The organism is Arthrobacter sp. NtRootA1, assembly GCF_019976975.1.
Taxonomy (GTDB): domain Bacteria; phylum Actinomycetota; class Actinomycetes; order Actinomycetales; family Micrococcaceae; genus Arthrobacter; species Arthrobacter aromaticivorans.
Genome location: NZ_AP024630.1, coordinates 4,760,658 through 4,818,328, shown reverse-complemented (window position 1 = coordinate 4,818,328; position 57,671 = coordinate 4,760,658). Strand labels below are relative to the sequence as shown.

45 protein-coding genes, 3 rRNA genes and 1 pseudogene (2 of these 49 cut by a window edge) are annotated in these 57,671 nt (G+C 61.9%); 24 read left to right on the top strand and 25 right to left on the bottom strand.

The window, feature by feature from the left end:
- The 9 genes from LDN90_RS21935 to LDN90_RS21895 all read left to right on the top strand — a co-directional run.
- A protein-coding gene (locus LDN90_RS21935; RefSeq protein ID WP_223947117.1) for an RNA polymerase subunit sigma-70 crosses the window boundary here: on the top strand, window positions 1-599 show its 3' portion. Its footprint begins 358 nt before the window's first position; the window shows 599 of its 957 coding nt (coding positions 359-957); its start codon lies beyond the left edge, outside the window; its stop codon occupies window positions 597-599.
- Window positions 600-1,063: 464 nt separating this feature from the next.
- Window positions 1,064-2,585 (top strand): 16S ribosomal RNA (locus LDN90_RS21930).
- A gap of 553 nt (window positions 2,586-3,138) precedes the next feature.
- A 23S ribosomal RNA gene (locus tag LDN90_RS21925) occupies window positions 3,139-6,282 on the top strand.
- Between the two features lie 154 nt (window positions 6,283-6,436).
- Window positions 6,437-6,553: ribosomal RNA gene (rrf, locus tag LDN90_RS21920) — 5S ribosomal RNA — on the top strand.
- Together the 16S, 23S and 5S rRNA genes form the textbook arrangement of a ribosomal RNA operon.
- 76 nt (window positions 6,554-6,629) lie before the next feature.
- A complete protein-coding gene (locus LDN90_RS21915) occupies window positions 6,630-7,196 on the top strand; it encodes a GNAT family protein (RefSeq protein ID WP_346346997.1) in 567 nt (188 codons plus the stop codon).
- Window positions 7,197-7,490: 294 nt separating this feature from the next.
- Window positions 7,491-7,778: an HU family DNA-binding protein gene (locus LDN90_RS21910; protein ID WP_011776355.1), complete on the top strand. Its 288-nt coding sequence runs from the start codon at window positions 7,491-7,493 to the stop codon at window positions 7,776-7,778.
- Between the two features lie 256 nt (window positions 7,779-8,034).
- Entirely contained in the window at window positions 8,035-10,239 is a 2,205-nt protein-coding gene (locus LDN90_RS21905; protein WP_223949359.1) for a cytochrome c oxidase assembly protein, read from the top strand.
- On the top strand, window positions 10,239-12,212 hold the full coding sequence (locus LDN90_RS21900) for an NHL domain-containing thioredoxin family protein (protein WP_223947116.1): 1,974 nt from the start codon (window positions 10,239-10,241) through the stop codon (window positions 12,210-12,212). The genes LDN90_RS21905 and LDN90_RS21900 overlap by 1 nt, the downstream gene beginning before the upstream one ends.
- Window positions 12,213-12,373: 161 nt before the next feature.
- Window positions 12,374-13,198 carry a DUF559 domain-containing protein gene (locus LDN90_RS21895; RefSeq protein WP_223947115.1) on the top strand — a complete coding sequence of 275 codons (825 nt, stop codon included), beginning with the start codon at window positions 12,374-12,376 and terminating at the stop codon, window positions 13,196-13,198.
- Window positions 13,199-13,283: 85 nt separating this feature from the next.
- Here the strand turns inward: LDN90_RS21895 and LDN90_RS21890 are convergent, their stop codons facing one another.
- The 7 genes and pseudogenes from LDN90_RS21890 to LDN90_RS21865 form a co-directional block, all read right to left on the bottom strand.
- On the bottom strand, window positions 13,284-14,312 hold the full coding sequence (locus LDN90_RS21890; protein ID WP_216927175.1) for a hypothetical protein: 1,029 nt from the start codon (window positions 14,310-14,312) through the stop codon (window positions 13,284-13,286).
- Window positions 14,313-14,427: 115 nt separating this feature from the next.
- The gene (locus LDN90_RS21885; RefSeq protein ID WP_223947114.1) at window positions 14,428-16,179 is read right to left on the bottom strand and encodes a helicase HerA-like domain-containing protein; all 1,752 of its coding nucleotides are present in this window, start codon (window positions 16,177-16,179) and stop codon (window positions 14,428-14,430) included.
- Between the two features lie 176 nt (window positions 16,180-16,355).
- A pseudogene (locus LDN90_RS21880) lies at window positions 16,356-16,818 on the bottom strand (hypothetical protein); the annotation flags it as partial.
- 4 nt (window positions 16,819-16,822) lie between these two features.
- On the bottom strand, window positions 16,823-17,245 hold the full coding sequence (locus LDN90_RS24310; RefSeq protein ID WP_346346996.1) for a hypothetical protein: 423 nt from the start codon (window positions 17,243-17,245) through the stop codon (window positions 16,823-16,825).
- Window positions 17,143-17,970, bottom strand: coding sequence for a VCBS repeat-containing protein (locus LDN90_RS21875; RefSeq protein ID WP_346346995.1), 828 nt, complete (start codon window positions 17,968-17,970; stop codon window positions 17,143-17,145). The genes LDN90_RS24310 and LDN90_RS21875 overlap by 103 nt, the downstream gene beginning before the upstream one ends.
- Before the next feature lie 116 nt (window positions 17,971-18,086).
- Window positions 18,087-18,527 (bottom strand): GNAT family N-acetyltransferase, encoded by a 441-nt coding sequence (locus LDN90_RS21870; RefSeq protein WP_223947113.1) that lies wholly within the window; start codon window positions 18,525-18,527, stop codon window positions 18,087-18,089.
- Between the two features lie 108 nt (window positions 18,528-18,635).
- Window positions 18,636-19,517: an aldo/keto reductase gene (locus LDN90_RS21865; RefSeq protein ID WP_223947112.1), complete on the bottom strand. Its 882-nt coding sequence runs from the start codon at window positions 19,515-19,517 to the stop codon at window positions 18,636-18,638.
- 195 nt (window positions 19,518-19,712) lie between these two features.
- On the opposite strand from LDN90_RS21865, the gene LDN90_RS21860 reads away from it, so the two are divergent.
- The 4 genes from LDN90_RS21860 to LDN90_RS21845 all read left to right on the top strand — a co-directional run bounded on the left by LDN90_RS21860 (window position 19,713) and on the right by LDN90_RS21845 (window position 25,502).
- On the top strand, window positions 19,713-20,594 hold the full coding sequence (locus tag LDN90_RS21860) for a helix-turn-helix transcriptional regulator (protein ID WP_223947111.1): 882 nt from the start codon (window positions 19,713-19,715) through the stop codon (window positions 20,592-20,594).
- 95 nt (window positions 20,595-20,689) lie between these two features.
- On the top strand, window positions 20,690-21,619 hold the full coding sequence (locus tag LDN90_RS21855) for a threonine/serine dehydratase (protein ID WP_223947110.1): 930 nt from the start codon (window positions 20,690-20,692) through the stop codon (window positions 21,617-21,619).
- Window positions 21,620-21,764: 145 nt separating this feature from the next.
- Window positions 21,765-22,754: an LLM class flavin-dependent oxidoreductase gene (locus LDN90_RS21850; RefSeq protein ID WP_216927067.1), complete on the top strand. Its 990-nt coding sequence runs from the start codon at window positions 21,765-21,767 to the stop codon at window positions 22,752-22,754.
- A 111-nt stretch (window positions 22,755-22,865) separates the two neighbouring features.
- The gene (locus LDN90_RS21845) at window positions 22,866-25,502 is read left to right on the top strand and encodes a trehalase-like domain-containing protein (RefSeq protein WP_223947109.1); all 2,637 of its coding nucleotides are present in this window, start codon (window positions 22,866-22,868) and stop codon (window positions 25,500-25,502) included.
- A 79-nt stretch (window positions 25,503-25,581) separates the two neighbouring features.
- Here the strand turns inward: LDN90_RS21845 and LDN90_RS21840 are convergent, their stop codons facing one another.
- Both LDN90_RS21840 and LDN90_RS21835 read right to left on the bottom strand, forming a co-directional pair.
- Window positions 25,582-26,508 carry an AEC family transporter gene (locus tag LDN90_RS21840; RefSeq protein WP_216927069.1) on the bottom strand — a complete coding sequence of 309 codons (927 nt, stop codon included), beginning with the start codon at window positions 26,506-26,508 and terminating at the stop codon, window positions 25,582-25,584.
- A 165-nt stretch (window positions 26,509-26,673) separates the two neighbouring features.
- Entirely contained in the window at window positions 26,674-27,273 is a 600-nt protein-coding gene (locus LDN90_RS21835) for a TetR family transcriptional regulator (RefSeq protein WP_223947108.1), read from the bottom strand.
- A gap of 206 nt (window positions 27,274-27,479) precedes the next feature.
- On the opposite strand from LDN90_RS21835, the gene LDN90_RS21830 reads away from it, so the two are divergent.
- The 4 genes from LDN90_RS21830 (at window position 27,480) to LDN90_RS21815 (ending at window position 31,509) form a co-directional block, all read left to right on the top strand.
- On the top strand, window positions 27,480-28,931 hold the full coding sequence (locus LDN90_RS21830) for an APC family permease (protein WP_223947107.1): 1,452 nt from the start codon (window positions 27,480-27,482) through the stop codon (window positions 28,929-28,931).
- Window positions 28,932-28,976: 45 nt separating this feature from the next.
- Window positions 28,977-29,768 carry a MoaF C-terminal domain-containing protein gene (locus LDN90_RS21825; RefSeq protein WP_223947106.1) on the top strand — a complete coding sequence of 264 codons (792 nt, stop codon included), beginning with the start codon at window positions 28,977-28,979 and terminating at the stop codon, window positions 29,766-29,768.
- Window positions 29,769-29,834: 66 nt separating this feature from the next.
- The gene (locus tag LDN90_RS21820; RefSeq protein WP_223947105.1) at window positions 29,835-30,167 is read left to right on the top strand and encodes a cupin domain-containing protein; all 333 of its coding nucleotides are present in this window, start codon (window positions 29,835-29,837) and stop codon (window positions 30,165-30,167) included.
- Window positions 30,168-30,180: 13 nt separating this feature from the next.
- The gene (locus LDN90_RS21815; protein ID WP_223947104.1) at window positions 30,181-31,509 is read left to right on the top strand and encodes an NAD(P)/FAD-dependent oxidoreductase; all 1,329 of its coding nucleotides are present in this window, start codon (window positions 30,181-30,183) and stop codon (window positions 31,507-31,509) included.
- A gap of 70 nt (window positions 31,510-31,579) precedes the next feature.
- Here the strand turns inward: LDN90_RS21815 and panD are convergent, their stop codons facing one another.
- Complete coding sequence (gene panD / locus LDN90_RS21810; protein WP_216927071.1) at window positions 31,580-32,011, bottom strand: aspartate 1-decarboxylase; 432 nt, start codon at window positions 32,009-32,011, stop codon at window positions 31,580-31,582.
- A gap of 140 nt (window positions 32,012-32,151) precedes the next feature.
- Here panD and LDN90_RS21805 point away from each other — a divergent pair, with 140 nt between their 5' ends.
- Window positions 32,152-34,113, top strand: coding sequence for an FG-GAP-like repeat-containing protein (locus tag LDN90_RS21805; protein ID WP_223947103.1), 1,962 nt, complete (start codon window positions 32,152-32,154; stop codon window positions 34,111-34,113).
- A gap of 7 nt (window positions 34,114-34,120) precedes the next feature.
- On the opposite strand, the gene LDN90_RS21800 is transcribed toward LDN90_RS21805, so the two are convergent.
- From LDN90_RS21800 to LDN90_RS21785, 4 genes are read right to left on the bottom strand one after another with little or no spacing between them, the layout of a single operon-like run.
- Complete coding sequence (locus tag LDN90_RS21800; protein ID WP_223947102.1) at window positions 34,121-35,578, bottom strand: rhamnulokinase family protein; 1,458 nt, start codon at window positions 35,576-35,578, stop codon at window positions 34,121-34,123.
- Window positions 35,579-35,587: 9 nt separating this feature from the next.
- On the bottom strand, window positions 35,588-37,651 hold the full coding sequence (locus LDN90_RS21795) for a bifunctional aldolase/short-chain dehydrogenase (RefSeq protein ID WP_223947101.1): 2,064 nt from the start codon (window positions 37,649-37,651) through the stop codon (window positions 35,588-35,590).
- On the bottom strand, window positions 37,639-38,820 hold the full coding sequence (gene rhaI, locus LDN90_RS21790; protein WP_223947100.1) for an L-rhamnose isomerase: 1,182 nt from the start codon (window positions 38,818-38,820) through the stop codon (window positions 37,639-37,641). Before rhaI ends, LDN90_RS21795 begins: the two co-directional genes overlap by 13 nt.
- Window positions 38,817-39,218 carry an L-rhamnose mutarotase gene (locus LDN90_RS21785; RefSeq protein WP_223947099.1) on the bottom strand — a complete coding sequence of 134 codons (402 nt, stop codon included), beginning with the start codon at window positions 39,216-39,218 and terminating at the stop codon, window positions 38,817-38,819. The genes rhaI and LDN90_RS21785 overlap by 4 nt, the downstream gene beginning before the upstream one ends.
- A 125-nt stretch (window positions 39,219-39,343) precedes the next feature.
- Between LDN90_RS21785 and LDN90_RS21780 the strand changes: the two genes are divergently transcribed.
- Window positions 39,344-40,360 carry a LacI family DNA-binding transcriptional regulator gene (locus LDN90_RS21780; RefSeq protein ID WP_216927086.1) on the top strand — a complete coding sequence of 339 codons (1,017 nt, stop codon included), beginning with the start codon at window positions 39,344-39,346 and terminating at the stop codon, window positions 40,358-40,360.
- A 69-nt stretch (window positions 40,361-40,429) separates the two neighbouring features.
- On the opposite strand, the gene LDN90_RS21775 is transcribed toward LDN90_RS21780, so the two are convergent.
- From LDN90_RS21775 to xylA, 7 genes are all read right to left on the bottom strand, one after another.
- Window positions 40,430-41,326 carry an aldose 1-epimerase family protein gene (locus LDN90_RS21775; RefSeq protein WP_223947098.1) on the bottom strand — a complete coding sequence of 299 codons (897 nt, stop codon included), beginning with the start codon at window positions 41,324-41,326 and terminating at the stop codon, window positions 40,430-40,432.
- Window positions 41,323-42,843: an L-arabinose isomerase gene (araA, locus tag LDN90_RS21770; RefSeq protein WP_216927090.1), complete on the bottom strand. Its 1,521-nt coding sequence runs from the start codon at window positions 42,841-42,843 to the stop codon at window positions 41,323-41,325. Before araA ends, LDN90_RS21775 begins: the two co-directional genes overlap by 4 nt.
- A gap of 35 nt (window positions 42,844-42,878) precedes the next feature.
- Complete coding sequence (locus LDN90_RS21765; RefSeq protein ID WP_216927092.1) at window positions 42,879-43,586, bottom strand: L-ribulose-5-phosphate 4-epimerase; 708 nt, start codon at window positions 43,584-43,586, stop codon at window positions 42,879-42,881.
- A complete protein-coding gene (gene araB, locus LDN90_RS21760) occupies window positions 43,583-45,286 on the bottom strand; it encodes a ribulokinase (protein WP_223947097.1) in 1,704 nt (567 codons plus the stop codon). Before araB ends, LDN90_RS21765 begins: the two co-directional genes overlap by 4 nt.
- A gap of 130 nt (window positions 45,287-45,416) precedes the next feature.
- On the bottom strand, window positions 45,417-46,400 hold the full coding sequence (locus tag LDN90_RS21755; RefSeq protein WP_223949358.1) for a LacI family DNA-binding transcriptional regulator: 984 nt from the start codon (window positions 46,398-46,400) through the stop codon (window positions 45,417-45,419).
- Window positions 46,401-46,468: 68 nt separating this feature from the next.
- Window positions 46,469-47,899 carry a xylulokinase gene (gene xylB, locus LDN90_RS21750; protein WP_223947096.1) on the bottom strand — a complete coding sequence of 477 codons (1,431 nt, stop codon included), beginning with the start codon at window positions 47,897-47,899 and terminating at the stop codon, window positions 46,469-46,471.
- A gap of 123 nt (window positions 47,900-48,022) precedes the next feature.
- On the bottom strand, window positions 48,023-49,210 hold the full coding sequence (gene xylA / locus LDN90_RS21745) for a xylose isomerase (RefSeq protein ID WP_223947095.1): 1,188 nt from the start codon (window positions 49,208-49,210) through the stop codon (window positions 48,023-48,025).
- 142 nt (window positions 49,211-49,352) lie between these two features.
- Here xylA and LDN90_RS21740 point away from each other — a divergent pair, with 142 nt between their 5' ends.
- From LDN90_RS21740 to LDN90_RS21730, 3 genes are all read left to right on the top strand, one after another.
- Window positions 49,353-50,555 carry an ROK family transcriptional regulator gene (locus tag LDN90_RS21740; protein ID WP_223947094.1) on the top strand — a complete coding sequence of 401 codons (1,203 nt, stop codon included), beginning with the start codon at window positions 49,353-49,355 and terminating at the stop codon, window positions 50,553-50,555.
- A gap of 126 nt (window positions 50,556-50,681) precedes the next feature.
- Window positions 50,682-51,797 carry a YihY/virulence factor BrkB family protein gene (locus LDN90_RS21735; RefSeq protein ID WP_223947093.1) on the top strand — a complete coding sequence of 372 codons (1,116 nt, stop codon included), beginning with the start codon at window positions 50,682-50,684 and terminating at the stop codon, window positions 51,795-51,797.
- Window positions 51,778-52,017 carry a hypothetical protein gene (locus LDN90_RS21730; protein WP_223947092.1) on the top strand — a complete coding sequence of 80 codons (240 nt, stop codon included), beginning with the start codon at window positions 51,778-51,780 and terminating at the stop codon, window positions 52,015-52,017. Before LDN90_RS21735 ends, LDN90_RS21730 begins: the two co-directional genes overlap by 20 nt.
- A 22-nt stretch (window positions 52,018-52,039) precedes the next feature.
- Here the strand turns inward: LDN90_RS21730 and LDN90_RS21725 are convergent, their stop codons facing one another.
- The 4 genes from LDN90_RS21725 to LDN90_RS21710 all read right to left on the bottom strand — a co-directional run bounded on the left by LDN90_RS21725 (window position 52,040) and on the right by LDN90_RS21710 (window position 55,709).
- Window positions 52,040-52,219, bottom strand: coding sequence for a hypothetical protein (locus LDN90_RS21725; protein ID WP_216927104.1), 180 nt, complete (start codon window positions 52,217-52,219; stop codon window positions 52,040-52,042).
- Window positions 52,220-52,486: 267 nt separating this feature from the next.
- Window positions 52,487-53,329: a sugar phosphate isomerase/epimerase family protein gene (locus LDN90_RS21720; RefSeq protein WP_223947091.1), complete on the bottom strand. Its 843-nt coding sequence runs from the start codon at window positions 53,327-53,329 to the stop codon at window positions 52,487-52,489.
- The gene (locus tag LDN90_RS21715; protein WP_223947090.1) at window positions 53,326-54,540 is read right to left on the bottom strand and encodes a dihydrodipicolinate synthase family protein; all 1,215 of its coding nucleotides are present in this window, start codon (window positions 54,538-54,540) and stop codon (window positions 53,326-53,328) included. Before LDN90_RS21715 ends, LDN90_RS21720 begins: the two co-directional genes overlap by 4 nt.
- Window positions 54,540-55,709 carry a Gfo/Idh/MocA family oxidoreductase gene (locus LDN90_RS21710; RefSeq protein ID WP_223947089.1) on the bottom strand — a complete coding sequence of 390 codons (1,170 nt, stop codon included), beginning with the start codon at window positions 55,707-55,709 and terminating at the stop codon, window positions 54,540-54,542. Before LDN90_RS21710 ends, LDN90_RS21715 begins: the two co-directional genes overlap by 1 nt.
- Before the next feature lie 196 nt (window positions 55,710-55,905).
- Between LDN90_RS21710 and LDN90_RS21705 the strand changes: the two genes are divergently transcribed.
- On the top strand, window positions 55,906-56,946 hold the full coding sequence (locus LDN90_RS21705; RefSeq protein ID WP_223947088.1) for a LacI family DNA-binding transcriptional regulator: 1,041 nt from the start codon (window positions 55,906-55,908) through the stop codon (window positions 56,944-56,946).
- 141 nt (window positions 56,947-57,087) lie between these two features.
- Window positions 57,088-57,671: the 5' portion of a helix-turn-helix domain-containing protein gene (locus tag LDN90_RS21700; RefSeq protein WP_223947087.1), read on the top strand. The gene runs 103 nt beyond the window's last position; 584 of the gene's 687 nt are visible here — the first part of the coding sequence; its start codon is at window positions 57,088-57,090; the stop codon falls past the right edge of the window.

Sequence of the window (57,671 nt, the reverse complement as noted above, 5' to 3'; positions counted from 1 at the left end):
ACGAGCTTGATCCTGCTGTGCAGGCGGTTGCCCGCGAAAGCGTCGAGCTCGCGTTTGTCGTTGCGCTTCAACGGATGCCGCCGCGCCAGGCTGCAGTGTTGATCCTCTGCGATGTGTTGGATTTCACCGTTGCTGAAGCTGCTGAGATGCTCGCGGTAGGCCCGACGGCGGCTAAGGGTCTTCTTCAGCGAGCCCGCTCCGTCAGGCCTTCTCCAGGGCCAATTGCGACCGGAGCACACCACCACGATTTAGCCCGTAAGTTTGCGGATGCTTTCTCGCGAGACGACGTCGATTCCGTCCTTGAGCTCCTCACCGATCAATGCTGGCTTGCCATGCCCCCGGCCAACGAACTTTACGTGGGCCAGCACGCCGTCGGGAATTTCCTCCGAGCCAGTGCGGCCGGCAGGCCTGGCGGCAATTACGCCCTGGTTGCTGTCACTGCCGGTGGCAGGCCGGCGTTCGTCTGTTATCTGCAGAGCCGGGCCCGGGGACTCTTGGTGATTGAGCCAACTCAGACTGGCGACAAGATCGCATCGATCATGCGATTCCTCGACGATGGTCTGCATCGCCACTTCGGAATGCTTGACTTTCTTGACTGAAGGCGAATCGTAACTGGCCTATTGCCGCGCCTCTGAACGAATGTTCGACGGCGGGCTGGCGGGGGTTTTTGGGGGTGTGTTGGGTGGTGTGGGGGTGGATTTGCGTTGGGGGTGTGGGGCGTGTATTGTTTTCTGAGTCGCCGGGTGCGAAACGGAAAGCCGGAAGGTGTGTACGGTTCGGTAGGCGGCCAAAAATAACTCTTCTTTTCCAATGGCCTTGTTGGGTGTGCTGCTTTTGTGGTGCGCTGTGCGGGGTGATGTTTTGGGGGGTCTGTTGTTTGAGAACTCAATAGTGTGCCAAGTTTGTTGATGCCGATTGTTTTTTGATTGGTTGAAATTATGGCCGGGCCGTTGCGCACCCCCGTGTGTGGTGGTCTGGTTTTCAGCTGGTTTCGAATTTTGTGCAGCCGCGTTCTTGCCGTTATTTCCGGTGGGTGTGGTTGTGTCTGTTTGATTTTTTGTTTTCAACGGAGAGTTTGATCCTGGCTCAGGATGAACGCTGGCGGCGTGCTTAACACATGCAAGTCGAACGATGATCCCTAGCTTGCTGGGGGGATTAGTGGCGAACGGGTGAGTAACACGTGAGTAACCTGCCCTTGACTCTGGGATAAGCCTGGGAAACTGGGTCTAATACCGGATATGACCATCTGGCGCATGTCATGGTGGTGGAAAGCTTTTGTGGTTTTGGATGGACTCGCGGCCTATCAGCTTGTTGGTGGGGTAATGGCCTACCAAGGCGACGACGGGTAGCCGGCCTGAGAGGGTGACCGGCCACACTGGGACTGAGACACGGCCCAGACTCCTACGGGAGGCAGCAGTGGGGAATATTGCACAATGGGCGAAAGCCTGATGCAGCGACGCCGCGTGAGGGATGACGGCCTTCGGGTTGTAAACCTCTTTCAGTAGGGAAGAAGCGAAAGTGACGGTACCTGCAGAAGAAGCGCCGGCTAACTACGTGCCAGCAGCCGCGGTAATACGTAGGGCGCAAGCGTTATCCGGAATTATTGGGCGTAAAGAGCTCGTAGGCGGTTTGTCGCGTCTGCTGTGAAAGACCGGGGCTCAACTCCGGTTCTGCAGTGGGTACGGGCAGACTAGAGTGCAGTAGGGGAGACTGGAATTCCTGGTGTAGCGGTGAAATGCGCAGATATCAGGAGGAACACCGATGGCGAAGGCAGGTCTCTGGGCTGTAACTGACGCTGAGGAGCGAAAGCATGGGGAGCGAACAGGATTAGATACCCTGGTAGTCCATGCCGTAAACGTTGGGCACTAGGTGTGGGGGACATTCCACGTTTTCCGCGCCGTAGCTAACGCATTAAGTGCCCCGCCTGGGGAGTACGGCCGCAAGGCTAAAACTCAAAGGAATTGACGGGGGCCCGCACAAGCGGCGGAGCATGCGGATTAATTCGATGCAACGCGAAGAACCTTACCAAGGCTTGACATGAACCGGAAAGACCTGGAAACAGGTGCCCCGCTTGCGGTCGGTTTACAGGTGGTGCATGGTTGTCGTCAGCTCGTGTCGTGAGATGTTGGGTTAAGTCCCGCAACGAGCGCAACCCTCGTTCTATGTTGCCAGCGGTTCGGCCGGGGACTCATAGGAGACTGCCGGGGTCAACTCGGAGGAAGGTGGGGACGACGTCAAATCATCATGCCCCTTATGTCTTGGGCTTCACGCATGCTACAATGGCCGGTACAAAGGGTTGCGATACTGTGAGGTGGAGCTAATCCCAAAAAGCCGGTCTCAGTTCGGATTGGGGTCTGCAACTCGACCCCATGAAGTCGGAGTCGCTAGTAATCGCAGATCAGCAACGCTGCGGTGAATACGTTCCCGGGCCTTGTACACACCGCCCGTCAAGTCACGAAAGTTGGTAACACCCGAAGCCGGTGGCCTAACCCTTGTGGGGGGAGCCGTCGAAGGTGGGACCGGCGATTGGGACTAAGTCGTAACAAGGTAGCCGTACCGGAAGGTGCGGCTGGATCACCTCCTTTCTAAGGAGCTGCTAACAACTTGCTGTTGCCCTGCATGGGGTGGTGGTGGTTGTCAGTGTTGCCCATTGCGCAGGCGTTTGTTCTGCGGTGGGTGCTCATGGGTGGAATATCAACAAATCAAATGTTTTTTGGCATGGCCTTGCTGGTTGTGTCCTGGTGTTAGTACGGTGCTGCTGCGTCCTCTTGTGGGGGTGTGGTGGTGTTGGGAACGTGCCGGGGCGTGGTTGTAGGGGGTTGTGTTTGGCGCACTGTTGGGTCCTGAGGCAACAGGACCTTTTTGCAGCAATGCATGGGGGCACTTTCTGGTGTTTCTTTTGTTCCTGCTTCTGTCCTTTCACTGCCGTGGTCGGCCCCGCCTTTGGGTGTGGGTTGTGGTGGTGGGGGTGGTTGACGGGGTTGTTGTTTGAGAACTACATAGTGGACGCGAGCATCTAGGACACACACGCATTTGTGTGTGTTCTTACAGCAATTTCTTATGAATGAACCTGGCCCTTGTGGTCATGGTTCTCTCGAATAGATGATGCATGACTGAACGTATGTTTGGTTTGTGTGTGGTCAAGTTTTTAAGGGCACACGGTGGATGCCTTGGCATTAGGAGCCGAAGAAGGACGTAGGAATCTGCGATAAGCCTGGGGGAGTTGATAACCGAGCGTTGATCCCAGGATGTCCGAATGGGGAAACCCCGCACAACGCCGCAGGGTGATTGTGTGACCCGCATCTGAACACATAGGGTGCGTGGGGGGAACGCGGGGAAGTGAAACATCTCAGTACCCGCAGGAAGAGAAAACAAGAGTGATTCCGTTAGTAGTGGCGAGCGAACGCGGATCAGGCTAAACCGTTTCATGTGTGATAGCCGGCGGGCGTTGCATGGGCGGGGTTGTGGGACTTTCCGTACTGGTTCTGCCGGACCGGTGGGGTGTGTAGTGCAGGCATAGGTGAACGGTCTTGAAAGGCCGGCCAGAGAGGGTGTGAGCCCCGTAACCGTAATGTTGTGTGCCGCCTGGAGAGGATCCCAAGTAGCACGGGGCCCGAGAAATCCCGTGCGAATCTGTCAGGACCACCTGATAAGCCTAAATACTTCCTAATGACCGATAGCGGACCAGTACCGTGAGGGAAAGGTGAAAAGTACCCCGGGAGGGGAGTGAAACAGTACCTGAAACCGTGTGCTTACAATCCGTCGGAGCCAGTCTGATTCTGGTGACGGCGTGCCTTTTGAAGAATGAGCCTGCGAGTTAGTGTTACGTCGCGAGGTTAACCCGTGTGGGGTAGCCGTAGCGAAAGCGAGTCTGAACAGGGCGAGTGTAGTGGCGTGATCTAGACCCGAAGCGGAGTGATCTACCCATGGCCAGGTTGAAGCGACGGTAAGACGTCGTGGAGGACCGAACCCACTTCAGTTGAAAATGGAGGGGATGAGCTGTGGGTAGGGGTGAAAGGCCAATCAAACTCCGTGATAGCTGGTTCTCCCCGAAATGCATTTAGGTGCAGCGTTGCGTGTTTCTTGCCGGAGGTAGAGCTACTGGATGGCCGATGGGCCCTACAAGGTTACTGACGTCAGCCAAACTCCGAATGCCGGTAAGTGAGAGCGCAGCAGTGAGACTGTGGGGGATAAGCTTCATAGTCGAGAGGGAAACAGCCCAGACCACCAACTAAGGCCCCTAAGCGTGTGCTAAGTGGGAAAGGATGTGGAGTTGCGAAGACAACCAGGAGGTTGGCTTAGAAGCAGCCATCCTTGAAAGAGTGCGTAATAGCTCACTGGTCAAGTGATTCCGCGCCGACAATGTAGCGGGGCTCAAGTACACCGCCGAAGTTGTGGATTTCACACGGTACCCTAGCCTTCGTGGTTCAGGGGTGTGGAGTGGTAGGGGAGCGTCGTGTGGGCAGTGAAGTCGCGGTGGAAACCAGCGGTGGAGCCTACACGAGTGAGAATGCAGGCATGAGTAGCGAAAGACGGGTGAGAAACCCGTCCGCCGAATGATCAAGGGTTCCAGGGTCAAGCTAATCTGCCCTGGGTAAGTCGGGACCTAAGGCGAGGCCGACAGGCGTAGTCGATGGACAACGGGTTGATATTCCCGTACCGGCGAAAAACCGCCCATGCCAAGCGGGGGATACTAACCGCCCGGAGCCTGCCCGCCCACCCTTGTGGTGTGTGGGTTTTGGCCGAGCGCGGGACCTGATCCCGGGAGGTAAGCGTATTAACAGGTGTGACGCAGGAAGGTAGCCGGGCCGGGCGATGGTTGCCCCGGTCCAAGGATGTAGGGTCAGGGATAGGCAAATCCGTTCCTGTGTGCTTCGAGCACGATCCTGAGATCTGATGGGACTCCCGTTTGGGGGGATCCGGTGATCCTATGCTGCCAAGAAAAGCATCGACGCGAGGTTTTAGCCGCCCGTACCCCAAACCGACACAGGTGATCAGGTAGAGAATACCAAGGCGATCGAGAGAATTATGGTTAAGGAACTCGGCAAAATGCCCCCGTAACTTCGGGAGAAGGGGGGCCTGCCCCGTGATGGAGACGTGCTCTCCGTGAGCGGGTGTGGGCCGCAGAGACCAGGGGGAAGCGACTGTTTACTAAAAACACAGGTCCGTGCGAAGTCGCAAGACGATGTATACGGACTGACTCCTGCCCGGTGCTGGAAGGTTAAGAGGACCGGTTAGCCCCTTGCGGGCGAAGCTGAGAATTTAAGCCCCAGTAAACGGCGGTGGTAACTATAACCATCCTAAGGTAGCGAAATTCCTTGTCGGGTAAGTTCCGACCTGCACGAATGGAGTAACGACTTCCCCGCTGTCTCAACCATAAACTCGGCGAAATTGCAGTACGAGTAAAGATGCTCGTTACGCGCAGCAGGACGGAAAGACCCCGAGACCTTTACTATAGTTTGGTATTGGTGTTCGGAGTGGCTTGTGTAGGATAGGTGGGAGACGTTGAAACCCGGACGCCAGTTCGGGTGGAGTCATCGTTGAAATACCACTCTGGTCACTTTGGACATCTAACTTCGGCCCGTGATCCGGGTCAGGGACAGTGCCTGATGGGTAGTTTAACTGGGGCGGTTGCCTCCTAAAAAGTAACGGAGGCGCCCAAAGGTTCCCTCAGCCTGGTTGGCAATCAGGTGTCGAGTGTAAGTGCACAAGGGAGCTTGACTGTGAGAGAGACATCTCAAGCAGGGACGAAAGTCGGGACTAGTGATCCGGCGGTACATTGTGGAATGGCCGTCGCTCAACGGATAAAAGGTACCTCGGGGATAACAGGCTGATCTTGCCCAAGAGTCCATATCGACGGCATGGTTTGGCACCTCGATGTCGGCTCGTCGCATCCTGGGGCTGGAGTAGGTCCCAAGGGTTGGGCTGTTCGCCCATTAAAGCGGTACGCGAGCTGGGTTTAGAACGTCGTGAGACAGTTCGGTCCCTATCCGCTGCGCGCGCAGGAAATTTGAGAAGGGCTGTCCTTAGTACGAGAGGACCGGGACGGACGAACCTCTGGTGTGTCAGTTGTACTGCCAAGTGCACCGCTGATTAGCTACGTTCGGATGGGATAACCGCTGAAAGCATCTAAGCGGGAAGCTCGCTTCAAGATGAGATTTCCATACACAATTTGTGTGAGAGGCCCCCAGCCAGACCACTGGGTTGATAGGCCGGATGTGGAAGCGAGGACCAAAGACTCGTGAAGCTGACCGGTACTAATAGGCCAACAACTTACACCACACACAACACTGCACGCGTCCACTATGTGGTTCCCGAACAACAACCGTTCCAGGAACCAACAACTGAATAACAACACCACACAGTTGTAACCACACAGACTTCCCACCCCCAACCGGAACCACAAACCGGCACAGGCGGGGTCGGGTAACAAGGTTACGGCGGTCATAGCGTGGGGGAAACGCCCGGTCCCATTCCGAACCCGGAAGCTAAGACCCACAGCGCCGATGGTACTGCACCCGGGAGGGTGTGGGAGAGTAGGACACCGCCGGACAACAATTAACGGGAAGCCCCGACCACCACGGTCGGGGCTTCCCCACTTTAACGGGCAATCAAAGAGCTAGAGTCGCATGATGACCCTGACCCGAACTTTGGATGCCCCATCTGGGAACGCCGCGAATGGAAGAGTCCACCTTCGGACTTTGTCCCTGTCCGACGTCGAGCCCTTGGCGGCCGCCTATACCCGGAACGCTGAGTACCTCGCCCCATGGGAACCACTGCGCAGCGAGGCGTTCTATACCAGGGCAGGGCAAGAGGCCGTTGTTCGGAGCAAACTGAGCCAGTATGCCGCAGGCACGGAAGTTCCGTGGGTAGTTCTCCATGACGGGGATGTCGTTGGCATGATTACTTTGACGGGCATAGTCCGTGGACCATTCATGAACGCCAACCTGGGTTACTGGGTCGACCAAGCGTTCGCCGGCAAGGGCATTGCCACTTCTTCGGTAGAGGCGGTTCTCTCCATGGCCAGCGAAGATCTGGGACTCCACCGTATCCAAGCGGCAACCCTGCTGCATAACTTAGCCTCGCAGGCAGTCCTCAAACGATCCGGCTTCGAGCGGCTCGGAATGGCGCGGTCGTATCTCCACATAGCAGGCGAATGGCAGGACCACTTCCTGTATCAGCGTATTCTCTTCTGATCCACGTCGGTTGGATGCTCTGAAGCCGCGATGGCTAGCCGCGTGCAACTCCCGGCGGTGGCTGTCGGCGTCGTGATTTCTTACGCTGGCTGGTGGCCCGTTCAACGCCGTAGGGTACGCCATGTGCGGTCCACACCCCCAAAAACCCTGAAAAACCGGTGATTTTGGTCAAAAAAGCGCGGAAACACGCGGAATTTGCTGGCCAAGTCGGTGCAAGCTGGTAAGTTTTCGAGCAGTGGCTTGCTCGCATTCCGCTTGAAAGCTCAAAAAACGTATTAGTCCAGGAGGACGTAAATGGCTAAGAACCGTAGTGAACTCGTTGCAGAGGTAGCAGGCAAGGCTGGCACGAGCCAGGCAGCCGTCAACTCCGTGCTCGATGCACTGTTCGAAGTTTTCGAGACTTCTGTTGCCGCTGGCGAGAAGATCACCATCCCGGGCTGGCTCGCAGTTGAGCGTACCGACCGTGCAGCACGCACCGGCCGCAACCCGCAGACGGGCGAAACCATCCAGATCGCCGCTGGCCACAGCGTTAAGCTGACCGCAGGCTCCAAGCTGAAGGCTGCTGTCGCCAAGAAGAAGTAATTCCAACTTCGGCGAACGCCTGAAAGGGACGGCAACCAACTGGTTGCCGTCCCTTTTGCCGTTAAGCAATCACTTGTCCCGCACACCAAGGCGGCATCCGCTTGCCGGTGCCCACTTCTCCTCCCCAAATGGTTCCCGATTCGCAGCGCAGCCGCACGTAACGGACAATGGATAGGTGCCATCAGCAAGAAGCTCCGCAACTGCCCCATCGCCTGTTCCCAAGCCGGGAGCGCGGGGCGGCAATGCCGTCACGGGCATTTCCGTCCCATGGCAGCTTGCTGGACTGGCGGTGCTCTTCCTGACTTTGGCTGCTGCCCTCGTCTTCTCCGGTGCTTCTGCTGCCCGCCAGGTTTCGGACCCCGGTGCGCTGGTTCGATGGGGCTTGCCGGTGGCGAAAGCCGTCCACAACGCTTCCATAGCGACAGTTATTGGTGGCCTCATCTTCGCGGTCGGAATCCTGCCCAAGAACCTCAGAGGGTCGCGATCCCGTGAAAAGGATCTGGAGGCTCCGGAGCATCCAGCTTTTGCACGCGCCCTTGCCGTTGCCGCGGCGGCAGGTGCCGCTTGGACGCTGTCCGCCGTAGCTGTCCTGGTATTGACCTACGCGGATGTCGCGGGTCAGGGACTTTCCGGGGACGCTGAATTCACCCGCTCGCTGGTGTACTTCATGACGGACATAGATACGGGCAAGGCCTGGCTGTCCATCACCATCATTGCTGCGGTTGTCACCACCGCGCTCTTCGGCGTCCGATCGCTGACTGGCCTCGCCTTTACGCTCCTGCTTGCCCTGATCGGGCTGATTCCGACCGCACTGATCGGTCACTCCTCCAGCTCCAGTGATCACGAAGGCGCCATCAACTCGCTGGGCCTTCACCTGGTTGGAGTCTCCGTGTGGGTGGGAGGCATCATCATGCTCGCAGTCCTTTCCGGATTGCTCGCTGGTTCCAGGAAGTCTGGGACGAGCGACATCACCGAACCGACTCTCCGAAGGTTCTCGGCCCTGGCAGGCTTTGCTTTCGTTCTGGTGTTTGCGTCCGGTGTGATAAATGCAGCCATCCGCGTGACGAACCTGGGCGATCTGTTTGGCTCTGCCTATGGGCAAATCATCCTTGCCAAGGCACTTGCCACCCTGGTGCTGGGTGGCATCGGCTTCATGCATCGTCAATGGGTCATACCTCAGCTGGGAAAGAGCGGTTCGATGTCTGCCCGCCGGGTGCTGTGGCAGCTGGTTCTGGTTGAGCTGCTGGTGATGGGCGCGACGTCGGGCCTCGCCGTCGCGCTGGGGCGCTCGGCCCCGCCGCAGCCCACCACGTACGCACCGGACGCCTCGCCGGCCTTCATCCTGTCCGGCTATGAACTTCCGCCGGAACTTACCCCCGAGCGCTGGCTTACGGAATGGCGTTTTGACTGGCTGTGGGTGGGAGTGGCCTTATTCGGCGCCGTGTCCTACATCCTCGGGATCATCAAGATCCGCAAGCGCGGGGATAGCTGGTCCTGGTTCAAGACAGTGACCTGGATGATTGGACTGGTGATTCTCACCTACATCACGTCTGGTCCGCCAGCTGTCTATGGCCGCGTACTGTTTTCTGCCCACATGGTGGATCACATGGCCCTGACCATGGTGGCACCGATCTTCCTGGTGTTGGGTTCGCCGGTGACCCTCGCGCTGCGTGCACTCCCTTCCCGGGGTGAAGGCGCGCACGGTTCGCGGGGTCTTCGGGAGTGGCTGCTCCTGTTCGTCCACTCCCGGTTCTCGCAGGTGGTGACTCATCCGCTGTTCGCCGCTGCGAACTTCGCGGGATCCATCGTGCTGTTCTACTACTCGGACCTTTTCGGCCTGGCGATGCGGGAGCACGTAGGCCATGAGCTGATGAATGTGCACTTCCTGCTGACGGGCTACATTTTTGTGCTCAGCATGATCGGCAGTGATCCACTGCCGCGACGTGCGCCGTATCCCATGCGCCTGCTGCTCCTCCTCGCAACCATGGGGTTCCACGCGTTCTTTGGCGTGGCCATTATGGGCGGCACTGGCCTGCTGGCTGCTGACTACTTCGGCAACCTGGGCCGGACCTGGGGTGCCTCGGCCATTGCAGACCAGCAAATGGGTGGTGCCGTGGCTTGGGGCATTGGTGAAGTTCCCACCTTGTTGGTGGCAATTGGCGTAGCCGTCATGTGGTCACGCTCGGACGAGCGGGAGACCCGACGGGTGGACCGTGCGGCCGACAGGAATAACGACGCCGATCTCAGTGCTTATAACGATATGTTTGCCCGGCTCGCTGACCGCGATGCCAAGTTGGCCGGCCGCCCGGCCTCAGCCAACCCGACGGCCATGACTACTCAAACGACTGAAGCGACCGATGGCGCCGCTCCTGGGGACAGCGCGTCAACAGGCCACGCAAGGGGAAGCGTTGGCGAAGCAAGCAGCAAGACTGAACGAAACACGAAGCTGGAAGGACGCTGATGAGCGAAACCGTACGCACCCAACTCCGGGTCCGGGCCTCCGAACTGGAGGGCCGCGGCTGGCTCAATACGGGCGGTAAGTCCCTAGACCTGGAATCCCTGCGCGGCAAAATTGTGCTGCTGGACTTCTGGACCTTCTGCTGCATCAACTGCCTGCATGTGCTCGACGAACTCCGGCCCCTTGAGGAAAAGTACTCTGATGTCCTGGTGACAGTCGGCGTGCATTCGCCCAAGTTCGAGCACGAAGCCGATCCTGTTGCCCTTGCTGCTGCCGTGGAGCGTTACGAGATCCATCATCCGGTTCTGGACGACCCTGAGCTGGCCACGTGGAAGGCGTACACAGCCCGTGCCTGGCCCACGCTGGTGGTTGTTGATCCGGAGGGTTACATCGTGGCGCATCTTTCCGGTGAAGGCCACGCAGATGGCCTCGCCGTGCTGCTTGAGGAACTTGTTGCTGAGCACGAAGCAAAGGGGACCCTCCACCGGGGCAACGGTCCGTACGTTGCTCCTGTGCCGACGTCGGGCACTTTGCGCTTCCCAGGCAAGACGACGCAGTTGGCCAACGGCAATTACCTCGTCGTCGACTCCGGGCACCACCGCCTGGTGGAGCTCCACCCGGACCTGAAAACCGTTGAGCGGGTTATTGGCTCCGGGACCAAGGGGTACGCGGACGGCCAAGCGGACACCGCCGAGTTCAACGAGCCGCAAGGTATAGCTGTTCTTCCCTCCGCGCTCGCTTCTACGCTCGGTTATGACGCCGTGGTCGCGGACACCGTGAACCACCGCCTTCGCGGGGTGACGTTGAGTTCAGGGCATGTCCGGACTGTTGCCGGCAACGGTGTGCAGCGCTTGCTCGACGCCGGTCCTGCCCGTGTCACCGAGACGGGCGCGGGCGCCTGGTCCGAGCACCACGACGGCGGTCCGGCTGACTTTGCTGCCGACGCAATCGACGTCGGGGTGCTTGGCCTCGGGACCGGGGTTTCCTTGTCCTCGCCGTGGGATGTGGTGTGGAGCGCGAAGCTGCAGCGAGTCGTGATCGCAATGGCGGGAACGCACCAGATCTTTGCGTTCGATCCCGTAACCAACCAGGTTTCCATCCTGGCGGGCTCGGGCCTGGAAGGACTGTTGGACGGCGTAGCGGAGGACGCTTGGTTCGCCCAGTCGTCCGGCCTGGCCATTGATGCCGATGACAACATCTGGGTGGCCGACTCGGAGACTTCCTCTCTGCGACGTTTGGTGCTTGATGAAACCGGCGTGACGGTGGAGACAGCCGTCGGCCAAGGTCTGTTCGACTTCGGATTCCGTGATGGCGACGCCAGTGAGGCACGCCTGCAGCACCCCTTGGGGGTCACGGTACTGCCGGATGGTTCCGTAGCGATCGCCGATACCTACAACGGTGCCGTTCGCCGGTACGATCCCGCGACGAAGACAGTGTCAACGTTGGCGCGTGGCCTGGCTGAGCCGAGTGACGTCGTCGTGGTTAACCACAGCAATAGTGATCCGCTACTGGTGGTGGTTGAGTCAAACAAGCATCAACTGGTTTTGGTGCCGATCCCCAAGGAAGCCCAGCAGGTGGATGAGGGTGCGTCCCAGACGCACCGTCCCAAGAGCCCCGTGACACCTGGAACCCTGGAGCTGGCCGTTCGCTTCAAGGCCCCCACCGGGCAGAAGCTTGATGACCGCTGGGGCGACCCCACGCAGATGAAGGTCTCTTCCACTCCTCCGGAACTGCTGGTCTCCGGAGGCGGGACATCGGTGGGTCTGTTGCGGACCATCGAATTGTCGCCCGACGTGCCCGAGGGCATCCTTCACATCACTGCCCGTGCGGCCGCCTGTGACGGACCTGAAACCGAGGACGGAGAGATTCCGGACCACGCAGCCTGCCACCTGTACCAGCAGGATTGGGGCATCCCGGTTATTTTGCAGGCCGACGGTGAATCAGAGCTGGTGCTCGACCTCCGTGGCATGGACTAAAGCCTGCTGAACTGGCCCGGGTTTGACTCTTGAGAGGGAGGACCCGGGCTTCTTCATGCCCCCACCCTTCTCCGTAACCGGGCCAGTTTGCCGCGCCCACTTCTCCACATACGCCGGTTTGGGACTGCCGGCCTTCCTAGCCTTGGCGGGAGGCTGTGTGGATGGATGCAGAACTGGTACTCCGACAGCTGGGCGGCGTCGCCTTGAACAGGCAGGTGCACTCCCGCGGCGTCAGTGAGTCCGCGATTCGGGCGGCGCTGCGGGCAGGCTGTATTGAGCGCGTAGAGCGGGGAGTGCTGGGCCTTCCTGGTGCGGATCCGGAGTTTGTCGCGGCAGTCAAAGCGAGATCGCTACTGACGTGCGCGTCTGCCGCAGGCCGTTATGGCCTATGGCTGCTTCACCAACCAACCGAGCCCCACTATTGGCAAAGCAACGGCCGGCGGGCGACCGGATGCGTCAGCCACCGCCTGCCCCTGTCCCAGCCGCGGCGCGAACCGTTCGTTGCACTGCCGGATGTCCTGTTGCACGCGCTGCTTTGCCTGCCCGCGTTGGAATCACTGGTGATGGTCGAAAGTGCCTTCATCCGCGGCGACATCACGGTGGAATACCTGCGGCGGCACCTGGTGGGCAACCGGGGCGGGCGGGCCCGTGAAGTCCTTTCAAAAGTTGATCGTGGGGCGGGTTCCTTGATCGAGACCTTGGCGCGTGTCTTGTTCAGGGATGTGGGGATCCGGACCGAGACCCAGGTCTGGATCGACGGCGTAGGAACTGTGGACTTCCTCCTTGAGGGCTTCCTCATTATCGAAATCGACGGGCTGGCGTTCCATCTGAATCCGCGTCAGTTCAAGAAGGATCGTCGGAGGGACAACGAGGCGATCCGCCAGGGCTTGCTCGTGCTGAGGTTCTTCTACGACGATGTGGTCCACACGCCGGATGCGATGCTGCGTCACGTACGTGAGGTCCTTCGTCGGGGCCGCTTGGTGTAACCAGCCCAGTTTTGGGCAGCTCGGGGCCGGCGCGAGCACAGACTGCGAGCCTCAGGTGATGAAAGGTGGGCCAGTGCGGCGGGGCCTAGAAAGTCAGCATGGGTGTGACGGTCACCGTGTTGTTGTCCGTGTCCAGTTGGGTGGTGAAGCTGAAATCGTGCTCCACGTTGAGGTCGTTGACCAAGCCGGTGAACAAATTGATCTCGCGGGCGGAAACCCTTGCCTTGCCGTTGAGCGGGGCAACGACCCATTTGCCGCCGAAGGGCTCGATGGTGATCTTGGGGTACTCGGTAATTTCCCACTTGATGGTTCCGTCCACGACGCGCGCATTGCTGACGTGGTAGAACGGGCAATCAGGTTGGAGGCGCTGTTGTTCGGTGGCCTGGGCGGCACAGGTGTCCAGGAATTCCCGGACTTTGCCGGCGACGGCTTCGTTCAAGGCCTTGGTTGACCGCGTCTGCAGGTTCAGCGGGGCCTGGCCGCCGTCCCGGGTTGAAACGAGGGCCGAGGTAGGAGGAGCCTCGAAGTATGTGCCGTTGAGGGTGGCTTCGTATTTGCCGGGATAGAACACGGCAAAGGTGTTGTGGCCATTTGGCATGTTCACGGGGACGCCGTTGAGCGCTGCTTCGCTGGAGTTGACCACGGTGACTTCAATGGTGGGCAGCGTGGTGGGAACGAAAGCCCATTTGCCGAAGAACAACCATTGGGTCCCGGTGCGCTCCATCAGGAATTCGGTATGGAGCCGGTTACCGTCCAACGTGTAGTCCATGGGCACGGCAACACGGTTGCTGCCCCTGGACTCGGCGTTTCCGAGTTTGATGTCGGACAGTTTTGAGGCGGCTGTTTGAAGGGCCGTGCCGTCGAGCATGGCGGCATTCGCACTGGGAACTTTTGCTCGCAACAGACCCAGGGCTTGCTCGCCTTCGCCCTTTTGTAAGGCATCCAAATACTCCCGGACAGGCTGTTGCGGACTGGCCACGGAGGAGCTCACCAGGTTGATGCAGACGATGGCTCCGGCGGCAGCAAGCATCAGACCGAGCAGCCATCCGGCTGCGGTCCTGACTATCGCTTGACTCAACTGCACGCCCTTTACGTTACCTGCCGCGGCAGCGATAGCCGTGCATGAGGGCGTCGGCGTGACCTGCGAAGACGCTTCCTGTAGGGCCCGACGGCGGGTGTCAGCAACTCTTGCCGCCACCCGCCGTCGGGCTTCTGACAGCCAAAAAGGGCTAGCGGCGGCGCCGCGAGGAGGTACCGAAAACGCCGCGCACGAGGTCGCGGCCAAGCTGTGTCCCCATGGAACGGACCATGCTCTTCAGCCCACCGCCCAGGGCTCCGCCGAGTGCCCCGGCAAGGTCGCCGAACATGCCGCCGTCCTGCTGGGAGGCATGCTGCGGTTCTGGTGCTGGCGGAAACGAGGACGGCCCTGGAAACGAGGAGGGCGCAGGGACCGGACGGGAACTCGGGCGGCCGAGGATCTCTTCCTCGATGCGCCGCGCTTCGGCGTCGATGTCGTACGGCGCCCCGGCAGAACCGCCCGAAGCGGAACCACCCACCGGAACACTGCCCGGAACCGGCGGCAAGCCCGGCGCGGCGTCACCTGTGGAGGGCGCAGCGTTGCCATGGAGTTTCTCGTAGGCGGACACGTTGTCTACGGCTGTCCCGTACTTGACCAGAAGGGAGGACGAGGCCACGGTGCTGCGGACAAGGTCATCGGTGCTTGGGCCCATCACGGACTCGGGGGCACGCAGCCGGGTGAGGGCAACAGGTGTAGGCGCGCCTTTTTCGTTCATCACGGTAATGACGGCCTCACCGATGCCCGCGGAGGTGAGCGTCTCTTCGAGGTCGTAGTCGCTGACGGGAAACGTTGACACGGTGGCCTTGAGCGCCTTGGCGTCCTCCGGGGTGAACGCACGCAAGGCATGCTGTACCCGGTTGGCAAGCTGGCCCAGGACGTCGGCAGGGACATCCTTGGGTGTCTGGGTGACGAAAAAGATGCCCACGCCCTTGGACCGGATGAGCCTGACCGTGGTGGTGATGGCATCAAGGAAGGCCTTGGAGGCGTCGCTGAACAACAGGTGAGCCTCGTCCAGGAAGAAGACGAGCTTGGGTTTGTCGAGGTCGCCGGCTTCGGGAAGGTCTTCGAAGAGATCAGCGAGGAGCCACATGAGGAACGTGGAAAACAGCAGGGGCTTGGTCTGGAGGGTGGGCAGCTCAAGGCAGCTGATGACGCCTCGGCCGTCGGGGGCGGTGCGGAGGAGTTCGGCGGTATCGAACTCCGGTTCGCCGAAGAACTTCTCCATGCCCTGGGCTTCCAACCCAACAAGTTCCCGGAGGATTACGCCCGCTGTGGCTTTGGAGAGGCCGCCAAGGTCCTCCAACTGTTCCTTGCCTTCGTCCGAGGTAAGGAACTGGATCACAGCCCGGAGGTCTTTGAGGTCTATCAGTTCCAGATTGTTCTTGTCCGCGAAGTGGAAGATCAGCTGGAGGCTGGATTCCTGGGTCTCATTGAGGTCCATGATGCGCGAGAGCAGGATGGGCCCGAACGAGGTGATGGTGGCCCGGACGGGGATGCCGTTGCCGTCTCCACCGAGGCTCAGGAATTCCACGGGGAAGTTCTTTCCCTGCCACTGCTGGCCGAGGGCTTCAGTGCGTGCGCTCAACTTTTCACTGCCCGTTGCCGCCGTCGCCAGTCCCGAAAGATCTCCCTTGATGTCCGCGAGGAAAACTGGAACACCCGCCGTCGAGAGTTGCTCGGCAATCATGTGCAGCGTGACCGTTTTGCCAGTACCGGTGGCGCCGGCCACGAGGCCGTGGCGGTTCATCATCGCCAAGGGGAGCCGGACCTGGGCCTCCTTGTGGATTTCACCGTCCACGATCGCCGCACCCAGCTCGATGGTGGCACCTTCCAGGGCGTACCCCTGCTGGATGGTGGCAAGTTTTTCAGCAGTTGTTGCAATGGGTTCGTTGGCCATGCGCATAGCTTAGCTGGGCCGGACCAGATCCTTGCTGAAAGCCAAATGCTTGCGCGGAGTGGGTCAACGGCGAGTTCCTCCAGCAGGGGACCGACGCGGGGATCGCGCTTTCGTAGATATAGCCCAAGTAAGTAGCAGCTGAGCGCGTTTTGGGCGGTCAAAACGCGCTTAACTGCGACTCAGTTGGGGCGGGCAAAAGCTCCCGCGCCCCAACCGGACGTCCACGGTCCCACCGCAAACAAAGTGCTCTGTGCAGTACCAACAGGGGACAGGACCCTTTGATTCCCGGAGACCAGGAGTTTGCCCGTGGAGTGTGGATCCGCAGAGGTGAGCAACCTCTGCTCGGTGCCCCATCCGGCGTCGTGCAGGTCCGCCAAAGCGGGATTCGCCGAACGTTCCACGGAGGCTCGAGGGCCGCCGTGCCTCGATGTACGCGGACGCATCCACCACCACGGGTGACTGGAAGGAGCCGGATACAAACCGGCCCGTTGATTCGTCGGTGCGAACCCACATTCCCGGCCCCAGGAACTTCAGGAATCCGGCGCGGTGCAGCGCGAGCATCTCACGAAGACGGTGTGACGGCGGCCCGGAATCCACGAAGCTGAAGAAGCCGTGCCACCAGCCGTGGATCGCTCTAGCCGCCCGAAGGCTACAGCAGTTCCTTGAACACGTCCCACCCCGTGCCGATGGGACCATAGGGGCCGTACATGCCTGTGGTTGAAGCGCCGGTGGCATAGGTGACGAGGTCGCCATTTGGGTCAACGGCGACGAGGTCGTTGTACTTCGTGTGGCTGGAGCTGCCAAGTCCGGCCACTTCGGAGAACGTTTCCCAACCAGTGCCGAGCCAGACAGGTTCCTCCCAGCCGCCTTCGCCGTCAGTGGGGTATTGGCGCAGATAGCCATATTGGTCGCGCCCGAAAATATCTACGCCACCGTCGGCGTTCATATCTCCGCCGGTGATGATCTTGTTCATGACCTGCCAGCCCCACCCAACCTGTTCCCGGGGAAGCCAGCCGCCTTCGCCGTCGCCGGGGTAGAGGAACAGACCGCCTGCGGCATCGCGTGCCAGCACATCGTTGGTGCCGTCGCCATTGAAGTCGCCCGGGCCCACGATGGCGTCGAAGATGGCCCACCTTGGCCCACCTGTTCCCGGGGAAGCCAGCCACCTTCACCGTCGCCGGGGTACAGGAAGAGCTTTCCGGCAGCGTCCCTGCCCAGGAGGTCGTTGCACCCATCGCCGTCAAAGTCGCCGGGGGAAAAGACAATGTCAAAAACATTCCACCCTTGGCCTACCTGGCGGGGTTCGTCCCAGGAACGCCGGTACGCCGGGCAGGGACCCTCGCAGGCGCCCTTGTCGTAGGTGTACGTCCGCGGGTAAAGGATGAGTCTGCCATCGTAGGTGCGGGCAAGGGGTTCAAAGTTGCCGCGCCCGGTCCAGCCCATGGCCCTGCTGGACGCCTTGACGGGCTGCGTTTCGCTGCTCAGCTGCGTGCCAGTTGGGCAACCCTGGTTCCCTGGCGTGAGGGGATGAACGCGCATGGAGATACGGCTGCCCATGTCTTCCGGCAAGATCCGCAGAGTGTCTCCTTGCCGTTCCTCCGGGAGCGGCTCGCCGTCGCGGAGCCATTCCAAAGTGATGGCTTCAGAGGTGCCGTCCGGGTTCCGGCAACCCCAATAGTTGTAGTCGTACTGTCGGCGGAGCTCCGCACCTACGTACGGGACGCCGTCGATGACGGGTGTTGGCTGGGAGTCCGCCGTAGCGGGCCCGGTCCCGGCCACCGTGGCTGCCAGAGCCACTGCAGCAGCACTGACAAACGTCCAAGCCCGCGCTCGATTTATCCCCATTGTTCCCCCAGGAAGCAAAGCGATGGTGCATAGGTTTGTGCTGAGGCTACCGTATTGCGTTGGTTCAGTCAGGGGGTGGCTGCGGCCATCATGAAGACGTCGACAGGATCCTCGGACTCCAGCACGAAGCCATGGCGTTCATAAAGTCGCCGGGCGGGGCTTCCTTGCAGTACGTCCAGGCGGAAGGGCCTCTCGTCCACGGACGCTGCCATGACATGTCGGAGTACGGCACCCCCGAGTCCTATACCCTGATGTGCCGGGGCCACGTAGAAGTGTTCAATCCACCGCGCATCCGGCTCCGGGCGGACGGCAATGACCCCGGCATCCACACCGCCCGTATGGATCACGTAGGTGTGCTCCGGCTGGAAGCTGTTGAGGAAGCGCTCGCGGACACGGACGGGATCGAATCGCCCCAGCCGTTCCAAATCCGGACGCATCACCACCGCGCGGAGCTCGGCGATCCACGCGGCGTCGGAAGCTACACAGGGACGGAGGACGAAGTCAGCCATGCGAACAAGCCTATGGTGCGTTGGCTGCCGGTGTATTCGTCGACGGTAATGTTTCCGGATCAAGCCGGGACGGCGCCGGCGAAATGTTCGGGCGGGTTCTTGGTGTGATTAGGCCTCGGGGATGACCATGGCAAAACGCTCTTCCCTGGCTATGTCCGGGTCCGGGCCGTTGCGGTTGCCCGTGTCGAGGGCGTCGATGGCTGCGAGTTCTTCAGCGCTGAGTTCAAAGTTGAACACGTCGAAGTTCTCGGCGATGCGTGACGGGTTGGTTGACTTCGGAATGGCGGAGCGGCCCTGTTGCAGGTGCCAGCGCAGCATGACCTGAGCCGGGCTCTTGCTGTGTGCCTGCGCAATGCCGGCAAGCGTGGGATCGTCCATGACGTTCTTTCGTTCCTCGCCCCACCCCGGGTAGAACGTGATCCCGCCGATCGGTGACCACGCCTGTGTCAGGATGCCGTGTTCGGCATCAGCAGCCTGAACGTTCGGCTGGGTGAAGTACGGGTGCAGTTCAATCTGGTTCACCGCAGGAACAACGTCGGTGGCCGCGAGAAGCTCCTTCAGGTGGTGCGGCATGAAGTTGCTGACACCGATCGCGCGGACGCGGCCATCAGCAAGCAATGCCTCCAGGGCTTTGTACGCAGCGATGGTTTTCTCGAACCTGTCTGGAGCCGGCTGGTGCAGAATGAGTAGGTCCAAGGACTCTACGCCGAGCTTTCCCACAGCCTTGTCCCATGCGTGCAAGGTCTGCTCGTAGCCATAGTCGCTGACCCAGACCTTTGTTTCGATGAAGACCTCCGACCTGTCCAGGCCGGACTTGCGGATGCCTTCACCTACCTCGCGCTCATTACCGTAGGCTGCGGCAGTGTCGATGTGCCGGTAGCCAGTGGCAAGCGCGGCCTCCACTGCCGCCGTCGTTTCCTTCGGGGCGCTTTGAAAGACGCCCAGGCCAAGTGCCGGCATGACGACGCCGTTATTGAGTGTGATGTTCATGTTTCCTGTTCCTGTCGTTGCGTGTGGACGGTGGACGGGCACTTTCTGCGCTTCACCGGTGGGCGTATTTCCAGTCAACACCGGGCACTGATTCCGTGGGAGTGCATGCCATTACCCCCATGCAGTGGGGCTCTGAAAGTTCCGGGTAACGGCAGACCCTCCCTCGCCGGGGAGCCGCAGCGTAGCGTGGAGGCCATGACACACAGCGATGATGTGCGGAAATTCCTGACCTCCCGCCGAGCAAGGATCACCCATGAGGAGGCCGGGCTTCCCGCGTACGGCGGCAACCGGCGGGTTGCGGGGCTGCGCCGCGAGGAAGTCGCGATGCTCGCCGGGATGAGTATCGATTACTACATCCGCCTTGAGCGGGGAAACCTTTCCGGCGCCTCGGACAGTGTCCTTGAAGCACTTGGCCGAGCATTGAAGCTCGACGAGGCCGAGACCGCCCACCTTTATGATTTGGCCCGTGCTGCCACCGCAGCTCCTCGGGTGCGGCGCAAGCGCAGCCCGCAGACAGTGAGGCCCAGTGTCCAGCGCGTCATTGACGCCATCACCGCTGCGCCGGCCTGGGTACGCAACGACCGCGGGGATGTCCTGGCCTCCAACGAGCTGGGCAACGCCCTGTACATGGATTTGATGGCCGAAGAAACCAAGCCGCCCAACAGTGCACGCTTCACGTTCCTGAATCCCAAAGCCCGGGAGTTCTTCGCCGACTGGGAACGGGCAGCTGATGACATAGTCGCGGTTCTGCGCTCCACCGCGGGGAAAAATCCCTACGACAAGGACCTCACGGACCTGATCGGTGAACTCTCCACCCGCAGCGAAGAGTTCCGCACACGCTGGGCCCGGCACGATGTGAAGTATCACCGCACTGGGCGCAAACGGCTTCACCACCCGGTGGTGGGGGACCTGGATCTCACCTTTGAAGCCCTTGAGCTGCCCGCAGACCCGGGGCTGAGGATCAACGTCTATACCGCCGACCCTAACACCACCTCAGAGGACGCCTTGAAAGTCCTCGCCAGCTGGGTAGCGACGCAACGCGAAACTACGGAAGCTGCAGTTAACGAGAAGAAATGAACCTTCACTGACCGTCCACGGTGCTGACCATTGTTCGACGCCCCAGCACCACCGCCCGAACCATAGGATGAAACGGACGAAAGGTGCAGCACACGATGGTCACACGCGAAGAAGTAGAGGCAGCATACTCACGGACGGCAGGCTGGGTACGGCACACACCGGTGGCTGAAAGCGGCAACCAGGAGCCGTATCACCTCTGGTTCAAGTGCGAGTACATGCAGCACACCGGAACGTTCAAGGCCCGGGGCGCGTTCAATCGATTGCTCACGGCGCGGGAGAATGGCGAACTGAACCCAGAGGTTGGCATTGTGGTGGCGTCCGGTGGGAACGCTGGCCTGGCCAACGCCTACGCGGCTTCGAAGCTGGGCGTTCCCGCTACGGTATTCGTCCCCGAGTCCGCACCTGCCAACAAGGTCCACAAGTTGTACGCCATCGGGGCCAGCGTGGTCCAAGGAGGCTCTGAGTATGCCGAGGCCTACGCTGCAGCCGTGAAGTTCGCCGAGGAAACAGGCGCGGTCTATTGCCACGCCTATGACCAGCCCGAGATTGTGGCCGGCGCAGGCGGCGTTGGCCTGGAACTGCTGGACGAATTGCCCGACGTCGATACCATCCTGGTTGCTGTAGGCGGGGGCGGGTTGATGGGTGGCATTGCCGCGGCCGTTGAAGGCCGGGCACATGTGGTGGGCGTCGAGCCTGAGACGGTTCCCACGCTGCACACCGCCTTGGCCAAGGGAGAGCCGGTGGATGTGGCAGTTTCCGGAATCGCCGCGGATTCCCTGGGGGCCCGGCGCATCGGGGAGATCGGATTCGGTGTTGCGCGTCGCACGGGTGTGCAGAGCGTGCTGGTCAGCGACGAGGACATCGTCCAGGCCCGCCGCACGCTGTGGGAGGAGTACCGAATGGTGGTGGAGCATGGCGCGGCTGCAGCCTACGCCGCGCTGCTCTCCGGTGCGTACGTGCCCAAGGATGGTGAGACGGTCGCCGTCGTTCTCTGCGGCGCCAACACGGATCCAGCGCACTTCTAAAAGGGCGCGTGGATTCAGGGACGCGGCGAAAGTAGCCCCTGCGCGACGCAACTCACAGAAATAAGCCGGGGACCGCCGTCGTTGTCGCTAGAGTGCCCGCCAACCAACAGTGCGGGTGCCGCGAAACGTACCGAAAGGCATCCCCGTGACTGTTCCTCTTTCCATCCTGGACCTGGCAACCATCGGAAAGGGCCAGACCGTGGCGGAAAGCCTCGCCGGCAGCGTTGCCATGGCGCAGAAGGCCGAAGAGCTGGGCTATCGCCGGGTCTGGTACGCCGAGCACCACAACATGTCAGCCATCGCTTCCTCGGCCACGAGTGTGCTGATCGCGCACGTCGCCGCCCACACGAACACCATCCGGCTTGGGGCCGGCGGCGTCATGCTTCCCAACCACTCGCCGTTGACTATCGCCGAGCAGTTCGGCACCCTGGAGACCCTGCACCCGGGACGCATCGATCTAGGCCTTGGCCGCGCCCCGGGCAGTGACCAGAACACCATGCGTGCGCTTCGCCGCGACCATACGTCCTCGGATGCTTTCCCGCAGGATGTCCTGGAACTGCAGGGCTACCTCACCGGACCTACTCGTATCCAGGGTGTCGAAGCGACCCCGGGAAAGGGCACCAACGTGCCGCTGTACATCCTGGGTTCCTCGCTGTTTGGGGCACAGCTGGCTGCGCAGCTTGGTCTGCCCTACGCGTTCGCTTCGCACTTCGCGCCTGCCGCCTTGCAGGATGCCGTGGCTATTTACCGCAGGGACTTCAAGCCCTCGGAACAGCTGTCCGAACCGCACGTGATCGCAGGGGTTAACGTCACTGCAGCGGACAGCAATGCCGAGGCCCAGGCGATCCATCTCGCCGTGAAGCGTGCCCGTGTCTCGCTGTTCTTTGGCGGCGGCCGGCAGTTCACGGATGACGAAGCGGATATGGTGCTGGATTCCCCGCAAGGCCAGCACATTTCCCAAATGATGAAGTACTCCGCCGTCGGTACGCCGGACGTTGTGCGCGACTACCTTGACGAGTTCGCCAAGCACTCCGATGCGGACGAACTCATCGTCGCCCACCAGAGCATTGGCACCCAGGAACGCCTGCGCTCGGTGGAACTGGTTGCCGAAGTTGCGGGGCTTGTGAGGGCGTAGGCGCCGGCCTCGAAAATAAATTCGAAAGCTTTACGCATTTGCAATGATTTAGGCATGACGCCGAAACTCCACAGGCGGAGACTATAGCTATCCGCAGTGGAAGGATCCGCTATGCCCACGCCCTTAAATCAATCAGCCGCAGACTCGGCGCTGCTGATGAACTCGCTGCCGCTTGGCCTGCTCCGGACCTTGCTCCGGACGGACGCGCAGCAGGGCATCACGCCGCAGCTGATGGCGGAGCTTAGGGCCATTGCCCGCGTCCCGGGTTTGCTGGTGGCGTGCAACTATGGCGGCACTCTCTGTTCAGCTGAAGGAACCTCCACCGAGACCTTGCCGTTGGATAGCGCAGCCGTTGCACTCCGGGCGCTCGCAGCCCTTCCCAACACGCATACGGCCATCATCTCGGGCCGGTCCTTGCGCGACCTTGCTGCAGTGTCCAGGTTGCCGGCGGAAGTTCATTTGGTGGGATCCCACGGCGTTGAGTTCGATATGGGCTATGCGTACACACTGTCCCTGGCCAAGGAAACCCTGCTTCAGCAGGTAGCCACGGCATTGACTGAAGCGGTCGCTTTTGAGAAGGGCATCAGCATCGTCCGCAAGCCGGTGGGCGTTGCTGTCCACACCCGGCCCGCGACGCCGGAAGTGGTGGAACGCGTCATCTTCCGGTCCCAGCAGATTGCCATTGAGTACGGGCTCTATTTCATCATCGACGGCTCCGTGCTGGACCTTACCGTTGAGGAACCGGCCAAGGGCCAGGCCCTGGAGCAGCTTCGCTCGCGCCTGGGTGTGAGCGCTGCCCTTTACGCGGGCGACGCCGAAAGCGACGAAAAGGCGCTCGCCACTTTGCGCGGCCCTGACCTTGGTCTTCACGTCGGGCCCGAGAGTACGACGGCGGCACACACCATTCCGGATCCGGAAGCCTTTGCACGTGTGCTGGCTTTGTTGTTCGAACTGCGGCGGGCGTGGCTGTTCGGCGAGGACGCCGTGGGGCTGGAGCGGCATTCGATGATCGGCAACGGCACGTCAACGGCGTTGCTCACCCCTGACGCCAAGGTTTGCTGGATGACCCACCCCTTGCCGGACTCGGGGTCCCTGTTTGCGCATATCCTGGGCGGTGAACCGGCGGGCCACTTCAGCATCGAACCTGTCAAGCGTTCGCAAGTACTCGCCCAGCGCTATGTGGACAACACCATGATCGTGGAGACCCGTTGGGCCGACGTCACCGTGACGGACTATCTTGAGCCCGCACCTGAAGGCATCACCAGCCTGGTCCGTGTTCTGTCCGGCACGGGTACGGCCCGGATAGTGTTCGCGCCCCGGCCGGACTATGCCACTGCGCCCTTCAGTATGGAGATCCGTGGCGAGGAAGTCCACATCATGGGCACCTCCGATCCCATCATCCTCTCGGCGCCAGGGGTTGCCTTCCAGATCACCAGCGACGGCAGGTACGCCACGGCCACCGCTGAAGTGCCGCTGCAATATGGTCCTGTGGTGCTGAACCTGCGCTGCGGTGACACAGAGCCGCCACCCGCGGACCCGGTTGGAGAGCCGGCGCGGCGTGCCGCCGTCGGGCAGTCTGCGCGGGAGTGGGTCAAGACGCTGCAGCTGCCCACCATCAAGACCTCACTGGTGCGGCGCTCTGCGCTGGTTCTGAGGTCGCTGGTGCATGAGCCCACGGGTGCTGTCCTTGCGGCACCAACTACGTCCCTGCCGGAGGGAATCGGCGGGACGCGCAACTGGGATTACCGGTATTGCTGGCTGCGGGACGGTTCCATGACCGTTAATTCCTTGGTGAGCTTGGGCTCTACGGACGAGGCCGACGGGTTCCTCCGCTGGCTTGGCCGCATCCTGGAAACTGCGCCCGGGCCGGAGTGGCTCCACCCGCTGTACTCGGTGACCGGTGCTCCACTGTCCACGGAAGCGATCGTCGAGAGCCTTCCAGGCTATGCCGGTTCGCGTCCGGTGAGGATCGGGAACGCGGCCGACCACCAGGTGCAGTTGGACGTCTTTGGCCCGATAGCCGAGCTGATTCACGATCTTGGCGAGCGGCGCGGGTACCTGCCGGATGACCACTGGTTCCTGATGGAGCAGATGGCCCACGCCGTCATTGCCCGCTGGCACGAGCCAGACCACGGAATCTGGGAAGCGCGTAGACCACCACGGCACCACGTATACACCAAGGTCATGTGTTGGGTAACGCTGGACCGGGCCTTGCGAACCGCTGCTTTGCATGGTCGTGTGGCGCACGAGGACTGGGCGCCGACAGCTGCCAGGATCCGGAAGGAAGTCCTACGGCGGGGCTGGGACGAGTCCGCGCAGTCCTACACCGTGGCCTATGACAGCCCTGATCTGGATGCCGCAGTGCTGCATATCGGCTTGTCCGGCCTGCTGGATGTCCAGGACCAGCGGTTCCTGGATACCGTAACGGCCGTTGAGCGCGAACTGCGTGTGGGTCCCACCGTCTTTAGGTACAGGTACGACGACGGCCTGCCGGGTTTGGAGGGCGGCTTCCACATCTGCACCACCTGGCTGATCGAGGCGTACCTTGCTGTTGGACGCCTGGACGATGCTCTGGAGCTGTTCAACCAACTGGTGGCTTTGTTTGGTCCTACTGGCCTGCTACCGGAGGAATACGATCCTGCCTCGGAAACGCACCTGGGTAATCACCCGCAGGCATACTCCCACCTGGGCTTCATCCGGTGTGCACAGCTCCTTGACCATTATCTGGCCAGCGCTGACGTCGAGTAGTCCAACTGAGTCGCAATTGAGCGCGTTTTGAGCGCCCAAAACGCGCACAAATGCGACCTAGTTGGGGGAGGCGGTGCAATCAGGTGAGCAGCAGCGCCACGGCGATCATCGCTGGCACGGCGACGATGGTCGTGATGAGCACGGTGTCCTTGGCAACGGTGACGCCGGCGCGGTAGCGGGTGGCGGCGACGAACACGTTCTGGGCCGTCGGGAGCGCCGCGGTCACCACCACGGCGAAGAGGGCATGCCCGTCCATCCCCAAGGCAAAGCGGGCAAACACATAAGCGATTGAAGGGTGCACGAACAGCTTGAACCCGCTGGCCAGCAGCGTGTCCAGGCGCCGTCCGGTGTCCTTCTGCAAAGGCCTTGATCCGTTCAGGCTCATGCCGAACGCCATGAGCATGGCCGGAATCGCGGCGCCGCCAATCAGGTGGATGGGTTCCAGAATGAGCGTAGGTACCTGGAAACCAGTTCCTGCCACCAGAAGTCCAAGCCCCGAGCCTACGATCATCGGGTTTTTCACGATCATGAGCAGGAACCGCAGGGGAGTTGTGCGGTGGGTGCTGGTGCTGGCATCGAGCGCCATCAAGTACATCGGCGTGAAGAACGCCAGCTGGAAGATCAGCAGCGGCGCCACATAGCTCGCGTCGCCCAGGACAAAGACGGCGATCGGGATACCCAGGTTCGCCGAGTTGGCCAGGGAAGCACTCATCGATGACATCAGGGCTTCGGGCATGGTGCGCTTGAGCCAGAACTTCACTATCAGGAAGAACAACAGACCAGTGATGATGGCCCCCACCGCAGTGACCAGCAGTGGGGCGGCAAATACCTCGTGCAGCTTGGCCTTGCTCAGGGTTTCGAAGAGTAGCGCCGGGCTTGCGACGAAGAACGTCAACGAGCTCAGGACCGAGCGGGCGTTCTCACCCAGGATTTCGCGACGCCCAACGAACATGCCCACCAGGATGATGGCCCACACCACGAAGAACCCGGACAGGACGCCGATCATGAGGGCGTGCGGGCGGGGAGGTGTTGGGTCACGAACAACAGCTTAGGCATAAATACGATCTGAGTAAGCGTTTTCTCGGAAAAGTTCCGTCATGCGGACGGCTGAGTAATCGTGCTGTACAAACGCGCTCGACGTCGGCACTCAGGTGAGTGCCGACGTCGAGCATTAGTTTTTTCCCGGCTTTCCCGGCGTTCCGTTCACGGATTCCAGAGCGGCGATCAGTCGCTCCACCTGATTGACGGCGGACTTGATCCGGGCGGGGTCGCCAATGGTGAGGAATTGAATCATGAGGCCGTCAAGGGCGGCGAAGATGGCCAGGGATGCTTCGTTGCCCGTATCCAGCCCGCGGCGTGTCAAGGCCTCTTCAACGGTGTTGACATAGTTGGCGTAGAGGCGCTCCACCATCGCACGGATCTGGGGGTTACGCCTAGATTCGAGGATCATTTCGAACTGGAACAACTGGAGTTCAGGTTCGGCAGAGACTGTAGCGATGAGTGTATCGGCGAAGTTGCCGTCGAAGTCCGCGATTCCCGACAACCCGGTTTCCTCAATGGACCGCTGGACTGACCATTCCATCGTGGCGGCCAGGAGGCCTTCCATGGAGCCGAAGTGGTGCGTGATCAGCGCGTGGTTGACGCCGGCGCGGGTCGCGACGGACCTGTAGGTCGCCCCACGCAGGCCTTTCTCCGCTACGACGTCAAGCACGGCAGCCAAAAGGGCGTCCCGACCGTCTCCGTAGGGCAACTTCCGCGCTTCCTGGCTCATATAGCGAGTCTAGCCGTGGAGAAATTCTGGAACGGAACCCGTTGACACTTCAAACTATACAAACGTATAGTTTGAAGTGTGGCCCGGATCACCCGTCGCCAAGAGCAGCTTCAGCCCCACCGCCCCGGCATTCGTCCACGGGCCGCAGGGCTCCCCATCCCTCCGCAGTGGCGATGATGCCAGTGCATTTTGGAAAGAACAGCCTCATGAACGAATCCAGTAAGACCTCGGCCCCAGCTGGTCTCAAAGATGCCGGTCCCTCGGCCGGCGCCGTCCGGCTCAGGGCGAACAAGCTAGGCGTCGTTGCCGTAGCCTTCTTCGCCATTGCGGCCGCAGCCCCCATGGCCGCTGTTGTGGGAGCCAGTCCCGTCATCTTCTCCGCGAGCGGGCCCGGAACTCCGGTTGTGTATGTCATAGCAGCTCTTTTGGTTGCGCTGTTTTCGGTGGGATACCTGAGAATGAGCCAGCACATCACCAACGCAGGCGGATTTGTTGCCTACATCGCGAAAGGCTTGGGCAACAAGTGGGCCACGGGTGGCGCGGGAATCGCAATCCTTACCTATCTCAGCCTCCAGATCGGGTTGTGGTCCCAGTTCGGTGTGTTTGCCCAGCAACTCGTGGAAAGCCTCACGGGTGTGGGACTGCCGGTCTACTTTTGGATCGTCGCTGTCCTGGCGCTCACCACTGTGCTCACCATGAAAGGCGTGGACGCCAGCTTGAAGGTGCTGGGAGTGCTCATCCTTGGCGAAACGCTGGTGGTGGCCGCGCTTGTTGCCTCTTTGATTGCGCAAAAGGGGTTGGGGATCTTTACGTTCGCCGGGTTTACGGGTGAGAACATCTTCGGGCCCGGCCTGGGGATCTCATTGCTGTTCGCCTTTGCCTGCTTTACCAGCTTCGAAGCCACGGTGGTCTTCGCCGAAGAAGCCAGGAATCCGCGGCGAACCATCCCGCGGGCCGCCTACCTCGTCATTGCCTTCATCGGCGTCTTCTATATGTTGTCCACATGGGCCATCAGCGGAGCGGTGGGTATTGACGGGATCCAGGCCATCGCCACGGCAAATCCGTCCGGGATGATCTTCGACCTCGCCGAATCCAGCGCAGGTGCCTGGCTGAGCCTCGCCATGCAGGTCTTAGTGGTCACGAGCTTCATCGCGATGCTCCTGGGCTTGTCCAACATGTTCTCCCGGTACCTCTTTGCGCTCGGCAGGTCCGGCGCACTCCCGGCCAGGCTGTCCTCCGTTTCCGCGACCGGGGCGCCCGCCTTTGCCGGCCTGGTCAATTCCTTGGTTGTCCTGGCAGTGATTAGTGCCTTCCTGCTGGCCGGTGCGGACCCGATCGCCACCGTCTTCGCCTGGTTTGTGGCGCTGGGAACAGCAGGTTTCATCTCAATCCTGCTGCTGACCTCCGCTGCGGTCCTGCTGTACTTCGCCAGATCAGGGATCCGGGACAACATCTGGGTCACAGTGATCGCACCCGCACTGTCCCTCGTGGCGTTTGTTGTGGTGGGGTACCTCACCTTGGACAACTATGACGTCCTACTCGGAGGCGCAGGAGGGGTGGCCCGCTGGCTCCTCCTGGGCATCCCGCTCATATTCATGGCGGGGCTGATCCGGGGAACCCAAAAACCCACCATCAACTACGCCGCAGAAATCGTCTGAGCTGAATGCCTTGAGCTTCTCTACATCAACAAAAGGACCAAACCCATGACCACCACTGAACTGCAGGACTACGTCCCCGAGGAAGAATGGCCCCCGGTCTCCACCATGCTGGACGGCTTCGGGGCTCAGACCCTGCCTGCTTCACCTGCACTGGCCGCCACAATTGTTTCCTTCCAGGCAGCTGACGGCACCCCCAGCGAGTACAACTTCCTCACCCCGTCAACCCTCACCTGGACCGAGGGCACGGCCAGCGGGACCGCTGCCTATAAGGCGATTGAAGCCCGCCCGGGAATTTTCATCATCGATTTCGTTCGCGGCAAAGACGCCGACGCCGAAAATGTCACCGTTATCTTTGACCAATCCACAGGAGCCATCACCGCTGCCGTCTCCGGATTTGTCCGCTCGGACGGGAAAGTCCGGGGTCATACCGACTTCACACATTCCAACACCAGCGGCCAGCCCACAGTGCACCAACGATCGGCGGACCTCGTAGGAAAACGCATCTTCTATCGCTACAGCGACATCGAATCGTACGAGCACATCTACCTGAATCAGGGAACGTTCACGTGGCACTGTGTCCGGGGAGGGGAAGCAGGGCTCGCTGATACGGACCGCTGCATGACTTGGGCAGTGGCGGAGGATCTCTACATCTTTTTCTGGACCGAACAGGTGATGACTGTTGAAGCGGTGCTCTTGATCGATCTGCGCGAGCAGCGCTCCATCGGGCGGATGTTCGGCTGGGACAATCCCTCCGCTGAACCAGTTACTTTGCCGTTCAACTCCAGGCTCACGGTCCTGAACACCACGAGCTACCCGCAGGACACCCACAAACACTGATACCCCACACATAGCTTGTGGAGGTCCACCTCCGCGCAACAACCACCACCACAGAGGAGCAGCACCATGTCCCAGGTCTTCCATGCCCGCCTTGACCACGCCGCCTTTGAACCGTTTGCACTCGGTACTGTTCAATGGCTTCGGCGTCCAGGTGACAACGGCAATGAGGCGCTTAGCGGCGGCATCTGGAAAGTCACCCCTGAGGAAGCACCGGAACCGTTCGACCTTCCGATTGACCAGGATGAAACCATTTACATCGTGTCCGGTCATCTCCGCATCGAGGTCAAGGGCGCGACCACCCTTGAGCTGAAGGAAGGGTCCATGGCCTCGCTGTCCAAGGGGGCAATGACCCGCTGGAGTGTCTTGGAACCGACCGTTGAATTCTTCGTCTACAGCTGAAGAACGGGGCACAGTGGAAACCTCCGACGTCATTGTTATTGGGGCTGGTTTCGCCGGTCTCACAGCAGCAAGGGAGCTGTCCCGCAGCGGACACCGCACCATACTGCTGGAGGCGAAAGACCGCATCGCCGGACGGACCCACCTGGCGGAGCACCTTGGCCGGGACCTGGAACTCGGTGGCACCTGGGTGCACTGGACCCAGCCTTTTGTCTGGGCGGCAATGGGCCGGTATGGCATCAAGGCCCTGCCCGGGCCGGAATTCACCCAGGCTTCCTGGACCGTAAACGGACAGAGGCATCAAGGCACCGCAGAAAGCTTGCTGGAATTGCTGGATGGTCCGAATCGAATGCTCCTTGCTGCGGCCCGGCGCTATTTTCCCCTTCCGTGGTCACCTCTGGATAACCCTGATGTGGCGGATATCGACGAGCTCACACTCTCGGAAGCAATCGACCGATTGGATCTCCCCGAGGACCAGCGCCAGCTGCTGAGGTCTTTCTGGACGTTGAATTTCAACGGCAAGCTGGACCAAGCGGCGTACTCCCAGGCATTGCGCTGGTGCGCCGTGGCAAGTGGGGACTGGAAGCTGATGTTCGAGGCGTGCGCTAGCTTCAAGATCGACGGCGGCACCCGCCGCCTCGCCGAAGCGATCCTTGCGGACTCAACAGCCGAGCTGCGGCTGAATCAGGTGGTGTGTTCCATCAAACAGGATGACAAGGGAGTCCTTGTGACTACTGTCGCGGGCAAGCAATACACGGCCCGTCAGCTCATTCTCGCGCTACCGCTCAGCGTGCTCAACCACATTGATATCCAACCCCCGCTGTCGCGCGGGAAGAAGGAGGCGGCAGCAAGGGGACAGGCGGGCTTGGGCGCAAAACTGTGGATCAGGGTGCAAGGCCGGCAGGAGAGGTTCGTCGCGTTCGGTCCTGAGACAGCCGCCCTGAACTTCGTCCAAGCCGAGTACATCGACCATGACACCACCACCCTGGTCTGCTTCGGGCCCGACGCCGGGGCCGTGGACCTCACCGACGCCGCCGCAGCACAACGTCACCTTGACGCCATTGTCCCGGGGTTGAAAGTGCTCGATGTGGCCGGACACGACTGGGTGGCCGACGAATATGCCCGCTCCACCTGGCCCATGCACTACACGGGGTACCTGACCCGGTCCCTGGCGGAACTCCAGCGGCCGGAGGGAAGAATCCGCCTCGCGGGATCTGACTTCGCCAACGGCTGGGGAGGGTTCATCGACGGTGCCATCGAGAGCGGCTTTGACGCAGCCCGCGAAGCAGCATCCGCCCTTGGCAACGACGCGAGGTCACCCTTCCAAGCTCCTGTCGTTGTCTAAAACAACCCGAAACGCGCTCGACGTCGGCACTCTGGTGAGTGCCGACGTCGAGGTTTGGCTTTTGGCCGGGTTAACTGAGGTGCGCTGCGTTGCTCAGCGCGTGCGGCGGGCGCATAAGCCCGGGGGTGTGGCCTTCGGCGGGGTCGTTGCCGAGCTGAAGGATCTGGTTGTCCTTACCAACGTGCACAACCTTGGGTTCGTAGGCCCGGGCCTCTTCAGTGGTCATCTCCGCATAGGTGATGAGGATGACGACATCCCCTACATGAACCTGGTGGGCAGCCGCGCCGTTGATCCCGATGACGCCGGAACCGCGCTCGCCGGCGATGGTGTAGGTTTCCAGCCGGGCACCATTGGTGACGTCCACGATGGAGACGAGTTCGCCCGGAAGGATGTCAGCCGCGTCCAGCAGGTCAAGGTCGACAGTGACCGAGCCGACGTAGTGAAGATCGGCATGGGTCACCGTTGCGCGGTGGATCTTGGACTTGAACATTGTGCGGATCATAATGCGATCAGTTTAGCGCGGCACCCTCATCCGGCGCTGTGACGTACCAGACGCCTCTGGTTTTTGCCGCCGCCCATCGATACTGTTTGACGATCGGGGTCGGATGCTCAGATCCGCGACGCAGGAAGCCGGGGGGATTCATGGGTTCAAGTAAAGGGCTTTTCCGCGCGCCGAACATCCGTGTGGGCGTAGCCGCCGTGGTCATGGCATTTGTGATGGTGACAGGATTCATACCCGCAGCCAACGCGGAGCCCGTGGCCTTCCCACAAGCCCTGGCCCCAGGCAGCGCCGTTCCGACGGCGACCCTCGAGCCGCCGTCCAGCATTGCCGTACCTGCCCGATCCATTGCGTTCAACGGCGACGGGTCGCGTGCCTTCGTGGCGGGCCGCGATAAGTTCCACGCGATCGACGTTGCCAGCGACACCGTCGTTGCGAGTGTGGACGTTCCCGGCGCAGGTGACATGGTCCTCTCACGGGACGAAACGACCGCTTTCGTAGCTGCCGGCATTGGTATTCCGAACGTGACGATCATTGACGTGGCTTCGATGCGGGTCACTGGTGCGGTACCCATGGAAAAAGCCGGGAAATTGGCTGTTTCGCCGGACGGCGCCACCGTGTACGTGTCGGACGAATCCCTATCGGCCGGCTCCGTGGTTGTCATTGACGTCGCTGCCAGGAAAATCAAAACGGTGTTGCCGGTGGGGTCGGGCCCCGGCAGGCCAGTCATCGTAGCCGATGGCGCGAAAGTCTATGTCCCGAACTTGTTTGATGACACCGTCACCGTCATCAACGCTGCAACGAACACGGTCAGCAAAACTGTCCCGGTCCCCGTGGGGGTTTACGGCGGAGCCTTGTCGGCGGACGGATCCCGGGTCTACTTCACCTTCAGCAGTACCCAGGAAAGCGGTCTTTCCGTGATGTCCGTTGCTACCGACGCGTTGGTCGGGACCATTAGAACGACGAGTGAGCCGTCCCTGCCCGCACTGACTCCCGACGGCAAAACCGGCTACGCGGTGGATCAGGAACCCGGCAGATACGTCAACGGTCGCTTCGAAGCTGGCGCCTATTTCGTGGTCACGTTGGACCTCGTTAACAACACCTCCACGGCACTCGAGAACGGGTACGTAGGGCGGGACAAGCCCGTAGTGCGGGTCAGTGTGGATGGCACCCGGCTCTACATAGTGGGAACCTTTGCCGTGGTCAGGGCCTTGCCTTCGCAGAAATTCCTGGGAACGGAGTTCATGGGTGAGAATCCCGAGAATTTCATCCTCGAGCCGGGCGGAAGCAAAGGCTACGGGACGTTCATCGACGGAAACAGGATCTTGGTTCTCCGCGCCCCGGTCATTGAACATATCCGCAAGGACTACAACTCGGACGGCGCCACCGACGTCCTGGCCAGGGACGGGAACGGTGCGTTGTGGCTCTACCCTGGCAACGCCAACACAGGCTGGCTCCCACGCAAGCAGGTGGGCTCCGGCTGGAACGTCATGAACCTCATCGCCACCCCGGGGGACTTCAACGGCGACCACTTTCCGGACATCCTGGCGCGCGACGGTGTCGGCGACCTCTGGCTGTACCCCGGAAACGGGGCCTCGGACTGGCTGCCCCGGTCCAAGGTGGGTACGGGCTGGAACTCGATGACCGCCGTCGTCACCCCCGGAGATTTCAACTTCGATGGCAAGACGGACATAGTCGCCCGTGACGGTGCCGGTGATTTGTGGCTTTATCCCGGCGACGGCACCGGCGGCTGGCTGCCCCGTACCAGGATCGGCACGGGGTGGAACGAGATGACGGCGATCCTCGGTCCGGGCAATACTAATGAAGCCGGCAATGACATCCTCGCCCGGGATCGCGCAGGCACCCTTTGGCTTTACCAACGGACCACAGCCGGGGAATGGCGCAGCAGGATGCTGGTGGGGATCGAGTGGAACGGGATGACCGCAATGGTGACCCCAGGGGACTTCGACAGCGACGACCAGCCAGACCTCCTGGCCCGCGACGGCACCGGAAATCTCTGGCTGTATCCCGGGAGGCCATCGGGCGGATACCTGCCCCGAGTGCTGGTGGGGGTTGGCTGGAACGTCATGACGGTCATCGCCTGACCATTCGTTACACCAGCGCCCCTGCCGGTTCGTAACGCTCCAGCTCTGTTCCCGCCGCCACCTGGGCACGCAGTTCCTTGAGCCCACCGGTCACCACTCCTGCCGCGCGGGCCTGAACCAGGACGTTGCCCTGCGCCGTCGCCTCAATGGGCCCGGCGATCACGGGCTTCCCAGTGGCGTCCGCTGTCAGTTGGCATAGGAGCCGGTTCTGCGAACCGCCGCCCACAATGTGCACCACGCTGGTGCTGCGGCCGGTGAGCCGCTCGGCGTCGGCCAATGTGCGGGCGTAACCGGCGGCGAGGCTGTCCATGATGCAACGCACGACGGCGGCAGGCCGGTCCGCAAGCACGGAACCTGTGTTCCGCACGGCTGCGCGAATGCGGTCCGGCATGTTGTCCGGAGCTGTGAAGGCCGGGTCGTCGGCGTTGATTCGTGGACCGTCGGCGGAAAGAGCGGCGGCCGCGTTCAGCAGCGAGGTCAGCGATTGGCTGAACCCTTGCGCCGCCCAAGCACGTTGGCACTCGCTGAGCAGCCAGAGCCCGCCGACATTCCGCAGGTACCGGATGGTGCTGTCCACGCCGCGTTCGTTGGTGAAGTTGGCCTTACGGCTTGCTTCGCTGAGCACGGGAGCGTCCAGCTCCACCCCCACCAGGGACCACGTTCCCGAGGAAATGTAGGCGAAATCCGGCACTTCAGCGGGGACAGCCGCGACAGCCGAAGCGGTGTCATGCGAACCCACTGCCACCACTACCGTGTCCGAGGGCAGCCCTGTTTGCTCAAGCACCGAGGGCAGCAGCGTGCCCACGGTTTCGCCGGGTTGGATGAGCGGAGGGAAGATGTCTCCCGGCAGGCCCAGTGCGTCGAGGAACTCGGTGGCCCACTCTCCCGTCTCAGCATTGAAGAGCCCTGTGGTGGAGGCGTTTGTAGCCTCCGTCCGGCGTTCTCCCGTGAGCAGGAAGGCGATCAGGTCCGGGATGAGGAGAGCCTGCAAACCATCCAGCTTTGGTTCCGCTGCCAGCTGGTACAGCGTGTTGAACTGCAGGTATTGCAAACCCGTTGTGGCATATAACTTCTCCGGGGAGATCGCAGAGTGCACGCGTTCCACCGTCGCCCGGCTGCGCTCGTCCCTATAGCTGTACGGTTGCGTGGTGAGTTCACCGGCGTCGTTCACCAGGCCATAGTCCACTGCCCAAGTGTCGATGCCAATGCTGAGGATGCGCTCACCATTCCCACTCGCGACGGCAGCGGCGGCGGACAAGCCATTGAGTACCTCCGCGAAGAGGGCGTCGAAGTCCCAGCGGAGGCCGCCGTCGAGCTCTACAACTCCGTTGGGGAAGCGGTGGATGGTCTCGAGGGCCACACCCGAAGTGGGCGAGACGCGGCCCAGCATGACGCGACCGGAAGAGGCGCCAATATCCACTGCCGCGAAGACTGCTTTGCTGTTCGCGGTGGTTCCTTTGACCATCTGGCAGCCCTAGCGCAGGAAGGCGGCAGCAACGCCCGCGTCCACGGGGATGTGCAGGCCGGTGGTGTGGGACAGCTCATTGCTGGTGAGCACGGAGACGGCGTTGGCAACGTGTTCCGGCAGCACCTCCCGCTTCAGCAGTGTGCGCTGGGCATAGTACTTGCCCAGTTCCTGCTCGTCCACACCGTAAACCGCTGCGCGTTTGGCGCCCCAGCCGCCGGCGAAGATGCCGGAGCCACGGACCACGCCGTCGGGGTTGATGCCGTTGACGCGCACGCCGAACTCGCCCAGTTCAGCAGCGAGCAGGCGGACCTGGTGGGCTTGGTCGGCTTTGGTGGCGGAGTAGGCGATGTTGTTCGGACCGGCGAACACGGAGTTCTTGGAGGAGATGTAGATGATGTCTCCGCCCATGCCCTGGTCGATCATGACCTTGGCCGCGGCCTTGGACACCAGGAACGAGCCCTTGGCCATGACGTTGTGCTGGAGGTCCCAGTCCTTCTCGGTGGTTTCGAGCAACGGCTTGGAGATGGACAGGCCAGCGTTGTTGACCACCAGGTCCAAGCCCCCGAACGCGAGCACGGCTTCCTGGATCGCGGCTGCGATCTGGGCTTCGTTGGTTACGTCAGCCTGGACGCCGATGGCGACGTCGGATCCGCCCAGTTCCGCGGCTACAGCCTGGGCGTTCTCAAGGTTCAGGTCGGCAATCACTACGCACGCGCCGTCGGCCGCCAAACGGGTGGCGATCGCCTTGCCAATGCCCGACGCCGCGCCGGTCACCAGTGCGATGCGGGTGGCGTGGGACTTGGGCTTGGGCATGCGGGCGAGCTTGGCTTCTTCCAGTGCCCAGTACTCGATGCGGAATTTCTCGGATTCCTCGATCGGGGCGTAGGTGGAGATGGCCTCGGCGCCGCGCATCACGTTGATGGCGTTGATGTAGAACTCGCCGGCAACGCGTGCGGTCTGCTTGTCCTTGCCGAAGGAGAACATGCCGACGCCGGGGATGAGCACGATCGCCGGGTCGGCTCCGCGCAATGCGGGTGAATCTGAGTCGGCGTGGCGGTCGTAGTAGGCCTGGTAATCCTGACGGTATTCGGCGTGGAGTTCCTTCAACCGGTTCACCGCATCTTCGATTGACGCGTCCGCGGGAAGGTCCAGGATCAGGGGCTTGACCTTGGTGCGCAGGAAATGGTCCGGGCAGGAGGTGCCGAGCGCGCCGAGCCGCGGGTGCTCGGAGGATTCAAGGAAGTCAAGCACGACGGCGTCATCACTGAAGTGCCCCAGTTGCGGTTTGTCCGTGGAGGCCAGGCCGCGGATTACAGGGGCCAGGGCTGCCGCTTTGGCGCGGCGTTCGTTCTCGGGGAGGGCGCCGTAACCCGGCAGGGCGGGACCGAAAGGCTCGGCCTTGCCGTTCTCCGCGATGAACTTCTCTGCCTGGTCGATGATCCACAGCGAGTTGGCCTCAGCCTCTTCGCTGGTGGCACCCCACGCCGTGATGCCGTGCCCGCCAAGAATGGTGCCGATGGCCTGCGGGTTTGCTTCCTTGATCGCGGCGATGTCCAAGCCCAGCTGGAAACCGGGGCGACGCCAGGGAACCCACACAACTTTGTCCCCGAATACCTTTGACGTCAGCGCCTCGCCGTCCACCGCCGTCGCAATCGCGATGCCCGAGTCGGGGTGCAGGTGGTCAACATGCGCAGCGTCCACCAGGCCGTGCATGGCGGTATCGATCGAGGGAGCCGCGCCGCCCTTGCCGTGCAGGCAGTAATCGAACGCGGCCACCATTTCGTCTTCACGCTCGACGCCGGGGTAAACGGACTTCAGTGCCTGCAACCGGTCCAGCCGGAGTACAGCGAGGTTCTCCGCCTTCAGCGTGCCGAGGTCGCCGCCGGAGCCCTTGACCCACAGCAGCTGGACGTCCTGGCCGGTGACAGGGTCCTTCTCGACCCCCTTGGCGGAGGTGTTGCCGCCGGCGAAGTTGGTGTTCCGCTTGTCCGCGCCGAGGCGGTTGGAACGGGTGATCAGGTCTTCAACAGTTTTGTTGGTTTCATGCGTGGTCATGCTTATGCGCCCCATCCGGCTTGCTGGCCGCCAGCGCGGTCCTCGTTGATCTTCTTCTGGTAGCCGCTGGCCTTGTAGGCAGCGATCGGGTCGGCGGGCAGGCCGCGGGATTCACGCCACTCGGCCAGGACCGGGCGGACATCGGTGTAGAAGGCATCGTTGAAAATGCCGTTTGCGGCCAGGACATCCCCGGCTCGCTGTGCCTCGGACAGTGCGGCAGTATCCACGAGCAGTGCGCGGGCCGTCATTTCCTGGACGTTCAGGACCGAGCGGATCTGACCCGGGATCTTCTCTTCCAGGTTGTGGCACTGGTCCAGCATCAGGGCAACGCCTGAATCCTTGCCGAAGCCGCCGCCGCGGATCACTTCGTGCATGATGCGGAACAGCTGGAACGGATCGGCTGCGCCAACAATGAGATCGTCATCGGCGTAGAAGCGGGAGTTGAAGTCGAAGGATCCCAGCTTGCCCAGGCGCAGCAGCTGCATCACGATGAACTCGATGTTGGTCCCTGGAGCGTGGTGGCCGGTGTCGAGGCAAACGAACGCCTTATCGCCCAGGGCAAGGGTCTGCGCGTAGGAGGTGCCCCAGTCCGGAACATCGGTGTGGTAGAAAGCCGGCTCGAAGAACTTGTACTCCAACACCAGGCGCTGTTCATCACCGAGGGCCGCGTAGATCTCCTGAAGGGATTCCGCGAGGCGGTCCTGCCGGCCGCGCATATCGTCCTGGCCGGGGTAGTTGGTGCCATCGGCCAACCAGATCTTCAGGTCCCTTGATCCGGTGGCATGCATGATCTGGATGCACTCAAGGTGGTGGTCGATCGCACGGCGGCGCACGGACTCGTTGGAGGACGTCAGGGAACCGAATTTGTACTCGTCGTCCTGAAACGTGTTGGAGTTGATGGTGCCCAGTCCAACGCCCAGACCTTCTGCAAACGACCGCAGCGCAGAGTAGTCATCAACCTTGTCCCAAGGAATGTGCAGGGCGACTGTGGGCGCAAGGCCTGTCAGCTCGTGGACCTTGGCGGCGTCGGCGATCTTTTCCTGGACGGTGCGCGGGGTACCGGGTGTGCCGAAGACCTTGAACCGTGTCCCCGAATTTCCGTAGGCCCAGGACGGCACTTCAATGGCCAGTTCTCCCAGGCGGCCCAGGGCCGACTCTGTGGCGGCCGACTCTGTGGTGTTCATGCTTGTTCCTTCTGGTGTCCGGTGGTGGTGTTTGTATGTACTGGGGCGGCGGAGTTTGTGACGCCGTTCGCGGCGGCCAACTGGTCCTCAAGATTGAAAACTTCTTCGACGATTTCGAATCCCTGGTCCGGAGGAAGGTCGCCGTTCGAGAACAGGGTTGCCATCTCGGCCTGCCAGCGGGCGTTGACGTCCGTTAGTGCCATGCGGGCTTGGACCGCCTGGTAGTCATCGCATTCCAGGTATCCGATCAGCTGGCCATCGGAAGCCAGGAAGAGGGAGTAGTTGTTCCATCCCGCGTCCTTGAGGGCGTGCAGCATCTCCGGCCAAACGGCTGCATGCCGGCGCTTGTATTCGTCCATCAACTCCGGCTGGACGGAAGAGCGGAAACAGACCCTCATGTGCGGTTCTCCAGGTCACTCGTCTTTGAATCGTTTCATTTGTTACGATTCAAATTACCCTCGCAAGAAGGAGGGTGTCAAGGCGTTTCCTGCATATCGATGACAACCAGCGGAGATTGGAAAGCATGTCCCAGACAGCGAGCATCAAAGACGTTGCCACCCACGCACAAGTAGCCGTGGGAACTGTTTCCAACGTGCTGAATTATCCGGACCGCGTATCGCAACGGACCAAGGAACGCGTCCTCAAATCCATCGCCGAACTCGGTTTCGTCCGGAACGACGCCGCCCGTCAACTCCGGGCAGGGCAGAGCCGGACCATCGGATTGATCGTGCTGGACGTGGGCAACCCGTTCTTCTCCTCGGTTGCTCGTGCCGCAGAAGATGCGGCTACAGCTCTGGGTAGCGTGGTGTTGGTGGGGGACAGCGGCCAGGATGCTTCCCGTGAAGCGCACTACATGGACCTGTTCCAGGAACAGCGTGTCCAGGGTCTGCTGATCTCGCCTGTAGGGGACGTTGCGGATCGGATCGATACGCTGCGCGAACGTGGCGTGCCAACTGTCCTGGTGGACCAACTCGCCGATACCGACCGGTGCAGCTCAGTTTCGGTGGATGACCAAGAAGGCGGATATCTTGCCGCCCGGCACCTGCTGGACACGGGCCGCCGTCGTCTGGCTTTTGTTGGCACCCCATCAATTCGCCAGGTAGCCAACCGACTCAGCGGCGCGCAACGGGCAGTCGCAGAAGCAGCAGGAGCGACGATTGAGGTCCTGGACTCCGCAGGTCAGACCGTCCTTGCCGGGCGCCAAGTGGGCAACGACCTGGTGGAGCGGGCGCCAGGCGAAAGGCCGGAAGCCGTGTTCTGTTCCAACGACCTCCTGGCGCTCGGCGTTATGCAGTCGTTGACCATGCTCCGGACAGTTAAAATCCCTGAGGACATTGCCCTTATTGGTTACGACGACATCGACTTCGCCGTCTCCGCCGTGGTGCCTTTGTCATCCATCCGCCAGCCCACGGAGGCCTTGGGTCGCACGGCGATCGAGTTGCTGGCGGAGGAGCAGGAAAGCGGCGGAACCAAACACCGGGCCGTGGTGTTCACGCCGGAGCTCGTGGTGCGCCAAAGCACGGCCGGCTCACCCAACTGAGTCGCAGTAGTGCGCGTTTTGAAGGCTCATAACGCGCACTAATGCGACTCAGTTGGGTGCCGCGGGACGTTACAGCGCGTAGATGGTCCAGGACGCGCTATGCGATGCGCCGGGTTCCAGCTGGATCAGGTCCGTACCACTGTTGAACGAGTCGGGCGGGCAGGTCATCGGTTCCACGGCCAGGCCCAGGCGGTTAGGGAGTGGTGCCGGCTTGTCTGCCGTGTGGATCTGCAGCCACGGGCAGCTTTCGTCCCAGGACATCCCGACGCCGGTACCCGCCGGGTCGCGCAGGGAAAGCCGCGCCAGCCCGCCGTCGAAGGTAATTCCGGTGAAGGCGTGGTCGATCTCGGTGCCCCCAAGAGAGCGCGGGGTCCGGAAATCGAAAGCGTGGCCCTCAACTGTCACAACACCAACGGGCAGCAGCCTGTCAGGGGTTACCTCAAGGAAGCTATCCGCAGCAAAGTCGAGGACCCACTGATCCAGAGGCGAAGAACCAGCCACGAGATAAGGGTGCGGGCACACTCCGTACGGTGCCGGTGCGTCACCAGCGTTGCGGGCAGTTACCCGTGTGTGCAGCCCGGCGTCGTCCAGCACGTACCGGGCCGAAAGCTCCAGTGCGAACGGATAACCCGTGCTCGGCCCCAAGGTGCACGTCAAGGTCAGCGAACCGGCGTCGGACTCCTTCAGGGTCCAGTCGAGCGGGAAGGCGAGGCCGTGCAATGATGTGCCCCGGTCCTGTTCGTTGACGGGCAGGTGATGCACCGTGCCATCGAAGCGGTAGGTACCGTCGGCAATCCGGTTGGGCCACGGCGCCGCGATGATTCCCCGGTAATCCGGGATTGCTTCGCCAGCCGCAAAGGGAACCACGAGGTCGCGGCCCTGATACTGCAAGACTCGCAAGGCAGCCGCGCGGGCGGTCACAACAGCCGTGTAACCGCCCGCGCTCAGGCTAAATTCGGTGCTCACAGGCCGCCGGCCAGCTTGTAGTAAGCGGCGTTCCAGTTCAGTTCTTTCTTGAACTGCTTGATGGTGGTGTCCTCGTCGATGGTCAGGAGTTCAGTCTTGGCGATTTCGGCGAAGTCCTCGAATACCTCTAGGCCCACCTGCGTGGACAGGACCGTGTGGTGGGCGGCGCCGGCAGTGAGCCAGGCTGCGGCCGACGTGGCGAAGTTGGGCTTGGGCTCCCACAGTGCGCGGGCCACCGGGAGGTTGGGCAGTGGCTGGTCGAGATCCACGACGTCCACCACGTTCGCGACCAGGCGGAACCGATCGCGCATGTCCGAGAGAGCGACCACAATCCCGGGACCGGCGTCCGTATCGAACACCATGCGTACGGGGTCTTCCTTGCCACCAATGCCCAGCGGGTGGATCTCCACACGCGGCTTCTTGGCGGTCAAGGACGGGCAAACCTCGAGCATGTGCGCGCCAAGGATCTTCTCCGAGCCCGGCTCGAGGTGGTAGGTGTAGTCCTCCATGAGCGAAGCCCCGCCGGGTAGGCCCGCGCCCATGACCTTGGCGGCGCGAACCAGGATGGCGGTCTTCCAGTCGCCCTCGGCGCCAAAGCCGTAGCCGTCGGCCATGAGCCGCTGAACGGCCATGCCGGGGAGCTGGCGGAGTTCGCCCAGGTCCTCGAACGACGTCGTAAACGCGGCTGATCCGTTCGCTTCCAGGAAGCTGCGAAGACCGAGTTCGATCCTCGCGCTGTAGCGCAGCGATTCGTGGCGCGCGCCGTCTTTTTGCAGTTCCGGAACCACCTCGTAAAGGCGCTCATACTCGGCAACCAGGGCGTCGACGTCGGACTCCGCCGCGCCGTGAACAGCATCGGCGAGCTCGTTCACGGACCAGGTGTTGACCGAGACGCCGAAGCGGAGCTCGGCTTCGGTCTTGTCGCCTTCGGTGACGGCGACGTTGCGCATGTTGTCACCGAAACGGGTCAGCTTCAGCGTCCGCACAGCGGCCCAACCGGCCGATGCACGCTGCCAAGCGCCCACCTGGCGGGCGATCTCAGGATTGCTGACATGCCCGACGACGGTCTTCCGCGGCACGCCGAGGCGCGACTGGATATACCCGAATTCGCGGTCGCCGTGGGCTGCCTGGTTCAGGTTCATGAAGTCGAAATCGATATCGGCCCAGGGCAAATCACGGTTGGCCTGCGTGTGCAGGTGCAGGAGCGGCTTGCGCAGGGCGTCCAGGCCCTGGATCCACATCTTGGCCGGGCTGAACGTGTGCATCCAGGCGGTCACGCCGATCACGGAGTCGTTGGAGTTTGCTTCCAGCGCGGTGCGTCGGATGGCGTCGGAATCCGTGAGGACCGGCTTCCAGACGAGTTTGACCGGCACGTCCGAGGAATCGTTGAGGGCGTTGGCAATCTCCTGCGATTGCGAGGCGACCTGCTTGAGGACATCTTCGCCGTAGAGGTGCTGGCTGCCGGTGAGGAACCAGACCTCGTACTGATCAAGGGACGTGTTGTTGGCGCTGGGCATGTTGATGGCTCCTGAAAGTGTGGTGGACGTCCGCTTTAGCGGCCGTAGACGTTTTGGTAGCGGTTGTAGAGCGAGTCGATTTTGGCCTGGTCAATGGGGAGGGGTTCGCCGAGTTGCCGCGAGACGTGCACCGTCTTTGCCACTTCCTCGCACATCACGGCTGCCTTCACCGCGGACCTTGCGTCCTTGCCGATGGTGAAGGGCCCGTGGTTCTGCATGAGCACGGCGGGGGAGTGGGAGTTCTTGAGGGTCTCCACGATTCCCTGTCCGATCGAATCGTCTCCGATCAGCGCGAACGGGCCTACCGGGATCGGGCCGCCGAATTCGTCGCCCATCATCGTCAGCACGCAGGGGATCTCCTCGCCACGGGCAGCCCAGGCGGTGGCATAGGTGGAATGGGTGTGCACCACACCGCCAACCTCGGGCATGTGCCGGTAGACGTAGGCATGCGCTGCAGTGTCAGAGGACGGTGAGAGGTCCGGGTTGCCCCAGTCAACAGTTCCGCCGCTTCCGATGTTGATGCCCCTGACAGGAGTCCCATAGAGGTCCGTGACCACCATTTGCTCCGGCGTCAGCTCGTCATAGGAGACACCGGAGGGCTTGATGACCATGAGGTCGTATCCAGGGATCCGGCCGGAGACGTTGCCCGCAGTCCAGACAACCAGCTTGTAGCGGGTCAGTTCGGCGTGCAGTTCGCAGACTTCGCGCCGGACCTTCGCGATGGTTTCCAAGAGCGTGCTCATGCGTTCACCCCTTCTGTGATGGCGGTGTGGGCAGCGCGCTGGATTGCCTTCAGGCGGTGCATGACGCTGTTGGTCCCGCGGCCGAAGTAGTCGTGCAGAGTGCGGTATTCCTGGAAAAGTGCCTCGTAGGCCCTGACGTTTTCAGGGATCGGCGTGTACACCGCACCCGGGGCAGCTGCCATGGATGCTGCGGCTTCGCGGATGTCCTTGTACTTCCCGGCAGCGACTGCGGCGTGGATTGCCGAGCCGAGTGCGGGTCCCTGCTCCGAGCCGATGGTCGACAACTGGAGGCCGGTGATGTCTGCGTAGACCTGCATCAGGAACTTGTTCTTCAAGAGCCCGCCGGCCACGATGAACTCCTTGACCGGTACTCCCGAATCACGGAATGCATCCACGATGGTCCGGGTGCCGAAGGCCGTGGCCTCCAGCAGTGCGCGGTAGGTGTCCTCTGGCTTCGTGGCAAGTGTCTGGCCCACTACGACGCCGGAGAGTTCGTGGTCCACCAGCACCGAGCGGTTGCCTGAGTGCCAGTCCAGGGCAATCAGGCCGTGCTCGCCGATTGCCTGTTTCTCTGCGAGTTCGGTGAGGTATTCGTGGATGCCCAAGCCTTTGGCGGCTGCGGCTTGGTGGTAGTGAGGGGGGACGCCGTTCTTGGTGAACCAGCCGAAGATATCGCCAACTCCGGACTGCCCGGCTTCGTAGCCCCACAACCCGTCCACGATGCCGCCGTCCACAACGCCGCACATGCCCGGGACTTCACGCAGGACGTCACCGTTCATGACGTGGCACGTGGAGGTGCCCATGATGGCAACCAGTTGCCCCGGCTCAACAGCGTTGGCTGCAGGGGCGCTGACGTGGGCATCCACATTGCCCACGGCTACTGCAATTCCCGCAGGCAAGCCGGTCCAGGCGGCAGCCTCTTCCGTAAGGTAGCCTGCGGCGTCGCCCAAGCGGCCGATGGTGTGCTCCAGCTTTTCCGAAACGAAGCCCTTGAAGTCCGGGTTCAGCGCGGTGAGGAAATCCTCCGAAGGGTACTTACCGTCTTGGTAGATGCCCTTGTAGCCAGCGGTGCAGGCATTGCGCACATAGCTGCCGCACAACTGCCAGACGATCCAGTCGGCTGCCTCAACCCAGTGATCCATAGCGCCGTAAACTTCGGGGTCTTCCTCAAGCAGCTGCAAGCCCTTGGCAAATTCCCACTCCGAGGAGATCAGGCCGCCATAGCGGGGAAGCCAGGCCTCCCCTCGTTCCTCGGCGAGCTTGTTGATGCGGTCGGCCTGTGGCTGCGCGGCGTGGTGACGCCACAGCTTGACGTAGGCGTGAGGACGGTCCGCGAAGCGTTCCAGCTCGTTCAGCGGAGTGCCGTCCGCCGTCGTCGGGACCATGGTGCAAGCGGTGAAGTCCGTAGCGATGCCCACCACGTGGCTTGGGTTGATGCCGGCATCGGCGACGGCGGCCGGAACCGCGTTGCGCAGGACGTCGCGGTAGTCGTTGGGCACTTGGAGCGCCCAGTCGGCGGGCAGCCGCTGACCGGTTGTCGGCAGCCGGTCGGACACAACGGCGTGCGGGTATTCGAACACGCCGCTGCCGAGCTCGGCACCGTCCGAGACACGCACGACGACGGCGCGACCGGACAGGGTGCCGTAGTCCACGCCGATGACGAACTGCTCGTCGAGCGGGAGGTTTTCAGTGCTATTCATGGGGTCTCCATCCGGCTGGCCAAGGCCTCATTGCCGGGGGTCGGGGTGGAAGAAACGAAGAAGGTCTGATGCAATTGTTAGCGCTCACAACTTTGATGTCAAGAGCGGTCCGGAGAACTGCACGCTTGGGTTAGCTTGAGATGGGCGCCGTCGTGGCTCGGACAACAAGGCGGGGCTTCACGGTCACTGGCGTACCCGTAGCGCCGGTCTCCAGACGATCAAGCAGCAAACCGATGCAACGCTCGCCGAGTTCCTCAAAGTCCTGGGCCACGGTAGTCAGCGGCGGGATGAAGTAAGCGGCTTCGGGTTGATCGTCGAAGCCCACAACACTGATATCGGCAGGGACGCGCACACCGGCTTCATGGAACGCCCGGAGCACCCCGAGGGCCATTTGGTCGTTGGCGACGAACAGGGCCGTCATGGAACGTTCAGCGGCGATTTTCAGGCCCTCGAGGTAGCCGCACTCAGCGCTCCAGTCGCCTTCGATCAGGGCCGCTGGTTCCAGACCGGCCTCACGCAAGGCGTCCCGCCAACCCTCGGTGCGGGCAACTGCGTCAATCCAATCAGCGGGCCCGGAAAGATGCCCGATGTGCTTGTGCCCCAGTTCAAGGAGGTGCTGGACGGCCAGCCGCGCTCCCTCGCGTTGGTCCACGGTGGCGCCGCTGAGGTGCTCGTCGCCGACAGAGCCCACTGCCACCAGCGGTACCTGAGCGGTGATGTCCTTGAGGACATCAAAGGTCCCGGGGTGCGGCACTGTCACAACGATCCCGTCCACCCCTTGGTCCATGAAATGCGCCATAGCGTCCTTGATGGTCTCCGGCGTGACTTCCCGCAAGCCCGCGACACTGACAAAGTAGCCCGCATCCCTGGCCGCCTGCTGCACTCCGAGGAGGGTGTGGGACGGGCCGTACTGCGCCAACTCGCTTCCCAGGACGCCGATGGTCTGGGAGCGCCGGGTCACCAGGCTGCGTGCAGCAGTGTTGCGGCGGTATCCAAGTTCAGTGATGGCCTGCTCGACGCGCTCCCGGGTCTTCGTGCTCACGTTGGGGTGGTTGTTCAGAACACGGGACACGGTTTGGTGGGAAACGCCTGCAACGCGGGCGACGTCTTCCATGACAGGAGGCCTGCTTGGTGCGGATTGTTCAGTGCTCACCCTGTCACGATAGAGCACCGGCGCGGTGATCAGCCCATGGCCGCCTTGGCCGCGTAGTGGCGGTACCTCGTCAGGAACGCGGGCGTCCCGGAAGTCTTCGGCGCAGCAACCTCGATTCCTTCAAGTGGCCAATCGGGCAGCTTTCCCGTGAGGACGCCAGCTGCCTGCCGTGCAGCGCCGTCTGCCACATACTCCCCGGGAGCAGGCACGAACACCGGCAATCCGAAGACCTCCGCAGCAACCTGCTGCACAGCCTCGGACTGGGCGCCGCCGCCCACCAGGATGATGCGCCGGGCCGACACGCCTTGAGATTGCAGGGCGGCGAGGCCATCGGCCAAGGAGCACAACACACCTTCGACGGCGGCCCTGGCTAGGTTGGCTGGCGTGTAGTTGGAAACCGTAAGCCCGTGGAGGGAGCCTGTGGCATCCGGAAGATTGGGCGTCCGTTCCCCTTCAAAGTACGGCACCAACGTTAAGCCGCCGGCTCCTTCCGCACCGGACAGGGCAAGCTTGCCGAATTCCGGCAAATCCACCCCGAGCAATGCTGCCGTGGCATCGAAAATCCGGGTGGCGTTGAGGGTACAGGCAAGAGGTAGGTAGTTTCCTGTGGCATCGGCGAACCCTGCCACCAAGCCACTTGGGTCCTGGGAAGGGACGGCCGATACAGCGAAAACGGTGCCAGACGTGCCGATCGAAATCACAACATCCCCCACTGCGGCGCTGACGCCCAAACCCGCTGCGGCGTTATCGCCCGCACCGGGCCCGATCAAGGCACCGCCCGGCGTCTTGCCGGATGCTTCCAAAGGCCCGACGACGGCCGGCAGCACCGGGACATGGCCGAGGGTGCCTTTCAGGACTTCCGGAAAGTATTCGCCCGTTCTGGACGAGAAGTACCCTGTGCCGGAAGCATCGGACCGATCTGTGCGGAGCAGCTCCAAAGAGGACGGCCCTGTGCCTGGCCCATGGCCGGCCAAACGCCACGACAACCAATCATGAGGAAGGCAAACGGCCGAAGTGCGCCGGGCATTTTCCGGTTCGTTTCGAGCCAGCCACCGAAGTTTGGTGGCCGTCAGGGATGCCACGGGCACGGTTCCCGTGCTGGCTGCCCAATACGCGGCCCCGGCCGCGGCATCGCCTTGGCCCGCTTCGAGGATCAACTCTTCGGCGTCCAGGGCGGATCGGGTGTCATTCCACAGCAGCGCGGGGCGGACCACGTTTCCTGATTCGTCCAGGCACACCATTCCATGCTGCTGGCCCCCGATCGAAACAGCATCGACGTCGTCCAAGCCTCCAGCCTGGCGGATGGCTTCCTGGAGGGCAGTCCACCAGTGATCTGGATGGACCTCGGTGCCTTCAGGGTGTGAAGCGCGCCCCTGCCGCACCAGGGCACCTGTGTCTGAGTCCCTGATGACCACCTTGCAGGACTGGGTGGAGCTGTCGATCCCGGCTACGAGAGGCATGCGTTTGTTCCTTTACGGACTGTTCCTTGTGGACGCTTCTTTGCGGACCGTCGCCGGGACTGGCAGTCCGGAAAATACGGAACCTCGTGTGGTCCCGGCGACGGAATTGCGAATGGCTGATCTTTAGCGCGCGCCCAGAAGGTGCTCGATGGCCAGCTGGTTGAGGCGTACGAACGCGAACGAGCGCTCGGCGGCCTTGTCGGCGTCGAACGTTTCGAAGGAACTGGCGTCAGCCAAAAGGTCAGCAGTAGTTTCGCCGGCATTCAATGTGGGCTCGCCGAGTTCGAACACGCCCGAGGTGGTCAGCGCTTCCTGAACCTCCGGATCGGCGCGGAAAGCGAGGGCGCGTTCCTTCAGGAGCAGGTACATGGACATGTTGGACTTGGCCGATTCCCATACGCCGTCGTAACCGTCGGTGCGGGAGGGCTTGTAGTCGAAGTGGCGGGGACCATCGTACTTGGGTCCGCCGTTGGGGAAGCCATTCTCCAGGAGGTCCACCGTAAAGAAGGCGCTGGTGAGGTCGCCATGGCCGAAGACGAGGTCTTGGTCGTACTTGATCCCACGCTGGCCGTTGAGGTCGATGTGGAAAAGCTTGCCGGCCCAGAGGGCTTGGGCAATACCGTGGGTGAAATTCAGGCCCGCCATCTGCTCGTGGCCGGTCTCGGGGTTGAGGCCCACGATGTCGCCGTGTTCCAGCTGGGCGATGAACGCAAGGCCGTGGCCAACAGTCGGCAGGAAGATATCGCCGCGGGGCTCGTTGGGTTTGGGTTCCAGGGCAATCCGCAGACCGTAGCCCTTCTCCTTGATGTAGCCGGCGGCGGTGTCCACGCCTTCCTTCATACGGTCCAACGCCGCGGAGAGATCCTTGGAGCCGTCGTACTCGCTGCCTTCGCGGCCGCCCCACATCACGAACGTCTCCGCGCCAAGTTCAGCGGCGAGGTCGATGTTGCGCAGGATCTTGCTCAGGGCAAAGCGTCGGACGGAGCGGTCGTTGGAGGTAAATCCGCCGTCCTTGAAAACGGGGTGGCTGAACAGGTTGGTGGTAACCATCGGAACCTTGAGGCCCGTTTCGGCCAAAGCTCCCTTGAAGTTCTTCAGGATAAGGTCGCGCTCGGAGGCGCTGGCGTCAAAGGGGACGAGGTCGTTGTCGTGGAAAGTGATGCCATAGGCGCCGAGTTCACTCAGCTTATGAACCGCTTCAATCGGGTCCAGGGTTGCCCGGGTTGCAACGCCGAAGGGATCGGCGCCTGTCCATCCCACTGTCCAAAGGCCAAACGTGAAGCGGTCCTGGGGAGTTGGCTGCGGGGTCATTGTTGCTCCTTTGCAAGGCGGCGGGGAGGCCATGGATAAAAAGCGCTCCAATTAGTTTTCAATCTGAACTATATGGGGGATGATGGATCATGGTCAATGGAAGCCAGCAAAAATCTTTCAAGCCCTTGAGGAGGCTGCCAGAGTGAATGAGCAAGCGGCCCCGGGGCGCGTAGGTGACGTCCGCCGTCGAAATCTTTCGCTTGTCCTGGATTCGATCGCCCGCAACGGCGATGCCAAGCCCAGCCGCGCACAAGTAGCGGCTGGAACGGGGCTGACCAAGGCGGCAGTATCGAGTTTGGTGGCTGATCTCGTGGAGTCGGGCCTCGTCTCCGAGGTAGGCCTGTACCGCGATGGGGAGCGGGGACGGCCGGGCCAAGGCCTCGAGCTCAGCTCCCGCCGAGGTGTCGTCGGTATGGAAATCAACGTCGACTATTTGGCTGTGGGCTTGGTGGATCTCGGTGGGAGCCTGCGTTTCAGTTCCACGGTGGAGTCCCGCAACCGCGGACTCAAGCCGGGTGCCGTCATGGAGAAACTGGGTGAACTGGCCAGTCAGGCGAAAGCCGCAGCCACCTCTGCCGGCATCACCATCCTCGGTGGCGGACTTGCCGTTCCGGGCCTGGTTGATGAGCAACGCAACATCGTCCTGTCCGCTCCAAACCTCCATTGGGAGCACGAGCAATTGAATCCACAGGCGTTGCTGGAAGACGCGCCGCTGGGTGTCAGGCTGTCCAATGAGGCAAACAGTGCTGCGCTCGGTGAGCTTTGGTACGGCGACGGCCCCGCGGACTTCCTCTACGTTTCCGGTGAAGTCGGCGTTGGTGGTGGGGTCATCATCGGTTCTGAGCTCTACACGGGACCTGGCGGTTCCGCCGGCGAACTGGGCCACATCGTGGTGCATCCCGAAGGGCCCTCATGTTCCTGTGGAGGGGTTGGCTGCTTGGAAACATTCGCTGGCCAGGAAGCTATTTTTGAAGCTGCCCGCATCCCGGAGGGTTCTCTTGGCAGGCGGACCGAACTGCTGCTCGCAGCCTTGGCCGCCGATGAGCCGCATGCCAAGCGTGCAGTTCGTGACGCCGGACGGTACCTGGGCATCGCGCTCGCTTCTTCTGCGCGTCTGATGGACATCGAGGCCGTGGTGCTCGGGGGCCATTTTGCCGTCCTCGCCGATTGGCTGAAACCGGCAGTGCTGTCGAGTTTGGAAAGGTATGCGCCGGGGCTGCTGGAGCCGGAAAGCCTGACCGTTTCCCGGTTGGAGCACTCCGGGACGCTGCTGGGCGCAGCGGGTCAAGTGATCCGCGCGGTCATTGAATCGCCGTTCGAATTCATCCTGGGCAAACCCGCGTAGGGCATCTTTCGCGGGGAGGGGGTTTCCGGGATTCTCTGCGGCTGGTCCTTCCATGCGAATCATCAGCATGCTTACTATTAAGTGGTCAGTTTGTTCGCGCATGCTCAACCCACGAACAGGTGCCCCATGACTACTCAAAACTCAGCACACACCAGCACAGCGAAGGCAGGCAGCGCTCCCGCCCCTGAAGACGACCGCAAACCGGATAGTCTCAACGACCTGGTGAAACCCACGTGGATGTATATCGCCAAGAGGACGCTGCGGGAATTCGGCAAGGACCAATGTCCTGACGCCGCTGCCGGCCTCACGTACTACGCCGTGCTCTCCCTTTTCCCGGCGCTTCTAGCGTTGGTTTCCCTCATCGGGATCTTTGGCGACGCCGGGAAAACCACCAACGCGTTGCTGGACATCGTGCAGCAGTTCGCTCCAGGGCCCGGTGTTGACGCCATGCGGCAGCCCATCGAGGAACTGACGCGCTCCAACGCGGCGGGCTTTGCACTCGCCCTCGGCATCTTGGTGGCATTGTGGTCGGCCTCCGGGTACACAACGGCCTTCAGTAGGGCGATGAACCGCGTGTACGAAGTGGACGAAGGCCGCGGCTTCGTCAAGCTGCGCGGCACGATGCTCGCCGTTACCATCGTCGCGCTTGTGGGCGCGGCACTGGCCGCCACGATGCTTGTCCTGAGCGGACCGGTGGCCGAGGCTATCGGTAAGGCAATCGGAATGTCGGACACGATCCTGACCGTGTGGAACATCGCTAAGTGGCCAGTCCTGATCGTGCTGGTTGTCATTGTCATCGCAGTGCTCTACTACTTCACCCCCAACGTCAAACAGCCCAAGTTCCGTTGGATGAGCCCGGGGTCCCTCATTGCACTGGTGATTTTTGCCCTGGCATCCCTGGGCTTTGGTTTCTACGTTGGCAACTTCAGCAATTACAACAAGACCTATGGAACGCTGGCGGGCGTCATCATCATGCTGCTATGGCTGTGGATCCTGAATATGTCGCTGCTTTTCGGCGCGGAATTTGACGCCGAAATGGAACGCGGGCGGCAATTGCAGGGAGGAATTGAAGCCGAAGAGAGCATCCAACTCCCGCCGAAGGATACCAAGCGCAGCGATAAGCAGCAGAAGCAGGAAGACGAGGTTATCCGCCGCGGGGAGGAACTTCGGGAGAACTACGGAGACGAAACACGCTCCAACGAAGCCCAGGAACGAAGCGCAGATGCCGAAGACAAGAAGTGAAGCCCAGGGCGACAACGGGTTGGGTGCCACCCGCAGGAAGCTCAAGTCTGTTCGCGACGGTGACAGGGTGGAAATCCACGGTGAGGTTTTCCGCGTCAGCTCCGTCCAGCCGGAGGGTGGAACCCGAAATATCCGGGTGGAGTTACAAGCCAACGACGGCGGCACTCTCACCTTGATCGGTGTTCCGCGCGCCGAGGTCCACGTGCCCGCCAACCTGTAGCCGGGCTGAGGTTCCGTGCGGATTACGCCCCTGCGGGAAAGCCCTGGTCGGCGTCGTCCCACCAACCCTCCCAGGCGCTGGAGGATAGGCGCTCAAAAGCGAAGGTGGCAGCAGGCGTGTTTTCTTCAGGGGAAGCGCCTGAGGATCCGCTCGGGCTGCTGCCGGCGTCCAGGAAAAAGTTGAGAGTCTTCAAGAGCATCATGGTGGTGTCCTTTCAGTGGTTTCTTGGACCTCTTTGTCCAGGTGAAACCAGCGTAGGCGGGCATTGTTTCTTCTCATCGACGCAATGTTTCAGCTATGTACCACTTATCTAACATGGGCATTCCGGGCCTCGCGGCTGAAACAAACAGGGGGCGAAAAAGCGAGCCCCTGCCGTGACCGGGCAGGGGCTCGCTTGCTTGGGGGGTGGTCCTCCCGCGGAGCTTAGGGCATCTGCGGGAGGACCACGTTCTTAGGGTTGTTGGGGTTCTTACGCGTACGGCAGGACGAGTTCCGCGTAGCGCTTCTTCATGGTTTCCAGGACGGAATCGCCGTCGGCGTCCCAGATTTCCTGGTTGAAGATTTCAACCTCGATATCGCCCGTGTATCCGGCGTCCCGCACCCAGGTGCCGATGGTGGCGAAGTCAATGACGCCGTCGCCCATCATGCCGCGGGACAGCAGCGCGTCCGCAGCGATCGGCAGATTGAAATCGCATACCTGGTATGAGGCAATGCGGTTTTCGCGCCCAGCCCGTTCGATCTGCGCCTTCAGTTCCGGATCCCACCACACGTGGAAGGTGTCGACGGCGACGCCGACTGCCTTTGCGTCGTAGGGCGCTGCAAGGTCCAGGGCTTGGCCCAGGGTGGAGATAAGGGCGCGGTCTGCTGCATACATCGGGTGCAAAGGTTCCAATACCAAACGGACACCGTTTTCGGAGGCAAAAGGCACCAGTTCCTCAAGGCGGTCGGCGACGCGCTGGCGGGCAGCGACGACGTCCTTCTCGCCCGGTGCGAGGCCGCCGACCACCAGGAACAGCTCCTGGGTGTCCAGCACTACGGCTTCACGGACGGCCTCGAAGTTGTCAGCCAGGGCAGCAGCCTGACCTTCAGCATCAGCCGCTGTGAGGAAGCCTCCGCGGCACAGGGACGAAACGCGGAGGCCAGCGTCCTTGATGAGCTTGGCGGCCTTGTCCAGTCCGGCTTCCGCCACGCGGTCACGCCATGGGCCAATTGCCGGGATGCCCGCGCGGGCACAACCATCCACGGCCTCGGCGAGTGTCCACTTCTTGGTGGTGGCGCTGTTCAGGGACAGTCGGGAGAAATCCGGGCTCATGCGCCCACCCCGTTGATCCTTAGGTAGTCGGACATCCGGAATGCTGCCAGCGACGGGTCCTTCAGCAAGCCGGCCTGATCGGCAAGTTCGAAGGTCTTGGCCAGGTGCAGGACGGATCGTCCCGAGTGCAGTCCTCCGACCATCTGGAATCCGGGCTGCTTGCCGTTGAGCCAGGACATGAACGCGATGCCGGTCTTGTAGTAGAACGTCGGTGCGCTGAAGATGTGCTTTCCGAGCTCACGGGTGGAGTCAAGGATGGCGCGCCCTTCTGCGCCTTGTCCGGCGTCGTACTTCTGCAAGGCAACCGAAGCGGCAGGGTAAATGGCGGCAAAGATGCCTAGCAGTGCGTCCGAGTGGTGGGTGTCGTCGCCATCGATAAGTTCCGGATAGTTGAAGTCATCGCCTGTGTAGAGGCGGACGCCTTCCGGGAGGTTGGCCCGGAGGGCGACTTCATGGGAAGCGTCCAGAAGGGAGACCTTCACGCCATCCACCTTGTCCGCGTGCTCACGGATCAGGCTGAGGAATGTTTCAGTGGCCATGGAAACATCGTCCGAGCCCCAGTAGCCAGCCAGTGCGGGATCGAACATCGTGCCGAGCCAGTGCAGGATGACCGGTTGGTCAACTTCCTGCAAGAGCGTCGAGTAGACGTGCAGGTAGTCATCGGCGCCGCTGGCAACCTTTGCCAAGGCGCGGGAGGCCATGAGGATGACCTTGGGGCCGGCTTCGCTGACCACTGCGATTTGCTCGCGGTAGGCCTCGATGACGGCCTGGATGCCGGCAGCGCCCTCAGGTAGGGCGGTGATGTCCAACTGGTCCGTGCCTGCGCCGCAGGAGACAAGGTCGCGGACGGACTTTCCTGCGGTCGCGGCGCTGCCCGTTGCCACTACGGAAGCGGCCTCGGCGCCGGTGCGCTTGATGAGCTGCTGGGTAGCTGCCCAGTCCAGGCCCATGCCGCGCTGCGCGGTATCCATGGCGTCAGCGACCCCAAGTCCGTAGGACCAGAGTTCATGCCGGTATGCCAGCGTGGCATCCCAATCAAGCTGCGCAGGGGCGCCGGGCGTATTGTCAGCAGCGACCTCCGGGATGACGTGGGCTGCGGCGTACGCGCGGCGGGCCTTCAGGGGAGCGTTCGGCTTGACCCACGCAGTGGCGGGCTGGAGGCGGTACTCGCGGGTGCCGCCGTCGTCGGTAGGAAGAATGAGTGACGTCATTAGAGGGTGATCTCCGGGATGTCGATGGTGCGGCGCTCTGCCGAGGACTGCAGGCCGAGCTCGGCAAGCTGTACGCCGCGGGCTGCGGAGAGCAGGCCGAAGCGGTGCTCGCGGCCGGCAACCACGTCGCGCAGGAATTCTTCCCACTGCAACTTGAAGCCGTTATCCAGTTCAGCGTTGGCCGGAACTTCCTGCCACTGGCTGCGGAAGGATTCGGTGACGGGAAGGTCCGGGTTCCAGACAGGCTTAGGAGTGTGGGCGCGCTGCTGCGCAACGCACTTGTTCAAACCCGCGACGGCGGAACCGTGCGTGCCGTCGATCTGGAACTCAACCAGTTCGTCGCGGTACACGCGGACGGCCCAGGAAGAGTTGATCTGGCCGATGACCTCGTCGCCGCCCGGCGTTTCAAGCTCGAAGATGCCGTAGGAAGCGTCGTCTGCAGTGGCCTTGTATTCCTTGCCGGCCTCATCCCAACGTGCGGGGATATGGGTAGCCGTCTTGGCGTTGACGCTCTTGACCTTGCCGATGATGCCTTCAAGCACGTAGTTCCAGTGGCAGAACATGTCCGTGGTCATTCCGCCGCCGTCTTCCTTGCGGTAGTTCCACGAGGGGCGCTGGGCTGCCTGGACGTCGCCTTCGAAGACCCAGTAGCCGAACTCGCCGCGGATGGAGAGGATGCGGCCGAAGAAGCCTTCGTCCACCAGTCGGCGGAGCTTTACAAGGCCCGGGAGGTACAGCTTGTCGTGCACGACGCCTGCGGTGACGCCGGACTCCTTGCCGATTTGTGCCAGCTCGATTGCTTCCTCAAGAGTCTCAGCCGTGGGCTTTTCGGTGAAGATGTGCTTGCCAGCTCGCATGGCCTTCTTCAAGGTGGCGGCGCGAAGGCTGGTCATTGAGGCGTCAAACACGATGTCCACCGTGGGGTCGGCGATGACGGCGTCCAGGTCGGTGGACCATTCGGAGACCTTGTGGAGTTCGGCGAGCTCGCGGATCTTGGCTTCGTTGCGGCCAACGAGGATCGGTTCCACCTGGACCTTGGTGCCGTCTTCGAGAGTGAAGCCACCGGCGTCGCGGATAGGGAGGATGGAGCGCAGCAAGTGCTGGCGGTAACCCATACGGCCGGTGATGCCGTTCATGGCGATGCGGATCGTCTTTGTTTCGTAGTCCATGTTTTCTCCAGGTCCTTGTGTGCCGGCCGCTGTGGTTGCCGGTGTTTGCAATTCAAGAAGGTGGGAAAGCGCATTCCCGTTGCATTGATCATGCACTATGCCCAGCGAGCTTGGCAAGCGCTTTCCCAAAAATGGGCGAAGACTGCCATAATTTCTTTAGCGCCAGTCTTGAAGGCTTGCAGAAAAGGAGGGCCTCGTGGCCGCCAGCACATTGAGTGAAGTTGCCCGTTTGGCAGGGGTCTCCCTTGCAACGGCGTCCCGCGTCCTCAACGGTTCCACCCGTAAGCCCGCAGAGGATATTGCGGAGCGCGTCCGTGAGGCCGCCGAAAAGCTCGGCTACGTCCCCAATGCCCAGGCCCAGGCGCTCGCAAAGTCCAGCTCAGGACTGATCGGCCTGATTGTCCACGACATCGCCGACCCCTACTTTTCTGCCATTGCCCGCGGTGTCCAGGAGGCGGCCCGCCAACAGAACCGCATGGTCCTGTTGGCCAGCACCTCCGGCGCTCCTTCGGATGAGCGGGAAGCTGTGGCAGCCTTCGCTGCCCGCCGCGCAGATTCAATCGTGATCGCGGGTTCACGCTCGGCGCGGCCCGAGGACGAGCAAGGCAATCTGGAACTCGCTGCTGAGCTGGATCGCTATTGCCGTAATGGCGGGCACGTCGGCGTAGTAGGTCACCCGATCGTGGGCTCCACTACCAACGAGGGCTACCACGTAGTTGAGGTGCCTAACGAGGACCTCGCAGCGGAGCTCGCCGACGAATTGGCTGCCTCGCATGAGGGCGCCTTCGTTGTGGTTGGCGGCCCTGAAGGGCTCTTTACCTCCGATGACCGGATCCGCGGCTTCCAGCGAGGACTCGCCGACGCCGGCCGGCCTCGCGCTGAGGTTGTCCGTACAGGCTTCAACCGTGCGGGAGGATACGACGCCGGGCTGGCGCTGGCCGAACGGATCAAAGCCTCCGACGAACGACTCTGCATCTTCGCGGTGAACGACGTCATGGCCATCGGTGTGACCGCAGCACTGCGGGCAGAGGGCGTGTGGATTCCCCGTGACGCAAACATTGCTGGTTTTGACGACATCGAAACCCTGCGGGACTTCCGTCCTGCCCTGTCCACGGTGTATTTGCCACTGGAGGACATTGGACGGCTTGCGGCCGGTGACCCGGATGGAGGCTCTGTGGTTGGTTCCGTCAAGCTCCGCCGCAGCACGGAGCTTCCGGCGGAGAGCCAAACTGCGTAGTTGCTGCATTTGACCCAAACTGGAGGCTCTCCCCGCCGTGACGCGCCAAATTACATATTTATGGCGAAACCGCTATGAATATGTAATCGGAGCATGCGAGACTTGATTTCATATTCATAGCGGTACCGATAGGATTATGAAATGGTATTGAGCATCCCCGAGCTGGCCAAGCGACTTAACGTCAACGACAGCCGAGCGCGGCAGCTCGTCCAGTCCGGACGTATTCGTGGCCAACGGGTCGGCGGACGCTGGATCGTTGACGAAGCGGACGCTGTCCAGTACCGGCCTGGTAAGCCTGCGGGCCGGCCGCTGTCCGAGCGCAGTGCCTGGCAACTCATGTCCTGCTTCTGGGAAGCCAGCCCTCGGCGCTCTCTCCTTGCTTATTTCGAACCCTCGCCGGTCGAGAAACATCGCCTGAAGGAGCGCATCAACCGGCTGCAAGACTCCCCCGACTTACTCAAGCTCCTCGCAGCATGGCTGGCCAATCGCGCCGACAAATTCGAGTTCTCTTCAAGCCCGGACGACATCGGCGAGCTTCGGGAGGACAAACGAATCCACCTCTCAGGAGTCTCGCACCCGCGCTCGGGGCTGCTGGCCAACTCAGAGGTTGAAGCCTACGTGCGACGCGACGAACTCGAGGGCGTCGTCAAGGACTGGTTCCTGGTTGAGCCGTTTCCCGGCAATAGGCCGAATGTAATCCTCCGCGCCGCCGAGCACGTCCCCGA

Excerpts from the sequence above, each read along its gene's own strand:
- LDN90_RS21835 (WP_223947108.1), bottom strand. The coding sequence starts at position 27,273 with ATGAGCCAGGAAGCGCGGAAGTTGCCCTACGGAGACGGTCGGGACGCC.
- LDN90_RS21805 (WP_223947103.1), top strand. The coding sequence starts at position 32,152 with ATGGGTTCAAGTAAAGGGCTTTTCCGCGCGCCGAACATCCGTGTGGGC.
- LDN90_RS21795 (WP_223947101.1), bottom strand. The coding sequence starts at position 37,651 with ATGGGGCGCATAAGCATGACCACGCATGAAACCAACAAAACTGTTGAA.
- LDN90_RS21725 (WP_216927104.1), bottom strand. The coding sequence starts at position 52,219 with ATGATGCTCTTGAAGACTCTCAACTTTTTCCTGGACGCCGGCAGCAGC.
- LDN90_RS21780 (WP_216927086.1), top strand. The coding sequence starts at position 39,344 with ATGTCCCAGACAGCGAGCATCAAAGACGTTGCCACCCACGCACAAGTA.
- LDN90_RS21900 (WP_223947116.1), top strand. The coding sequence starts at position 10,239 with ATGAGCGAAACCGTACGCACCCAACTCCGGGTCCGGGCCTCCGAACTG.
- LDN90_RS21855 (WP_223947110.1), top strand. The coding sequence starts at position 20,690 with ATGGTCACACGCGAAGAAGTAGAGGCAGCATACTCACGGACGGCAGGC.
- LDN90_RS21785 (WP_223947099.1), bottom strand. The coding sequence starts at position 39,218 with ATGAGGGTCTGTTTCCGCTCTTCCGTCCAGCCGGAGTTGATGGACGAA.
- panD (WP_216927071.1), bottom strand. The coding sequence starts at position 32,011 with ATGATCCGCACAATGTTCAAGTCCAAGATCCACCGCGCAACGGTGACC.
- xylA (WP_223947095.1), bottom strand. The coding sequence starts at position 49,210 with ATGACCCCGCAGCCAACTCCCCAGGACCGCTTCACGTTTGGCCTTTGG.
- LDN90_RS21710 (WP_223947089.1), bottom strand. The coding sequence starts at position 55,709 with ATGGACTACGAAACAAAGACGATCCGCATCGCCATGAACGGCATCACC.
- LDN90_RS21755 (WP_223949358.1), bottom strand. The coding sequence starts at position 46,400 with ATGGAAGACGTCGCCCGCGTTGCAGGCGTTTCCCACCAAACCGTGTCC.
- LDN90_RS21720 (WP_223947091.1), bottom strand. The coding sequence starts at position 53,329 with ATGAGCCCGGATTTCTCCCGACTGTCCCTGAACAGCGCCACCACCAAG.
- LDN90_RS21845 (WP_223947109.1), top strand. The coding sequence starts at position 22,866 with ATGCCCACGCCCTTAAATCAATCAGCCGCAGACTCGGCGCTGCTGATG.
- LDN90_RS21910 (WP_011776355.1), top strand. The coding sequence starts at position 7,491 with ATGGCTAAGAACCGTAGTGAACTCGTTGCAGAGGTAGCAGGCAAGGCT.
- LDN90_RS21895 (WP_223947115.1), top strand. The coding sequence starts at position 12,374 with ATGGATGCAGAACTGGTACTCCGACAGCTGGGCGGCGTCGCCTTGAAC.
- LDN90_RS21800 (WP_223947102.1), bottom strand. The coding sequence starts at position 35,578 with ATGGTCAAAGGAACCACCGCGAACAGCAAAGCAGTCTTCGCGGCAGTG.
- LDN90_RS21730 (WP_223947092.1), top strand. The coding sequence starts at position 51,778 with ATGCCGAAGACAAGAAGTGAAGCCCAGGGCGACAACGGGTTGGGTGCC.
- LDN90_RS21830 (WP_223947107.1), top strand. The coding sequence starts at position 27,480 with ATGAACGAATCCAGTAAGACCTCGGCCCCAGCTGGTCTCAAAGATGCC.
- araB (WP_223947097.1), bottom strand. The coding sequence starts at position 45,286 with ATGAATAGCACTGAAAACCTCCCGCTCGACGAGCAGTTCGTCATCGGC.
- LDN90_RS21735 (WP_223947093.1), top strand. The coding sequence starts at position 50,682 with ATGACTACTCAAAACTCAGCACACACCAGCACAGCGAAGGCAGGCAGC.
- LDN90_RS21860 (WP_223947111.1), top strand. The coding sequence starts at position 19,713 with ATGACACACAGCGATGATGTGCGGAAATTCCTGACCTCCCGCCGAGCA.
- xylB (WP_223947096.1), bottom strand. The coding sequence starts at position 47,899 with ATGCCTCTCGTAGCCGGGATCGACAGCTCCACCCAGTCCTGCAAGGTG.
- LDN90_RS21865 (WP_223947112.1), bottom strand. The coding sequence starts at position 19,517 with ATGAACATCACACTCAATAACGGCGTCGTCATGCCGGCACTTGGCCTG.
- LDN90_RS21715 (WP_223947090.1), bottom strand. The coding sequence starts at position 54,540 with ATGACGTCACTCATTCTTCCTACCGACGACGGCGGCACCCGCGAGTAC.
- LDN90_RS21870 (WP_223947113.1), bottom strand. The coding sequence starts at position 18,527 with ATGGCTGACTTCGTCCTCCGTCCCTGTGTAGCTTCCGACGCCGCGTGG.
- LDN90_RS21840 (WP_216927069.1), bottom strand. The coding sequence starts at position 26,508 with ATGATCGGCGTCCTGTCCGGGTTCTTCGTGGTGTGGGCCATCATCCTG.
- LDN90_RS21915 (WP_346346997.1), top strand. The coding sequence starts at position 6,630 with ATGATGACCCTGACCCGAACTTTGGATGCCCCATCTGGGAACGCCGCG.
- LDN90_RS21765 (WP_216927092.1), bottom strand. The coding sequence starts at position 43,586 with ATGAGCACGCTCTTGGAAACCATCGCGAAGGTCCGGCGCGAAGTCTGC.
- rhaI (WP_223947100.1), bottom strand. The coding sequence starts at position 38,820 with ATGAACACCACAGAGTCGGCCGCCACAGAGTCGGCCCTGGGCCGCCTG.
- LDN90_RS21820 (WP_223947105.1), top strand. The coding sequence starts at position 29,835 with ATGTCCCAGGTCTTCCATGCCCGCCTTGACCACGCCGCCTTTGAACCG.
- LDN90_RS21825 (WP_223947106.1), top strand. The coding sequence starts at position 28,977 with ATGACCACCACTGAACTGCAGGACTACGTCCCCGAGGAAGAATGGCCC.
- araA (WP_216927090.1), bottom strand. The coding sequence starts at position 42,843 with ATGCCCAGCGCCAACAACACGTCCCTTGATCAGTACGAGGTCTGGTTC.
- LDN90_RS21885 (WP_223947114.1), bottom strand. The coding sequence starts at position 16,179 with ATGCGCATGGCCAACGAACCCATTGCAACAACTGCTGAAAAACTTGCC.